The following is a 44,368-nucleotide window of genomic DNA, read 5'->3' on the forward strand; positions in this document are numbered from 1 at the left end:
CAGGTGCGGCGTCTGCGGACGACGGCGCGGATGCGGCTCCGACGAGGACCTCCTCCTCTTCCTCCACCGGTTCCTCGACTCCGCCCGGGGGCGGGAGTTCGCGGCGGGTCAGGAGGAGCCAGGTGATTGCGGCGCCGAGGGCGAAGGCGAGCAGGGACCAGAGCCAGTTGTGTCGCAGCAGCCAGCTCATCGGCGTGCTCCTCTCGCCGGCAGCAGCCGGTGCAGCAGCCAGGCGGCCGCGCTGCCGAGGAGGAACGCGACCAGGAGCAGGATCCACGTCTGAGCGATCAGCCAACTCATGAATTCCCTTGCAGTACTCGAAGCTCGACCCGGCGGTTCGCGATCCGCCCCTGCGGGGTGTCGTTGGAGGCGATCGGGAAGGTCTCGCCGTACCCGTGGGCGAGCAGTCGCCCGGCGGGGACGCCGAGCCGGACGAGCGTCGCCTTGACCGCGGCCGCGCGCCGCTCGGACAGCGGCAGGCTGCTGGCGGGGGAGCCGAGGTCGTCGGTGTGACCCGCGATCTCGACGCGGGCCGCCGGGCACGACTTCAGCAGCGCCGCGGCCTGGACGACCGCCGGCTTGGTGGCGTCGTTGACGATCGACGTACCGGACAGGAAGTTGATCGGGTACTGCCGGGTGAACTCCGACAGCCGGCTCTGGAACGTCCGGCAGGCTTCACTGATCTCGGGCTTCGGCGGCGCCGGCGTCTGCAGCTGGTCGGCGACCACCGCACCCGGGACCGCCTTCGCCGCCGCCCGGGCGACGGTGGCCTTGGTCGCCTGGTCGGGCACCTTCCCGGTCAGCGTGACCGTCGTGCCGTCGTAGCGCACCGAGGCGTCGCCGGTGCCGATCGCGAGCGCTTGGATCAGCGCGGCGACGGTGGCCGCGTCGGGCAGGCCAATGGCCGCGTCGATGGTGATCCGGTCGTCGAGCTCGCGCTCCTCGCCGAGCACCTTGTCGACCTGGGCGGCGATCGCGTCCTTGACCTGCTGGTCCCTGACCGCGGCCCGGACCCGGATCGAGTTGCTGGTCCGGCCGACCTCGAACGGCGCGACCGCCGGTTCCGCGGCCGTTCCCGCGGTCGGCGCGGCCGATGGCGTGCCGCCCTCGACCCGGACCGCGCGGACGCCATCGACGCCGGCCACGACCTGTTCGGCCACCCCGGGATCGACCCCGGCCGGAACGGCGACCTTCGCGTCGCGACCGTCCACGTCGACCTCGGCGCCGCTGATCCCGCGGGCCTGCAGAGCCGCGATCGAGCGGTCCCGGATTTCCTCCTCGGTGGTGCCTGCCCTGGCCGGGATGAGTACAGCCGTCAGCAGCACGGGTACGGCGAGGGCCGCAAGCAGCCAGACGACGACCGGCCGCCGAACGAGTCCGGACACTGTTCCTCCGTCGGATGCGGTCGAGAGTGACCGTGCGCGTGGACCTTACTCCGCCGCGCGCCCGGTCTGCACACCGGTCCGGGGAGCGGCGCGATGATCACGAGAACATTTTTATTCGGGTTCCTCCTTTTCTTAACTGGACGTGCTCGGTAGGGTGCGGGCAGTTCCTCTCCGCCCCCAGGAGGTACCACCATGAGAATCCGAGTTCTGGCCGTTGCGGCGGCCGTCACCCTGCTGGGCGCCGCCCTGATACCCGCGGCCACCGCCGCCCAGCCCGCCGCACAGGACACGTCCGCGCAGCAGGAAGCACCCGCGGCCGGCAAGCACGTCGTCGGCTACTTCACCGAGTGGGGTGTCTACGACCGCAACTACCACGTCAAGAACATCAAGATGAGTGGCTCGGCGCCGAAGCTGACCACGATCGTCTACGCGTTCGGCAACACCGCGGGCGGCCGGTGCGCGGTCGGCGACTCCTACGCGGCGTACGACAAGTTCTACGACGCGGCCTCGTCGGTGGACGGTGTCGCCGACACGTGGGACACCGGCGCGCTCCGCGGCAACTTCAACCAGTTGCGCAAGCTGAAGAAGGAGTTCCCGAACCTCAAGGTGGTCTGGTCGTTCGGCGGCTGGACCTGGTCCGGCGGCTTCACCGAGGCGGCGAAGAACCCGGCCGCCTTCGCCGACTCCTGCCACGCCCTGGTCGAGGACCCGCGCTGGGCCGACGTCTTCGACGGGATCGACATCGACTGGGAGTACCCGAACGCCTGTGGGCTGACGTGTGACACCTCCGGGCCGAACGCCTTCGACAAGGTGGTCACGGCGTTGCGCAACACGTTCGGATCGTCCGCGCTGGTGACCGCCGCGATCACCGCCGACGGCACCGACGGCGGCAAGATCGACGCCACCGACTACGCGGCCGCGGCCGGCAAGCTCGACTGGCTGATGCCGATGACGTACGACTACTTCGGGGCGTTCAGCGCCCAGGGCCCGACCGCGCCGCACTCCCCGCTGACGTCGTACGACGGGATCCCGACCGCCGGGTTCCACAGCGACGCGGCGATCCAGAAGCTGAAGTCGAAGGGCATCCCGGCGTCCAAGCTGCTGCTCGGCGTCGGTTTCTACGGCCGCGGCTGGACCGGCGTCACCCAGGCCGCTCCCGGTGGCTCCGCGACCGGCGCGGCGCCCGGGAAGTACGAGGCCGGGATCGAGGACTACAAGCTGATCTCGACCCGCTGCCCGTCGACCGGGACCGTCGGCGGGACGGCCTACGCGTTCTGCAGCGGGCAGTGGTGGGGGTACGACACCCCCGACACCATCCGCGGCAAGATGACGTACGCGAACCAGCAGGGCCTCGGCGGTGCGTTCTTCTGGGAGCTGTCCGGCGACACCGCCGACGGCACCCTGATCACGGCGGTCAAGACGGTCGGCTGACCTCTCGCCGGTCCTTCGGTACTGCGTCCGGGTCCGCCGCGCCGTTCCCCGCGGCGGCCCCGGGCGCACCCATGTCCTGTCCTGTCTCGGACAGGTCGCATTTGTGCCAGCTCCACGTGCAGGGAATCCCTTGACTTACTTCGCGTCGTAAAAGGTACTGGTCCTGGCGTTCGACCAGGAGGGGACTCGCATGGAGAGGTCGTCGGATTCGTCGTTGATCATCGGGGTGGCCACCTCCACGGCCGAGCGGGTGCAACTCGTCCGGCTGCTGGGCGGTGCGGAGGCGCTGTTGCTGGTGTCCAGCGCGGAGCAGGCGCGCACCTTCCTCGAGCTCACCGCGATGACGTCGCCGGTGGGGCCGGTCGTGCTGACGCCGACCGTGCTGCCGGGCGCCGACCAGGCAACGGTGAGTGTGCGGCCCGCCCAGATCGAGGCAGTCCCGCGGTCGGTGCCCGCCGTCCCGGTGGCGGCCGCCGTTCCCGCGCCGGAGACCGAGCTCTACCTGGACGTGGACCGCCGGGTCGTGCGCTGGAAGGACCGCGAGGTGCCGCTGACCAGGCTGGAGCACGACTTCCTGCACTGCCTGGTCGAGGAGCCCGGGCGCGTCTGGACCTACCAGCGGCTGCACCACGCGGTCTGGGGCAACGAGCACCTGGGCCACGGATCGCACATCCACTCGGTGGTGAAGCGCCTCCGGCAGAAACTGGCCGACCTCGGCGCCACCGTCACCATCCATGCCGTCCGCGGCGTGGGCTTCCATCTTTTCCCGACCAGCTGAACCGCACAGAACCGGCCCCCGTCCTGCTGGACGGGGGCCGGCGTCTTACCTGACTGCTATCTGATCGACTTCAGTGCGAAGTCCTCGGTGACCGGTTGGCCTGCGAGCAGGCGGGTCGTGCGGGTCTGGGGCTTGTAGCCGTCCTTGGCGGCGATCAGGGTGAGTGGGTTGTTCCGACGGTCCAGCCAGTACGCGTACTTGCCGTCCTTGTCGGTGATGAAGGTGTACGACTGGGCCCACGAGTCGACCTGGACTGTCGCACCCGGGAGGGCGGCGGTGGCCCCGGACGAGCTGACGCCCGTGACGGTGCCCAGCAGCTTGCTCCAGGTGTTCGGCGGCGTGACGTTCATCGTCACCCCGACCGCGTCGACCGAGTACGGCGTGTTCTCGCCGATCGTGACCGACCCGGCGTACGCGCCGGGTTGGTCGACGTTCGCCGTGAGCGTGACCTTGACCGTCGTCGACCCGCCCGGGGCCAGGGTGGCCTCGGTCTTGTCGATCGACATCCAGCTCACGTCCGCCGACGACTCGGCGCAGTCCTCGAGACCCGGCAGGGCCTCGCTGTCCACCGTGGCGTTGAAGCCACCGGAAGAACCGCCGACCTTGTAGAAGCCGCAGGCCGCACCACCGCGGTACCGCGGCAGGTTGGCGTTCGGCAGGGCCGACCAGGAGTCGGCGGCCGGGTCGTAGGCCATACCGGCGTTGGTGACCGCGCCGGCCTGGACACCGCCGACGACCAGCAGCTTGCCGCCGGCGACGGCGTACGAGCCCGCCCAGTGGTCCGCCGGCGCGTCCGCGACCGCGGTCCAGGTGTTGCCCGACGGGTCGAACACGTAGGCCGACTTCAGCGAGCTCGCGCCGTCGTTGCCGCCGGCGCAGTACAGCTTGCCGTCGATGGCGCCGCAGGACGCGAACGCGACCGACTTCGGGTAGTTCGCCAGGGTCTCCCAGCTGTTCGCCGCCGCGTCGTAGCGGACGACGGTGTTGCTCATCGGGGTGCAGGCGGAGGTCGTGCAGCCACCGACGGCGTACAGCTTGCCGTCGACGACGGCCTGACCGGCCGCGGCCCGCGGCGCCGGGTTGGCGGCCACCGACGACCACGCGTTGGTGGCCGGGTCGTAGGACCAGGTCTCCGCGGCCGGACCGGAGGAACCCCAACCGGAGCTGGCGATGATCTTGCCGCCCACGACGCCGACGGTGATGGCGTTGCGAGCACCCGGCAGCGGTGCGATGGCGGTCCACGCCAGCGTCGCCGGGTCGTACGCGTAGCTGTTCCCGGTCGACGCGCTACCGTTGCCACCGGCAATCGAGTAGATCTTGCCGTCGAGGTTGACCACCCGGTTGTCCATCACGGTCGACGGGTAGTCGGCGATGTCGGTCCACGGAGCCGCGAGCGGCTTCGCGGCGGCCGGCGTACCGGCCGTCTTGCCCGACAGCTTGTTCGCGAACGAGGTGGGCACCTCGAGCCGCTGCAGCGGGGCACCGGCGCTGTTCAGCACCTGGGTCTTGGTGGTGGTGGTGCCGTTCGCGTTCTGCAGCACGAAGCCGCCGTCGCGCTCACCGAACTTCACCTCGACCGGCGCACCGCCGGTGTTGGTCACGGTGAACGACTTGGTCACCTTGCCGGTGGGCAGCCTCAGGTTGCCGGTGATGCTGCCCGGGGTGACGGCCAGCTTGCCGGCCGCCAGGGTGTAGTTGGCGGTGGTGCTCCAGTCGGCCTCCACGTCCACGCTCTGCTGCGAGCTGACGTAGTTGCCGGCCTTCGCGGTGAAGCCCTGCGGCCCGGACTCCGAGGAGTACAGCCAGTAGAAGCCGTCCGCCAGACCGGTGTCCTCGGGCGTCGCGACGGTGGTGCCGGCCTCGGCGGCGTTGCCGTCGCGGCTGACGACCGCGCCGTTCACGAACCCGTTCGTGTTGGCGTCCTTGACGTTGCCGGTGACGATGCCGCCGCCGGTCGGCTCACAGGTGATCTGGCTGCCGATCAGCACGCTGTCGACGATCCACCACCACTCGTACGACGCGTCGTAGTAGTGGAACCGGACCTGCACCTCCGACTTGCCGGCCGCCTGCGGAATCGCGATCTCCTTGACACCGCGGACGTCCGCCGCCTGGGTGAGCACGTTGGTCCAGGTGGCCCCGCCGTCGATCGACAGGTCCACGTCGGCCTTCTCGCCGCTGAGGTAGTTGAGGTCCTGGTTGAACCGGATCACCGGAGCGGTGACCGCGCTCAGGTCAACGACCGGGCTGACCAGCGAGGTGTCCTGCGACCCGCCGGGGCCGTACTCGTCGCTGTCGATGACCGCGAACCCGCCGGTGCCACCGGCGAGGTTGCCCCGGTTGCCCGGGTCGTTGAACTGCCAGACCTGGCCGTTGCCCTTGGTGTCGACGACAGTCCAGTTGCCCGGCTTGTCACCGGAGTCGAACGTCTCGTAGACGCCGTCCGAACCGTACCGGTAGCCCGGCGCGGTGGCGCAGGCGTCGGTGCGGACCGGGACCGCGACGTTCTTGGTCAGGTTGCCGGCGCCGACGGTGATCGGCTCGCTGACCGTCTGGTAGCCCGGATACTGCGACTCGATCTTCAGCGAGTACGCCGCGTTGGAGGGCACCTTCAGGCTGAAGCGGCCGTTGGTCGGCGTCGTGTAGTCGAACACACCGCCCGGTCCCTCGACGCTCACCTTCGCGTACAGCGGCCAGCCGTGACCGGAGCCGTCCGAGATGGTGCCGCCGACGTTGACCTGCGGAGCGCTCTCCAGCGCGTAGTTCTTCGTGGTGGTCGCGCCGGTGGTGATGGTCGCGGTGTCGGTCTGGGTCTTGTACCCGAACGACGCCACGGTCAGGTCGTAGCTGCCGGCCGGCAGCACGGACGAGAACGCACCGGTGCCGGTGGTGGTGAGGACCCGGTCGGGCTGACCGGCGGCCTTCACCGTCACGCTCGCGCCGGCCAGCGGGGTGCCGCCGGTCGCCGCGGTGACCGTGCCGGCGAGCGTGCCGGTCTCACCGATGGGAGCGGCGTTCAGCAGCGCCAGGGCGTCCAGGCGGCCCTGGCCGTAGACGTTGTTGTTCTCCGTCGTTCCACCGCATTGGCTGTCGGCCTTGTCGATCGCGGTCCCGTTCAGCAGCGCGCGGGTCGCGTCGACGTCACCCTTGAGTACCGGCGAGGCGGCCCAGACCAAGGCAACGGCGCCCGCGAGGTGCGGTGCGGCCATCGACGTGCCGTTGAAGCTCGCGTAGCTGCTGCCCGGCACGCTGGACCGGACGTTGACGCCGGGGGCCGAGATGTTCGGCTTGATCGTGCCGTTCTGGCCGACACCCCGGCCGGAGAACGACGCGATGTTGTTGTTGATGTCGTAGGCACCCGCCGAGTAGTTGCTCGTCAGGGAGCCCGGCGAACCGCTGCTCTGGCAGCCCAGCGAACCGCTGTTGCCGTTCGCCCAGGCACCGAACATGCCCGACGCCTTCCAGGCGTTGGTGATGTCCTCCATGAACGGGTCGTTCGACGGCTGCGTCGAGCCCCAGGAGTTGTTGATGATGTTCGGCCGCTTGCTCGCGTCCGGGTTCTGGCCGTTCAAATCGGTCGGCTCGAGCATCCACTCGCCGGACGCGATCAGCGCGGCGTCGCTCGGGCAGCAGCCGTTCGCTGCGATCCACTTGACCGCCGGCGCGACGCCGATCTGGTTGCCCGCGCCGTCGTCGCCGGCCATGGTACCCATCGTGTGGGTGCCGTGGCCGTTGCCGTCGGACGGAGCGGTCGGCGAAGTGCCGGCCGCGTCGAACCAGTTGTAGTTGTGGTCGAACGTGCCGTCGCCGTTGTTGCCGCGGTACGAGTTCACCAGCGCCGGGTGGTCGTACTGCACCCCGGTGTCGATGTTGGCGATCACGATGCCCGCGCCCTTGGCGCCGTACTGCGACCAGACGTCGTCGGCGTTGATGTTCGCGATACCCCACTCGACGGCGTTGATCTCGTGCGCCTGCTCGCCCGGGGTGACCTTCGGCACCTCGACGGCGACCGGGTTGTAGAGACCCTCGACCTCGGCATGGTTGGCCAGGTTCTGGGCCAGCGCGAGCGTGCCGCTGGTGATCCGGATCGCGTTGGTACCCCAGAAGGCCTGGTAGCTCACCTTCTGCGCGTCCAGTTCGGCCCGGACCTTCGCCTGGCTGGCGGCGGCGGTCTTCTTCAGCGCCGCGGCGACGGCCGTGCCGCGCTCGTTCCAGTCGGTGATCCCGCGGGCGGCGCTCAAGTCGGCCTTGGCGGAGAACCGGACCCAGTAGTCCGTCGCCTCCTTGGCGTCCTTGCCGTCCAGTTTTGCCATCAGTTCCGGCTTGATCTTGCTCGCCGGGGTGGCGTCGGGCTTGGTGGGTGGCGCGGCCTGGGCCTGGCCGGCGACGGCCATCCCGGTCGCGACGACTGCCACCGTCGCCAGGGCACTCACCAGCGATCTGGCGAGCCCCCTTCGTCTTCCGTGTGACATCTCTGCAGCCCCTCACTGTGGACAACCCCGAGTTGACTCCCCCGAGTCATCTGGTGCAGAGGTGCAGGCCGGGTTCGCGGTGCCGTCATCGGGCGGATGAACCGGTGAGCGAACGCTGCGTGCCCCCCAGGTCGCGACATGTGACACCGCGAGCCTGTCGTGGACCTTATGTGTCAGAACAACGTGGTAACAAGCACACTTCGTGAGCAAGATGTGACTAGCCGTTGCACCGATCAAGGCAAGGTGGTCAAAGGTTGGCAGTTCGTTGACGATCCGAGGCAGAGGTTGACATCGTGATCAGATGGTCACCGCCCGTGTCCCCGCCCCTCTGGACGTCGATCTGACCACGACCGACCGGCCGCCGTTCCCGCTGCTGATCGCGGTCGCGGCCTCACCGGAGGACCGTGTCCGGCTCGCCGAGCGCGTCGACGACGTCGCGCCACTGCTGCTCGTCTCCAGTCTCGAAGAGCTCCGCCGGCTGCTGGCGACCGGCGAGCAACCACCGCCGGTCCCCGAACAGCCCGAGTCGCCGGAGCCCGCGGAGGTCGACGCGACCGCCGAGAGGGTGTCCGCCGGTGAGCCCGACGCCGGCGTGCTCACGATCGACCGGGTCCGGTCGGTCGCCCGGTGGCGCGACCAGGAGGTCCAGCTGACCGAGCTCGAGCACGACCTGCTCACCCGGCTGATGTCCGCGCCGCTGCGGATCTGGACGTACGACGCCCTGCACCAGACCGTCTGGCGCAACCGGCACCTGCGCGGCACCGCCGACATCCACTCGGTGGTCAAGCGTCTCCGCCGCAAACTCGACGACCTCGGCACCACGGTCACCATCGACGCGGTCCGCGGCACCGGCTTCCGGCTCACCGACCACCAGCGCCCGACCGTCACCAACCTGCGCGCCGGGTAGGTTCACCAGGTGTGACCTTCTCAGCGCTGAGCCGGCTCGAGTGCCCTAAGTGCGGGCTGACCCACGACCCCGACCAGGTGATCGGACTGTGCCCGTGCGGATCACCTCTGCTGGCGCGGTACGACGTACCCGCGGTGAAGTTGACGAAGGACGAGTTGGCCGCGCGGCCGCCGGACCTGTGGCGGTACCACGAGCTGCTGCCGGTGCGCGCGCCGGAGAACGTGGTGACCCTGGGGGAGGGGATGACGCCGCTGCTTCCGTTGCCGCGCTACGGCCGGGAGATCGGCGTCGACCGGCTGCTGATGAAGGACGAAGGGCTGATCCCGACCGGCACGTTCAAGGCGCGCGGCGCGGCCGTCGGGGTGTCCCGGGCGTACGAGGTCGGCGTCCGGCGGATCGCGATGCCGACCAACGGGAACGCCGGCTCCGCCTGGGCCGCGTACGCCGCCCGCGCCGGGCTCGAAGCGTTGGTCGCGATGCCCGTCGCGGCGCCGGAGATCTGCCGGCGCGAGGTGAAGGTCGTCGGCGCGCGGCTGCACCTGGTCGACGGGCTGATCGGTGACGCGGCGGCGTACGTCCGGGAGCAGGAGGGGTACTTCGACGTCTCCACGCTGAAGGAGCCGTACCGGATCGAGGGCAAGAAGACGATGGGACTGGAGATCGCCGAGCAGCTCGGCTGGCGGCTGCCCGACGTCATCGTCTACCCGACCGGCGGCGGCGTCGGGATCATCGGCATCTGGAAGGCGCTGCTCGAGTTGCGCGAGCTCGGCTGGATCGACGGACCGCTGCCGCGGCTGGTCGCCGTCCAGTCGACCGGGTGCGCGCCGATCGTCCAGGCCTACGAGCAGGGCCTGCCCGAGAGCGAGCCGTGGCCGGACGCGCAGACCGTTGCCTTCGGCATCACCGTGCCCAGGGCGCTCGGCGATTTCCTCGTCCTGCGGGCGATCGCGGACACCGGCGGCACCGCCGTCGCCGTCGGCGACGAGACCATCCTGGCGGAGCAGCGCCGGCTGGCCGAGCTCGAGGGCGCCTTCGTCTGCCCCGAGGGTGCCGCCACCTTCGCCGCCGCCCGGCGCCTGCGGGAGAGCGGCTGGATCCACGCCGGCGACCAGGTTGTCGCCCTGAACACCGGACTCGGCCTGAAGTACCCGCAGACCGTTCCCCTCTAACGCCGGGCCGGCCCCACGACGAACGGCTTCAACCTGGCCGCGAGGTCGGCGGAGTCGACGCGTTGGTAGTACTTGTCACTGACGCCACCGGCCGTGGACGCGGGACAGCCGTTCAGTGAACCCTGCAGGGTGAAGGTGGTGATCTGCCGCGCTGTCTTCGCTTCGAACACGCGGTACCGGTAGCGCGCCGACACCAACTCCGCCGTCGGCCTGGAGTCGTCGGTGGACTCGTAGTCGCAGGTGTCGACCGTCCTGGAGCGGTAGGTCTCGTCGCGCCACTCGCAGATCAGCAACTGCACCGCACCCGGGGTGGACGTGAGCTTCGCGTTCCACTCGCGAGGAAGTTCGGTGTAGATGTCGGCGAAGTCGAGGTTCACGAGCTCGGACAGGTGGATGCTCCGGCCGGCATAGGCCGGCCCGTCCGGGTTGTAGGCCCGCAGCTTCTTCGGGTCGAACGGGTTGCCGCCGCAGGCCACCTCGGGCTCCACGCGCGGGGGAGTGGTCGGGGTGGCCCGGCTGGGCGCGGTGTGAATGATGGAGCTCGGCGTCGGAGTGGCCGAGGCGGTCGGGGCCGGGATCCGGCCGGCGGTCGGGTCGTCGCCCGAGCATCCTGCGGCGATGGCGAGCGCGGCGGCTGCGCACAGGGCGATGAGACGGCGGACCATACGGCCTGATGCTAGGAAACCGCGGGGGCAGGATCCGGCGGGTGGCCGGATCCTGCCATCAGGTGGTGCGGATCAGGCCTGGCCGCGGCGGACGGCGAGGATGTGGGCCGGCTCGCCGTTCGGGTCGAGCTTGATGTAGTTCTGCTGGCCCCAGCGCCAGGTCGCGCCGCTGATCTCGTCGTACACGGTGAAGCTGTCCTCGGGACGCATGCCGAGCGCGGCCATGTCGAGGTGGACCATCGACTCGCGGACCGAGTGCGGGTCCGTGTTCACCACCACGATGACGGTGTCGCTGTGCCCGTCCGGCCCGGTGATCCGCTTCGAGTAGCACATGATCGCCTCGTCCTCGACCGTGTGCAGCGAGAGGTTGCGCAGCTGCTGCAGGGCCGGGTGCCGGCGGCGGATGTTGTTCAGCAGCGTCAGGTACGGCGCCAGCGAGCGTCCCTCGGCCTCGGCGGCCTCCCAGTCCCGCGGCCGGAACTGGAACTTCTCGGTGTCCAGGTACTCCTCCGAGCCCGGCCGGAGCGCGACGTGCTCGAACAACTCGTACCCGGCGTACACGCCCCAGGTCGGTGACGACGTCGACGCGATCGCCGCCCGGATCTTGAACGCGCCCGGACCGCCGTACTGCAGGTAGGCGGTCAGGATGTCCGGGGTGTTGACGAAGAAGTTCGGCCGGAGGAAGTGCGCGGTCTCCGTGGTCAGCTCCTGCAGGTACTCCTCCAGCTCCCACTTCTCGTTGCGCCAGGTGAAGTACGTGTACGACTGGTGGAAGCCGACCTTGGCCAGCTGCCGCATCATCGGCCGCCGGGTGAACGCCTCGGACAGGAACACCACGTCCGGGTCGGTCTTGCGGATCTCGCCGAGCAGGTACTCCCAGAAGTTCACCGGCTTGGTGTGCGGGTTGTCGACCCTGAACACGGTCACCCCGTGCGAGATCCACAGCCGGACGATCCGCAGCACCTCGGCGTAGATGCCTTCGGGGTCGTTGTCGAAGTTGATCGGGTAGATGTCCTGGTACTTCTTCGGCGGGTTCTCGGCGTACGCGATCGAGCCGTCCGCGCGGACGCTGAACCACTTCGGGTGCTCGGTCACCCACGGATGGTCCGGGGAGGCCTGCAGCGCCAGGTCGATGGCGACCTCGAGCCCGAGCTCACGGGCCCGGCCGACGAAGAAGTCGAAGTCCTCGAAGGTGCCGAGCTCCGGGTGGATCGCGTCGTGCCCGCCCTCCTCGGAGCCGATCGCCCACGGCGACCCGGGATCACCGGGCTTCGGGTCGAGGGTGTTGTTCGGGCCCTTGCGGAACGAGTGGCCGATCGGGTGGATCGGCGGCACGTAAAGGATGTCGAAGCCCATCGAGGCAACCGCTTCCAGCCGCTTGGCCGCCGTCCGGAAGGTCCCGGACCTCCACTGCCCGGTCTCCTCGTCGTACTTCGCACCCTCCGACCGGGGGAAGAACTCGTACCAGCTGCCGTACAGCGCCCGCTCCCGGTCGACCCACACCGGGTACGTCTCGGAGGACGTGATCAGCTCGCGCACCGGGTACCGCCCGAGCGCGGCCCGGACCTGCGGCGAGATGCCCGCGGCCAGCCGGGCCTCGGGCGGCAGCGCGCCGTTCGCCAGCGCCTGCGCGGCATCGCTCAACGTCGCCCGGTCGGCACGGACGGCGGGCGGCACGCCGGCGGCCGCGCGGTCGAAGAAGGCGGCTCCTTCGGCGAACATCAGGTCGACGTCGAGCCCGGCCGGCACCTTGATCTCGGCGTTGTGCCGCCAGGTGCCGTACGGGTCGCTCCAGCCCTCGACCGCGAACGTCCACGCGCCCTGCTCCTGCAGGGTCACGTCCACCGTCCACCGGTCCGAACCCTGCCCGACCGGGGTCATCAGCATCCGTCTGGTCTGCCCGGTCGGCGAGGTCAGCACGACGTTCGCGTTCACCGCGTCGTGGCCCTCGCGGAAGACCGTGGCCGCGATGGTGAACGTCTCGCCCACCGATGCCTTGGCCGGATACGCTCCGGCGTCGACGGTCGGGGTGACGTCGGTGATCGGGATGCGCCCAGTCATGGCGTAGACGAACCTTCCCTCGCAGAGAGTGACAGCCGGCCGATTGCGATCCGGCGGGTGGAGTCGTGCGCAGTACATGAACTACAGCACTGACGTTAGCGGTTCCCCGGCCCCGAACGTGACACGCAGTGCCATTTCGCTTCCACCCGCCACCCGGTCAGCGGCGGTGGTTCGGTCCACACCATGGAACATCGGCGACCACCCACCGAAAAAGGTCTGCAAAATCTTGCTCGCGTTGCAAGATCGATGCATGCCGAGGGTGCTCCGGTGGCCCGGGGCTTGTACGGTGTCCCGGTGCGAGCGATACGACGATTCTCCGTCCGCCCTGTCCTGCCCGAGCAGCTGACCGGCCTGGGCACCCTGGTGAACAACCTCCGCTGGGCCTGGCACCCGGAGACGCAGGACGTCTTCGAGGCGGTCGACCCGCAGCTGTGGCGGAGCACCGGCGGTGACCCGGTCAAGCTTCTCGGCGAGGTCCCGGCGGCCCGGCTCGACGAGCTGGCCAACGACCAAGCCTTCCTGCGCCGGCTGGAGCTGGCCGTAGCCGACCTGAACGGCTACGTGTCCGACGACCGCTGGTTCCAGACCGACGCCGGTTCGCCGGTCAGCTCGGTGGCCTACTTCTCCCCGGAGTTCGGCATCACCCACGTGCTGCCGCAGTACTCCGGCGGCCTGGGCATCCTGGCCGGCGACCACCTGAAGGCGGCCAGCGACCTCGCCGTGCCGCTGATCGGGGTCGGGTTGCTCTACCGGCACGGGTACTTCGCCCAGTCGCTGAACCGCGAGGGCTGGCAGCAGGAGCGCTACCCGCTGGTGGACCCGGACGGGCTGCCGATCAGCCTGCTCCGTGACGGTGCCGAGTCGAATGCCGAACCTGCGACTGTGACATTGACCCTGCCCGGCAACCGGCAGCTGCACGCCCAGATCTGGGTCGCGCAGGTCGGCCGGGTGCCGTTGCTCATGCTGGACTCCGACATGGAGGGCAACGAGCCCGCCGAGCGCGAGGTGACCGACCGGCTGTACGGCGGTTCCACCGAGCACCGGCTGCTCCAGGAGCTGCTCCTCGGCGTCGGCGGTGTCCGCGCGGTCCGCGAGTACTGCCGGATCACCGGCCACCCGGCCCCCGAGGTGTTCCACACCAACGAGGGGCACGCCGGCTTCCTCGGGATCGAGCGGATCCGCGAGCTGGCCACCGGCCAGGACCTCGACTTCGACACCGCGCTCGAGGTCGCCCGCGGCGGCACCGTGTTCACCACCCACACGCCGGTGCCGGCCGGTATCGACCGGTTCCCGGTGGAGCTGATCCAGCAGCACTTCTCCCCGGACGCGTTCGGCGAGGGCGTGCCGGTCGACCGGATCCTCGAGCTCGGCGCCGAGGACTTCGAGGGCGGCGACCCCGGCGTCTTCAACATGGCGATCATGGGCCTGCGGCTGGCGCAGCGGGCCAACGGCGTGTCCAAGCTGCACGGCGTCGTCAGCCGGGGGATGTTCTCCGGGCTGTGGCCGAGCTTCGACGCGACCGACGTACCGATCACCTCGATCACCAACGGGGTGCACGCGCCGACCTGGGTCGCGCGGGAGATCAACGACCTGACCCTCGCGGCCACCGACACCGACGCGGCGTCGTTCGATGGCGACGGCATCTTCGCCGGGCTCGACAAGACCACCGACGCGCAGATCTGGGAGACCAAGCGGATCCTGCGGCAGCGGTTCATCGACGACACCCGGACCCGGGTCCGGCAGTCCTGGCTGAACCGCGGCGCCAGCGAGGCCGAGCTCGGCTGGGTCGACTCGATCCTCGACCCGGACGTGCTGACGATGGGCTTCGCCCGGCGGGTCCCGTCGTACAAGCGGCTCACGCTCATGCTGCGCGACCCGGCCCGGTTGAAGGCGCTGCTGCTGCACCCGCAGCGGCCGGTCCAGATCGTCATCGCCGGCAAGGCGCACCCGCACGACGAGGGCGGCAAGAAGCTCATCCAGGAGATGGTCCGGTTCGCCGACGACCCGGAGATCCGGCACCGGATCGTGTTCGTGCCCGACTACGACATCGCGCTCGCGCAGCCGATGTACCCGGGCTGCGACGTCTGGCTGAACAACCCGCTCCGCCCGTACGAGGCCTGCGGCACGTCCGGGATGAAGGCGGCGCTGAACGGTGCGCTCAACCTGTCCATCCGCGACGGCTGGTGGGACGAGTGGTACGACGACGAGTTCGGCTGGGCGATCCCGTCCGCCGAGGGCATCGAGGACACCGACCGGCGCGACGACCTCGAGGCGCACGCGCTGTACGACCTGATCGAGAAGCAGGTGGCGCCGCGGTTCTACGACGGTGACGTGCCCGGCCGGTGGATCGAGATGCTGCGGCACACGATCAAGGAGCTCGGCCCGAAGGTGCTCGCCACCCGGATGGTCCGCGACTACGTCGAGCGGCTGTACGTGCCGGCCGCGCAGTCGTCGCGCTCGCTGAACTCGACGTACGACGGTGCGCGCGAGCTGGCCGCGTGGAAGAAGAAGGTCCGGGCGGCCTGGTCGCAGATCCGGGTCGACCACGTCGAGCTCCAGGGCCTGGGCGACATACCACAGCTGGGGACGAACGTCGGCATCCGTACGTTCGCGGCCCTCGGCGACCTGCGGCCGGACGACATCGACGTCGAGGTGCTGCACGGGCGGGTCGACTCCAACGACGAGATCACGGACCCGGTCCGGGCGTCGCTGTCGCTGGCGGAGACCTACGAGGGCAACCGCCACCGGTACGAGGGCGAGCTGAAGCTCGACCGCACCGGCCCGTTCGGCTACACCGTCCGCGTCGTCCCGAAGCACGCGGGCCTCGCATCCCCTGCCGAGCTGGGCCTGGCCGCCGGCCCCTCCGACCCGGAGGACCCGTCCACCCCGGACCTCCCCGCCGGCTCCGAGTTCTGACCCGAAGGCCCCGCCTGCCTCACCAGGCGGGGCCCTTCGTGTCACCGCTTCTTCTTGCGGAGCAGTCCCCACGGCTTGAAGACCGACAGCACCACCGCGAACATCAGCAGGGTCGGTGACACGATCGGTGGGTAGATCATGTCGCCCAGCGGGATGTCGAGGTCGTTGGCCTCGGCGCGGTCGGCGATCTCGGCCACACCGGGTCGCAGCGACATCAGCACAAGCGTGCTCAGCAGCAGGTTGAGGACCAGCTTCACGACGACCCACCAGTACTTCGTCAGGCCGTACTTGCTGCCCATCGCCAGGAGTACGCCGGTGACCAGACACATCAGCCCGGATACCGTCATCGGCCACACCGTCACCAGTTCGAGCACCCGGAAGCACAGCACCTTCGTGCTCTGGTCGTCGGTGCCCAGCGCGGTGAACGTCAGCACCGCCATCACCACGTCGATACCGAGCCACGACCCGACAGACGCGATGTGCAGCACCAGCACGGCCTTCCGTGTCCTCGCTCCCAGCCGCCACGGCTTCACACCCGTACCGGCGTTCAACGTCGCGCCACTCATCTCCTTCTCCCGTCAGCTCGGATCAACTACCTACCGATCCTGAGGGAGGCGGGCACGGCGCCGCGTCGGCCGGCTGGAGGCATTCGGCGTACCACGATCGACGTACTGGTCGGTGGCCTGGGCAAGCTTGGTACTCGCGGTTGCGTGACGGTGCTAGTGCCTCGCCCGGAAACGTTGGGGTCGTAACTGTTGACGAGCGTGGTCGCGTGCTGGGTGCCTGCGCTGATCCTCCGCCACCTGATGGGGACTGGGGCATCTTGTCAGCTGTCCCCAGTCCCCATTGCCGTCCACGGTTGGGGGATCCGGGCTGATGTCTGCAGTTCGACAGGAGGTGTCCGGCGATCGAGCCGGATTGCTGGTCTGCTCAGGCGTGCGTCGTGGGCAGTGGGCGCATACGTCCTGTCGAACTGCAGCCAACGCGGGTTACGACCTCAACGTTTCTGGACGCGGCACTAGTTGTCATTGCCCTGCAGTGAGGCGACCGTGGTGTCGCGGCTCCGGCTGCGGGAGTGTGCCAGGGCAGGACGCAGCTATCCCCGGAGCAGCTCACCCGAGTGGTCGAGTGACCGGGGTGAATGCGGTGAGGGGCCTGCCTGTGGTTGGTGGGATTCTGGGATGAAACCGCCACCGGCTTCCACCAGGCCCACCGGCCGATAGACCCATCGGCCGACGAGAACCACCGCGCTGTGCCGCTGACGCCGATGTCCCCATCGCCCCGGCCATCCGGACCGCGCGACCCCACTCACCCGACCCCGCAACCGCCATTACACAAAGCCATCCACGCCCGCCCCGCCACACTCCCGCACCCGGCAACCGCGATCGTACAGAGCCATCCACGCCGCCCGGGCTACACCCGCCTCCTCGGCCGCCCAACACCGGTTCAGCCGGATCAGTGCCTCCGCGGTACCCGTTCGACGGATCCACCTGCGCCGGTGGGAGCAGCCCGGAGACGTCGTACGACCGCAACGCCTAGTGTGAGAGCCCGGTCCGCCGGCCGAACTCGCTGATCGTCAACACCCGACCATCAAACCCCTTGCCCTTGGGGCAAGGTAAAGGGTCACGTCGGGAACGCCTGCAGGTCCGGCTCGACCCACCCTCGTCGGGCGGCCGGGGAGGCCAATGTGCGCGAGTGGTAGAACCGCGTCAGCAGCCGCTTGTCCGTCAACCCGGGATTGCGCCGCAGCAAGTCGTCGAAGCTGTCGTCCGGCGCCTCGGCCATGTGGTACGCGGTCAGCTCCACCCACGCCCGGCTCACCGTCGCGTTGTACTTCTGCGGCGCCCCGGCATACCGCGCCGTCCGCTGGATCCCCGCACTGATCAACTCGACCGCCCCGGCCGCCCCGCACCGCCGTACGGCGAGCCACGTCAGCCGCACGTGCTCCCGATGCCCGAACCGCTCCGCGGTCGCCATCACTTCACTCATCAACTCGTCGAACGTACTCATACCGCCCCCAGCGCCGTCAGCACCCGTCGTGCCTGCTTCACCGAGCTCGCCGGAACCCCGGCCAGTGCCCGCTTCTCCACCTCCGCGAAGGCCCGCTGCACCCGGCCGGCGCCCTGCACACCGAGCGCGGTCAGCGAGATCTGCACCGCTCGCCGATCACCCGGCCGCGGCGCCCGCGTGATGTGCCCCTTCCGCTCCAGCCGATCCAGTACGCCGGTCAGCGTCGTCGGCCGTACTCCGGCCGCGACCCCCAGCTCGGACACCGTCCGCTCGCGATCGTCGGCCAGGTTCGCCAGCACGTTCAGTTCGGAAGCTGTCAGCCCGAGATCGGCCAGCTCTGTCTCCAGCACCTGCAACGTCACGTGTGTGGCCCGCTGCAGGATTACCAGCAACAACTCATTTTCCACGGATCCAGATTATCCGGATCCGTAATATTCAGCCAGTGACTTCCGGGCGCAGCGCGGCGAGGAGGGCGTCGGCGTGGTGGCGGTAGCCGAGGTTGTTGGGGTGGAAGCTGTCGGGGGCGAGCAGGCCGCGCCACGGCGGGCGGGCGTGCCGGGAGACGTGGGCGACCGGCAGACCACGGTCGGTCGCCCAGGTGTGGATGAGTCGGTTGATCCCGGTGACGTACGGGCTGCACACGCCGCCGACCCGCCAGAACCGGTCCGGAACGGTCAGGTCCATCACCACCGACGCCGACGGCAGATGGTCGATCACCGCGCGCAGTTGTGTCCGGAAACGCTTCGGCGGCGTGGCGAGGATGTCGTTGTTGCCGATCCCGCAGGTGACCAGGTCGGCACCGAGCCCGTCGACCAGCGGAAGCTGGTCCGCCAGCACGTGCCGGGTCTGCGCCCCGGACCGGGACAGGTTGACCACGCGCCACGGACGACCGGTCCGGCGCCGCAAGGCGTTCAGCACCTGGCCGACGTACCCGTGCAGCGGAGACGACGCGCCGAGCCCCTGCGCCGTCGAGTCACCGAGGACGACCCACAGCGGGCCGTCGGCCGCGATCGCCGCCGCGTTCTGCCGAGTCCAGAAATCCGCGTAGGTCCGGGCCTGGATGTCGACGTACGCGACTCCGTCGAGCCAGCGCTGCAGTGGACGCGAGCTGGCTCGTTCAGCCTCCCCGAGGCGCATCACCGCCCGGTGCAGCGCGCCGATCGGCGTCGTCCGTTCGCGGGCCTCGCGGCGGAGTAAGAACATCGGTCCCCCCACACGTGAACAGCAGGTGACCGACGAATGTACTGGAGGAAGGTTAACGACCTCAGAGCGCGCGCAGCAGCACCAGGCAGCGCGGGGCGAGCGGGACCGTGGCACCGGCCTCGACCTCGGTGACCATCGAGTTGCTGGTGTCGAGCACCACCTCGTACGCCGGGGCCCAGGAGGCGTCCGGTACGACGACCTGCCGGGTCTCCGCCGTCGCGTTCAGCGCAAGCAGGAACGAGCTGTCCGTCAGTGCGTTGCCCACGGCATCGGTCGCCCGGAGGGCGTCGCCGGCCAGGAACATCCCGAGCGTCCGCAGGTTGCCGTCGTACCAGTCGGCCTCGGTCATCTCCCCGCCGTGCGGCGCGATCCAGGACAGGTCCTTCCGGCCGCCCTCGACCACGGGCTCGCCGGAGAAGTAGTGCCACTGCCGCAGCACCGGATGAGCGGCGCGCAAGGCCAGCAGTCTCCTGGTCAGCCCGAGGTGATCCGACCACGCGTCCGGCAGCGACCAGTCGAACCAGGAGATCTCGCTGTCCTGGCAGTACGCGTTGTTGTTGCCGTGCTGCGTCCGGCCGCACTCGTCCCCGGCGGTCAGCATCGGTACGCCGGTCGACAGGATCAGCGTGGACATCAGGTTCGCCATCTGCCGTTTGCGCAGGGCGATCACAGCCGGGTCGTCGGTCTCGCCCTCGACCCCGCAGTTCCAGGACCGGTTGTCGTCGGTGCCGTCCCGGTTGTCCTCGTGGTTGGCCTCGTTGTGCTTGTGGTCGTAGCTGACCAGGTCGCGCAGTGTGAAGCCGTCGTGCGCGGTGACGAAGTTGATCGACGCGTACGGGTACCGCCCGTCGTCGCCGTACAGGTCGCTGGAGCCGGACAGCCGGTAGGCGAGGTCCTTGACGCCGTCGGAGGAGTTCCGCCAGACGTCCCGGACGCTGTCGCGGAACTTGCCGTTCCACTCCGACCAGGGCGTGCCGAAGTTGCCGACCTGGTAGCCGAACGGGCCGATGTCCCACGGCTCGGAGATCAGCTTCACCCGGCCGAGCACCGGGTCGGCCGCGACCTCGGCCAGGAAGGGATGGTCGACGGTGTCGACCTCGTGCCGTTCGTTGCGGATCAGCGTGACCGCCAGGTCGAACCGGAACCCGTCGACGCCCATCTCCTCGACCCAGTAGCGCAGCGAGTCCATCATCAGCCTGCGGACCTGCGGGTGCGCGGTGTTGACCGAGTTGCCGGTGCCGGTGACGTCGTACATCGTGCCGCCGTGGCCGAGCCGGTAGTACGCCCGGTTGTCGATGCCGCGGAAACTCAGCGTCGGGCCGTCGAAGCCGCCCTCGGCGGTGTGGTTGTAGACCACGTCGAGGATCACTTCGATGCCGGCGGCATGGAACGCGGCCACCATCGCCTTGAACTCGGCGACCTGCTCACCGCGCGAACCGGACGACGAGTACGGCGCGTGCGGCGCGAAGTACCCGAGGCTGTTGTAGCCCCAGTAGTTCGGCAGGCCACGGGCCGCGATCGACGGCTCGGTCAGGAAGTGGTGGATCGGCAACAACTCGGCCGAGGTGATTCCGAGATCGACCAGGTAGCCGATCACCGACGGATGCGCCAGACCGGCGTAGGTGCCGCGCTGGTGCTCGGGTACGTCGGGATGCAGCTTGGTGAATCCCTTGGTGTGCAACTCGTAGATGACGGTCTCGCCCCAGTGCACCGGCCGGCTGATCGGCGGCGGCGGCTCGGACCCGGCGACCACCACACCCACCGGGACGTGGCCGGCCGAGTCGCCGTCGGAGGAGTCGTAGATCAGCGGGCTGGAGTAGTCCAGCGTCCCGTCGACGGCACGCGCGTACGGGTCGAGCAGCAGCTTGGACGGGTTGAACCGCAGGCCGTGCGCGGGATCGAAGGGACCGTGCACGCGGTAGCCGTACCGCTGCCCATGGCCCACTCCGGGGACGAAGCCGGTCCAGAACTCGCCGGTGTGGGCCAGATCCATGTTCCGCTGGCTGCCGTCGTCGGCGATCAGCGCGAGCTCGACCCGCTCGGCGGCCGGGGCCCAGAGCGTGAACGTGGTGCCCTCGGTCTGGACCACTGCCCCCAGAGTGAGCCCGGTGTCGAGAGCACTCGGGGCGGCGGTCGCTTCGGTCACCGGCACATTCTGCACAGTTGGCCCTAGGTTCTCGACAACGGAGGTGGACATGTTCGTGAGACGGTGCTTGCGAACGCCTGTGCGCAATGATACGCAAGGATCGTTACTAATTTACCGGACTCCACCGAGCGCCGAGTAGGGGATCACATGTCGCAAGAGCTGGCCGGTCTGACTGTTGGTCTGATCGGCGCGGGCAACATCGCACACCTGCATGTCGGCGCCTGGAAGGCGCTCGGCGCGCGGGTCGTGGTGCACTCGGTCGAGGGTGCCGGGGAGCTGGCGGACCACTACGGGCTGGAGGTGTCGGCCTCTCTCGACACCTGCCTCGCCGACGCGGAGTTCGTCGACGTGGTGACGCCGTCGGTCACCCACAAGGAGGTCACGCTGGCCGCGATCAAGGCCGGCCGGAACGTGATCTGCGAGAAGCCGCTGACGCTGACGGCGGCCGACTCGCACGAGGTGATCGCGGCGGCCGACGCCGCCGGCGTGCGGGTCTACCCGGCTCACGTGGTGCGCTACTTCCCGGCGTACGTCGCCGCTCGGCAAGCGGTCCGGGACGGCCGCATCGGCGACGTCGCGGTGGCGCGGTTCTTCCGGCAGGCGTCGTCACCGGCCGGCGGCGGCTGGTACCGCGACGTCGCCCGCTCCGGCGGCGTGATCATGGACCTGATGGTGCACGACCTCGACCAGGCCCGCTGGCTGTGCGGTGACGTCCGTACCGTGTACGCCGTCCAGAACCCGCCGACCGTGGAGGGGCAGAGCCCGGTCAATGTGGCCGCCCACGTCACGCTGACCCACGAGTCCGGCGCGATCAGCCACTGCCGGGCGACCTGGGCGGCGGCGGGGACGACGTTCCAGTCCGGGTTCGACGTCGCCGGCTCGGCGGGTGTGCTGAAGTACGCGTCCGCCGCCGACTCCGGCTACGCCGAGGAGTTGCAGGACGGCGCGCCGGCCGGCGACCTGCTGATCCCGGCCAACACGCTCGGCGAGAGCCCGTACCTCACGCAGTTGCGCGAGTTCGCGGTGGCGTTGCGCGGCGGCCCCGAGCCGAGGGTCCAGGCCGCGGACGGTGCGGCCGCGGTCGACCTGGCCGAGGCGGCCCGCGCCTCGATGGAGACCGGCCGAGTGATCGACATGAAGGACTTCGACCCGACGGGAGCCGCGGCATGAGCCTGAAGATCGCACTCGCTTCGTTCGCGCACACGCACGCGGCGTCGTACGCCTCACTGCTCGGTGGCATGCCGGACGCCGAGGTGCTGTCCGCCGATCCCGACGGCGCGTCCGCGCCGGACGCCGGTCCGCGCGGAGCCGACTTCGCCGCCCAGCTGGGCATCCCGTACGTCGACTCGTACGACGAACTGTTCGCCTGGGGGCCGGACGCGGTCGTGGTGACGAGCGAGAACGCTCTGCACCGCGAGCTGGTCGAGCGAGCCGCGGCGGCCGGTGCGCACGTGCTCTGCGAGAAGCCACTGGCCACCGAGGTCGCCGACGGCGAGGCCATGATCGCCGCCTGCGAGGCCGCCGGCGCGATCCTGATGGTTGCCTACCCGGTGCGCTTCTCGCCGCCGTACCTGCGGCTGCGGGCCTCGGTGGAAGCCGGTCTGCTCGGTGACGTCTTCGCCGTACTGGGCACGAACAACGGGAAGATCCCGTATGCCGCCCGGCAGTGGTTCACCGACGCCAAGCTGGCCGGTGGGGGAGCGCTTGTCGACCACACCGTGCACTGCGCCGACCTCATCGACGGCCTGACCGGCGGTGCCTCGCCCAAGCGGGTGTACGCCGCGGCGAACCGCGTGCTGCACCAGGACAAAGGCGTCGACGTCGAGACCGGCGGCCTGGTGACGATCAACTACGACAACGGGCTGCTGGCAACCATCGACTGCTCGTGGAGCGTGCCGGACAACGGTCCGACCTGGGGTGGCGTGTACCTGCAGGTGACCGGGACCAATGGGTCGGTGGAGATCGAGCCGTTCCTGCCGCACGTCAGCGGGACCGACCCGTCCGGGGAGGCGTACCTGCCGATCCACGACAACTTCGACGTGTCGATGCTCGCGACCTTCCTGGGCGCGGTGCGCGAGTCCGGTCGGGCGAACGCCGGGACGACGCCGGCCGTCGTACCGCAGCCGGACGGCGCGGTCGGGCTGCGCACGCTGCGAATCGTCGACGCCGCGCGGCGCTCGGCGCTCTCGGGGCAGCCGGTCGACCTCTAGCCTCCCCGCGGTACCAGTGTTCGTGCTCGTCCGGTACGGTTCCGGGGATGTGACCCACGGGTAAGTCAGTGGTGGCTGCCTGGAACCGTAAGGAGCGAGGCGATGGGCGAGTTCGTCAACCTCACCGTGAGCGACGGTGTCGGAACGATCCGGCTGGACCGGCCGAAGATGAACGCGCTGAACGTCCAGGTCCAGGAGGAGATCCGGGCCGCCGCGCTCGAGGCGACCGCGAACGACGACGTCCGCGCGGTGGTGATCTACGGCGGCGAGAAGGTGTTCGCGGCCGGTGCGGACATCAAGGAGATGGCCGACATGTCGTACGCCGACATGGTCCGGCGCTCCGGTCCGTTGCAGTCCTCGCTGTCCGCGGTCGCCGCGATCCCGAAGCCGACGGTCGCGGCGATCACCGGGTACGCCCTGGGCGGCGGCTGCGAGCTGGCGCTGTGCGCCGACTACCGGATCGCCGCCGAGGACGCGAAGCTCGGCCAGCCGGAGATCCTGCTCGGCATCATCCCCGGGGCCGGCGGGACGCAGCGGCTGTCCCGGCTGATCGGCCCGTCCAAGGCCAAGGACCTGATCTACACCGGCCGGTTCGTGGACGCCGCCGAGTCGCTGTCGATCGGCCTGGTCGACAAGGTCGTGCCGGCCGCCGAGGTGTACGACGCGGCCGTCGCCTGGGCGTCGCAGTTCTCCCGGGGTGCCGCGCTCGCGCTGCGGGCCGCCAAGGAGGCGATCGACTCCGGCCTCGGCGTCGACCTGCACACCGGGCTGGAGATCGAGCGGCAGCAGTTCGCCGCGCTGTTCGCCACCGAGGACCGCTCGACCGGAATGAAGTCCTTCGTCGAGAGCGGCCCGGGCAAGGCCGAGTTCAAGGGAATCTGAGTTGACCCCATCTCCTGACAAGTCCGTCGCTGAGAAACCGGCCGCCACCGCCGAAGAGGTCGAGGCGGCCTGGAACGACAACAAGCTCGCCCAGGTCCTGTACCACGACTGGGAGGCGTCGACGTACGACGAGAAGTGGTCGATCTCGTACGACGAACGCTGTGTCACCTACGCCCGGGACCGCTTCGTCGCGATCGCCGGGCCGGACGGCTGGCCGTACGGCAAGACCCTCGAGATCGGCGCCGGCACCGGTTTCTTCACGCTGAACCTCAAGCTGGCCGGCGTCCTCGACGAGGCCCACGTCACCGACCTCTCGCCGGGCATGGTCGAGGCGGCGCAGCGGAACGCGAAGACCCTCGGGTTCGCGATCGAGGGCCGGGTCGCCGACGCGGAGAAACTGCCGTACGACGACGACACCTTCGACCTCGTCATCGGGCACGCGGTCATCCACCACATCCCCGACGTCGAGCTCGCCTTCCGCGAGATGCTGCGGGTCCTCAAGCCGGGCGGCCGCTTCGTCATCTGCGGCGAACCCACCCGGTACGGCGACTTCGTGGCCCGGCGGCTGTCCCGTTTCACCTGGTGGGCGACGACCAACGTGACCAAGCTGCCCGCGCTGACCGAGTGGCGCCGGCCGCAGGCGGAGCTGGACGAGTCCTCCCGGGCCGCGGCGCTGGAGGCGGTCGTCGACCTGCACACGTTCGACCCGGACACGCTGGCGCGGACGGCGTCGCGGGCGGGTGCGGCCGACGTCCGAACCGTCACCGAGGAACTGCTGGCCGCCTGGGTCGGGTGGCCGATCCGGACGTTCGAGGCCGCCGTACCGGAGCACAAGCTCGGGTTCGGGTGGCGGATGTTCGCGTACAAGTCGTGGCTGCAGCTGTCGAAGGTGGACAAGGTGCTGTCGGCGGTGGTGCCGGACGAGCTGTACTACAACGTCTCGATCACCGGGGTCTCCCCGACCGGGGCGGCGGGGCGGGGAAGGCTTTCAGAGCAGTAGGGTGACTGGATGCGGTTGCTGACCTCGGCGAATCTGCGCTGGGTGGTGCGCCATCGGGCCTGGACGCCGTACTACCTGAAGCGCTACTGGCGGTTCGCCTGGTTCAAGCTGCGTCATCCCGGCGTCGTCACCGAGGGATTCGTCTTCCTGGGCAAGAAGCTGGAGATCGTGGCGCGGCCCGGCCACGGCCGGATCATCCTCGGCAAGTGGGTGCACCTCGGTGACGAGACCCGGCTGCGCGCGCACGAGGGCACGCTGCGGATCGGCGACAAGGTGGTGTTCGCCCGCGACGTCACGGTGAACTGCTACCTGGACATCGAGATCGGCGCGTCCACGCTGATCGCCGACTGGACCTACATCTGCGACTTCGACCACAAGACCGAGGACCTCGGGCTGCCGATCAAGGACCAGGGCCTGGTGAAGTCGCCGGTCCGGATCGGCCCGGACTGCTGGCTGGCCACGAAGGTCACCGTCACCCGCGGAACCGACATCGGCCGCGGCGTGGTGATCGGCGCGAACAGTGTTGCCCGTGGCAACATTCCTTCGTACGCCGTCGCCGCCGGGGTGCCGGCCGTCGTGGTCGCCGACCGCACCACCCGGTACGCCGCCGACGCCACCCGCCGGGCCTACCTGGCCGGGCTGGCCGAGGCGAACGACCGGACCGCGGCCCGCCTCCGCGCCGGTGACCCGCCGGTGGCGCCGAGTACAACCGCCGTACCGGGGGATGCTGACGGTGACGGCGAGGAAGTGACCGGTGACAGAAGTGCGGACGAAGGGTTCTCAAGTTACTCGCCGGTCGTGCACTATGTCCCACACGTCCGGCCGGAGGACGACCGGTTGACCGTCGGAGAGGAGAAGCAGCGTGGCTGAGCAGGCCGGGACCGACCCGTCCGTGCGGTCGCTGCTCGATCAGGCGGCGGCGGACGACTCGATCACGCGGGCGAGGACCCGCGCGGTCGACCCGGTTCCGATCGTGGCGGAACCCGGCGGCGCTACGTTGGAACCAGCGCTCGAAACGGGTGCTGAGCCGCCGGTGGCGGTTCGGGACGTGGGCATCAACCGAAGGCTCGACCCAGAGGTGCAGGCAGTGGACGGCAGGACAGCGGCACCGGCCCCGCTCGCGGGAGCCCGGCGCAGGCTGTCGCCGCGCCCGGTCCCGGTCAGCCGGCGCAGGAGACCGCCGGCCCCCGCGACCGTGACGGCGGACGAGGAACCGACCCCGGCTGAGGAGATGGACGACGTGGGTACGCACGACGAGAAGGCGGGCGGGGACAAGGCGGTGACGCCGCCGGCCGCGAACAACGAGGACGAGGCGGCCGCGCGCGCGGCCACCGCGACGGCGACGGTGTCGAAGCCGTCCCGGCCGAAGACCGCGGCCGAGATCGTCGCCGAGCAGCGCGCCCGGGAGCAGGCCGCGGCCGAGTCGGCACCGGCGGGCGCCGGCAAGGATCCGGCGGAGACCGCGGTGACCAAGCCGGTCAGCCGGGTGCCGGCGGCATCGACGGCCGCTGCCAAGCCGGCTGCCTCCGGCACCAAGGCCACGCCGCCGGGCAAGGGCAAGCAGGCGCTGACCTCGGTGGGCTCCGGCGTGCGGAAGCTCCGGAACCTGATCGCCTCGCTGGTCTGGCTGGTCGCGGTGCTCGCGGCCGCGGTGCTGGCGCTCGGTGCGCTGTTCACCGCCCTGGACCAGACGAACCAGAGCAACGAGATCGTGCGCTGGGTGCTGGAGCGCGGGCACGACCTGGTCGGCCCGTTCAAGGACCTGTTCCGGCTCGAGACCGCGAAGAACACCCTGCTGGTGAACTGGGGGATCGCTGCGCTGGTCTACCTGGTCGCCGGCAAGATCATCGAGCGCTTCGTCCGGCCCTAGGTCTCGCCACCAGCAGCAGGTCGAGAGAGTCGTCCAGGTCACCCGGGCGGATCTCGAAGTCGTCGAAGGTTGTGCCCTGCACCAGCTCGCGGAGCCTGCTGTCCCACTCGTCGTGCCCGGCCGCGAGTTGAGCGTCCACACAGGACCCGTACACCGCTTCCCACGCGACAAGCCGTGGTCCGTGGTGAAGCCCGAGCGCCTGCGTGATCTCGAAGTGCGGCTCGAGCAGCTCGGCGAACTCGGCGGCTGTCAGCTCCCGCGTGTGGTACCAGTTGCCGCTGGGGAACGTGAGCCGGTTCGGGGTGCTGAGGACGAGCGTCCCGCCGGGGGTCAGGATCCGCGCGCACTCGCCGACGAACCGCGGCTGCTCCCACAGGTGCTCGATCGTCTGCAGCGACGTGATCAGGTCGAAGGCCGCGTCGGCGAACCCGGTCTGGACGAGATTGCCCCGGACCACCCGGACTTGTGGATAGACCCGGCGGACGTGCCGGAGCGTCGTACCTTCGTAGTCGAGACCGGTCACGGTGTGCGCCCCGGCCAGGCGGAGCAGTTCCGCGCCGTAGCCCTCGCCGCAGCCGGCGTCGAGGACGCGCCCGGTCGCCGGCAGGTTGGCCGTGATCCAGCGGTAGGCGGCGTCGTGGCGCGCGAACCAGTAGTTCTCGTACCAGATTCCGGGCGCCGTTCGCTCGCCGGTGAGCGCTAACGTCTCGGTCACGTGGCTCAGCCTAATGCGGGGCTGCGACCGGCACGGCTGTGTCCAGGCCGTCGATCGCGGCCTGGACACAGCCCCACTGAGGGACGCCTGGTGTTCGCCGCCGTCATCCCGTCAACCCCGCGTGATGTTTGCGTGTGGCAACTAACTCTCGCCGGGTACCCGAAGCGCCGGTGGTCGAACAGCGGGTGAGCGGAAGATCACTTTGCGTCCGCCCGGCGACCGCGGGCGAACGTGTCGGCGGGATGGGTCACAGTGTGCGGACCGGTGCCGCGCCGAGCCGCTAGCCTGAGAGCGCCCCGGACTGTGACGGGCCTCGCAACCGGATGATGTTTCTCGTGAGTAACATCCGTGGCAGGCTGGGGAGAGACCGTTAACCAGAAGGGGTCCCACACGCTATGAAGATCGTCGTCTGCGCGAAGTTCGTGCCGGATGCCACCGCGGACCGCCGCTTCCGCCCGGAGGACAACACGGTGGACCGCGCCGGTGTCGACGGGCTGCTGTCCGAGCTGGACGAGTACGCGGTCGAGACCGCGCTGACCGTCAAGGAAGCCGCCGGTGATCCCGGTGACACTGTGGTGACCGTGCTCACCGTCGGCCCCGAGCAGGCCGCCGACGCGGTGAAGAAGGGCCTGCAGATGGGCGCCGACGCCGGGGTCCACGTACTCGACGACGCGATCCACGGCTCGGACGCGGTCGCCACCTCGCTGATCCTGGCGAAGGCGCTGGCCAAGCTCGAGGCCGACTTGGTCGTGTTCGGGATGGGCTCGACCGACGGGTCGATGGGCGTCGTCCCGGCGATGGTGTCGGAGCGGCTCGGGCTGCCGGCCGTGACGCTGGGCTCGGACGTGACCGTGGACGGGCAGACCGTCCGGATCCGCCGCGACGGCGACACCGCGAGCGACACGATCGAGGGCACGCTGCCGCTCGTCCTGAGCGTCTCCGACCAGGCGAACGAGCCGCGCTACCCGTCGTTCAAGGGCATCATGGCGGCCAAGAAGAAGCCGGTGGAGACCTGGTCGCTGGCCGACCTCGAGCTCTCGGCGGACCAGGTCGGCGGCTCGGCCGCGTGGACCGAGGTGGTCGAGGTGACCGCCCGCCCGCCGCGTACCGCCGGCACGATCGTGACCGACGATGATTCCGGCCCCGCCGGTAGCGGCGCTCATCAATTGGTCGAGTTCCTGTCCACCAACAAGTTCCTCTGAGGGGCGATCAGTTCATGTCGAACGTTCTGGTTCTCGTTGACCACACCGACGGCCAGGTCCGCAAGACCACCGCGGAGCTCCTCACCATCGCCCGCCGCCTCGGCGACCCGGTCGCGGTCTTCGTCGGCGACGGCGTGCAGGACGCCCTCCCGGCCCTCGGGCAGTACGGCGCGACCAAGGTGGTCGCGCTGACCAACCCGGAGCTGACGCAGTTCCTGGTGGCGCCGAAGGCCGAGGCGCTCCAGCAGGTCGCGGCGAAGGTCGAGCCGGCCGCGATCCTGATCTCGTCGAACGCCGAGGGCAAGGAGATCGCCGCCCGGCTGGCGGTCAAGCTCGAGTCCGGGCTGATCACCGACGCCGTCGACGTCCAGGAGGGCGCGGTCACCACCCAGTCGGTGTTCGCGGGCAACTACACGGTCCAGGCCAAGGTCACCCACGGCACGCCGATCATCACCGTCAAGCCGAACGCGGCCACCCCGGAGGCGGCCGAGACCTCGCCGGAGGTGGAGGAGTTCGACGTGACGATCTCCGACGCCGCCAAGACCGCGCGCATCACCGACTCCAAGCCGCGGGAGGCCACCGGCCGTCCGGAGCTGACCGAGGCCGCGATCATCGTGTCCGGCGGCCGCGGCACCGGCGGTGACTTCGGCCCGGTGGAGGCGTTCGCCGACTCCCTCGGCGCCGCGGTCGGCGCGTCCCGCGCGGCCGTCGACTCGGGCTGGTACCCGCACGCCTACCAGGTCGGCCAGACCGGCAAGACCGTCAGCCCGCAGCTGTACGTCGCCGCCGGCATCTCCGGCGCGATCCAGCACCGGGCCGGCATGCAGACCTCGAAGACCATCGTGGCCGTCAACAAGGACGAGGAGGCCCCGATCTTCGAACTGGTCGACTTCGGTGTCGTCGGCGACCTGCACAAGGTCCTGCCCGCCGCCACCGAGGAAGTCATCAAGCGCAAGTCCTGACCCCGCGACCCGACGGCCCGGCCCGGAACCCCTCCCGGGCCGGGCCGTCGCTCTGCCCGCTCGTGAGGGCGGACTACCACTCCCGCCGGCCTGAAGGCTAGGCCCAGACCGGTCGGCGGGAGTCGATGCCGGTGCCGTAGTCGGGGTCCCGGCCGCGGACGAGGAGCCAGTGGGCGGCGGCGCGGGCGCGGTAGAGGCGGAAGTCCGCCGGGGCGCGGAGCTCGTCGGGTCCGAAGGCGCGCAGGCCGGCGAGCCGGCTCGAGTAGAAGGCGGCCCAGCGCTCGAGCTCGGCGTCCGGCACGAGTTCGACGCGGGCACGCAGGTAGACGGCGGACGCCTGCCCGACCGCGACGCTGGAGTCGTAGATGACGATGCTGACCTCGGGATTGCGTGTCACGTTGAGCGAGTGCTCGGCGTCCGGCGACGACACCCAGTAGAAGTCGGCGTGACCGTCGGGCGTGAAGTACACCGGCGACACCCACGGCAGCCCGTCCGCGTCCACTGTCGCCAGCGTCATGTACTTGTTCGCCTCGATGACCGCGGCCGCCCGCTGCTCCAGAACCTCCTGCGACATGCCAGATCCTCTCAGGCGACGTCGTACCAAGGTACCGGCGGAACAGCTCCAAGGGCCGGCCTGCTGTCCCATCGCTGAGGCCCGGGGAGCGGGAACAACCGTGGCGGACATACTCTTGAATCCGATATGACTTCTTCCGACCGTCGCACGGTGTACCTGGACCACGCGGCGACGACTCCGATGCTGCCGGCGGCGATCGAGGCGATGACCCAGCACCTCGCGCGGACCGGCAACGCGTCGTCCCTGCACGGCTCCGGCCGGGCCGCCCGGCGTACGGTCGAGGAATCCCGGGAGACGATCGCCGCCGCGCTCGGTGCGCAGCCGAGCGAGGTGGTCTTCACCTCCGGCGGCACGGAGGCCGACAACCTCGCGCTGAAGGGCCTGTGGTGGGCTCGCCTGGCCGAGGAGCCGCGCCGCCGCCGGATCCTGCTCAGCGGCATCGAGCACCACGCCGTCCTCGATCCGGCCGTCTGGCTGGCGCAGCACGAGCGGGCCGAGATCGAGTGGCTCCCCGTCGACGAGCTCGGCCGGGTCCGGCCGGACGACGTACGGCGGGCCGTCGAGCAGGACCCGGAGTCCGTGTCGTTCGTCACGGTGATGATGGCGAACAACGAGGTCGGGACGCTCCAGCCGGTCCGCGAGATCGCGGCGCTGGCCCGGGAGTACGACATCCCCGTGCACACCGACGCCGTCCAGGCGGTCGGACAGATACCGGTGGACTTCGCCGAGCTCGGGGTGGACGCGATGACGGTGTCCGCGCACAAGCTCGGCGGTCCGTACGGCATCGGCGCGCTCGTCGTCCACAAGGAGACGAAGCTGACGCCCGTCCTGCACGGCGGCGGGCAGGAGCGCGACGTCCGGTCGGGCACGCTGGACGCGCCCGCGACCGCGGGGTTCGCGGTCGCCGTGGAGCACGCCGTCAAGCAGCAGGCCGACGAGGCCCGGCGGCTCACGGAGTTGCGGGACGCGCTGGTCAGCGGCGTCGTGGGCACCGTCGAGGGCGCGCAGTTGTCGGGTGACCCGGCCGGCCGCTTGCCCAACAATGCACACTTGTCCTTCAGCGGCTGCGAGGGTGACTCGCTGTTGCTGCTGCTCGACGCGCGTGGGATCGAGGTCTCCACCGGGTCGGCGTGCAACGCCGGGGTCGCCGAGCCCAGTCATGTCCTGCTGGCCATGGGGTACGACGACCAGCGGGCGCGCGGGTCGCTCCGGTTCACCCTCGGGCACACCAGCACCCGCGCCGACGTCGACGCCGTACTGGACAACATCGGACCGGTGGTGGAGCGGGCGAAGTCCGCCGGTCTGCAGAACGTGGGAAGGAACACCTGATGCGGGTACTCGCAGCCATGTCCGGCGGCGTCGACTCCGCCGTCGCGGCGGCGCGGATGGCCGAGGCCGGGCACGATGTGGTCGGCGTGCACCTGGCCCTGAGCCGGAACCCGCAGTCGTATCGCAGCGGCGCCCGCGGCTGCTGCACGATCGAGGACTCCCGCGACGCCCGCCGGGCCGCCGACGTGATCGGCATCCCGTTCTACGTCTGGGACCTGGCCGAGCGGTTCCACGCCGACGTGGTCGAGGACTTCGTCAGCGAGTACGCCGCCGGCCGCACCCCGAACCCGTGCCTGCGCTGCAACGAGAAGGTGAAGTTCAGCGCCGTCCTCGACCGGGCGCTCGCGCTGGACTTCGACGCGGTCGCGACCGGGCACTACGCGCGGATCGTGGACACCGCCGACGGGGTTCGCGAGCTTCACCGGGCGGTGGACCCGGCGAAGGACCAGTCGTACGTGCTCGGTGTCCTCACGCAGGAGCAGTTGAAGCACGCGTTCTTCCCGCTCGGCGACACACCGAAGACCGAGGTCCGGGCGGAGGCCGAGCGGCGCGGCCTGTCGGTGGCGGCCAAGCCGGACAGCCACGACATCTGCTTCATTGCCGACGGCAACACCCCGGGGTTCCTCAGCAAGCACCTGGGCGAGGCACCGGGCGACATCGTCGACGCGCAGGGCAACAAGCTCGGCGAGCACCAGGGCACCCACGGGTTCACCGTCGGCCAGCGCAAGGGCCTGAAGATCGGTACGCCGGCCGCGGACGGCAAGCCGCGGTTCGTCCTGGACATCAGCCCCGTCGACCGCACGGTCACCGTCGGATCGCGGGCGGAGCTCGCGGTCTCGTCGCTGACGGCGTCGAAGCCGCGCTGGTGTGGGCCGGAGCCGCGCGAGGAGCTGCACGTGAAGGCGCAGTTGCGCGCTCACGGCGAGCAGGTCGCCGTCACTGCCCGGATTGAGGGCGACCAGGTGCACGTCCGCTTCGACGAGCCCACGTCGGCGGTCGCACCCGGCCAGGCAGTCGTCCTGTACGACGGCACCCGCGTGATCGGCTCCGCCACGATCGACACGGTGTCGCGGGTGGCGGCCCAGCACGCATGACGAGTACAGGCCTGGGGTCGCTCCCCGGTGACGACATCCGCGAGTGGACCAGGGTGCTGCTCGACGCGGTCGACATCCCGTTCCTCGCCGAGCTTCCGGCGCGCCCGTACGGCGACATGGTCAGCCGGGCGGTCGCGGTACTCACCGAGTTGGCGGCCGATCTGCAGCCGGCCGGCTGGCGGCTCACGGGTGGTAGCGACCCGCGGGCGAGTCTGGACCAGCGGCGGGCGCGTTCACTGCTGGCCGAGGACCTTGACGTGCTCGAAGAGCTCGCGGACGGTTACACCGGACCACTGAAGCTGCAGTTGACCGGGCCCTGGACTCTCGCAGCCACGGTCGAGCTGCCACGCGGCGACAAGGTGCTCGCCGACTACGGTGCCCGGCGGGACCTGGCCGAGGCACTGGCGCTCGGTCTCGGTGAGCAGGTGGCCTCGGTGCGACGGCGTGTGCCCGGCGCCGAGATCGTCGTACAGGTGGACGAGCCGGCTCTGCCCGCCGTCCTCGCCGGCGCCGTTCCGACAGCGTCCGGGTGGGGCAAGCACCGCTCGGTCGACGGTCCGGGCGCCGTCGAGCTGTTGAGCTTGGTGACCACCGCCGCGCCGACAGTGATCCACTGCTGCGCTGAGCGACCACCCATCGAGGTCTTCACCAAGGCCGGCGCCGCCGGGATCGCGGTGGACATCTCCCTGCTGAACCCCGCCGCCTGGGACCAGTTCGCGCCGGCCGCCGAAGCCGGAACCACCCTCTACGCCGGCCTGATCCCGACCACCGGCCCGATTCCCGACCCTGAGAAAGCCGCCGATCCGCTGGTACGGCGCTGGCGTGAGCTCGGCCTGGACCCGGAGCTGCTGAAGAAGGTCGTGATCACCCCGGCCTGCGGTCTCGCGGCCTCCCCGTCGACCGCCGACGCCCGCCGCCGGCTCGACCTGTTGCGCCGGACCGCCGAGGTCGTCGCCGAGGCCGCCGAGAACACCTGAAACGTCGGTGCTCCCCTGTAAATTCGCCTCATGAGCACGGAGATTCCGGAGACGACTGCCGCCGAACAGCCCGCCGCGCCGCCGGAGGTGCGTGCGCGGCACGCCGCGCTGAGCCAGGAGATCGAGGAGCACCGGGTCAGGTACTACCTGGCCTCCTCGACCATCTCGGACGCGGACTTCGACGCGCTGATGCACGAGCTGCAGGGCCTGGAGGAGCAGTACAACGAGCTCCGCACGCCGGACTCGCCGACCCAGAAGGTCGGCATCCCGATCTCCACCCTGTTCACCCCGGTGCAGCATCCGACCCGGATGGAGAGCCTGGCGAACGCGTTCTCCGCCGAGCAGATGGAAGCGTGGGCCAAGCGGCTCGAGCGCGAGGTCACGGTCAAGCAGATCCACGACAGCGGCTTTCTCTGCGAGCTCAAGGTCGACGGCCTGGCCCTCGATCTCGTCTACGAGAACGGCACGCTGGTCAGTGGCGCGACCCGGGGCGACGGACGCACCGGTGAGGACGTCACGCTGAACGTCCGCACCATCAAGAGCATCCCGAACGACCTGAAGGGCAAGGACCTGCCGGCCTTCCTCGAGGTCCGCGGCGAGGTGTACTTCCGGGTCGAGGACTTCGAGGAGCTGAACGCGCAGCTGGTCGAGGCCGGCAAGGACCCGTTCTCCAACCCGCGCAACAGCGCCGCCGGCTCGCTGCGGCAGAAGGACCCGCGGGTGTCCGCGAGCCGACCGCTGCGGTTCGTCGTCCACGGCCTGGGCCGGGTCGACGGCTACCACGTCGGCCGGCTGTCGGAGGCGTACGAGCAGCTCAAGGCCTGGGGCCTGCCGGTCAGCGACCGCGCCCGCAGGGTCGGGACCCTCGACCAGGTCAACGACTTCATCGCGTACTACGGCGAGAACCGGCACTCCGTCGACCACGAGATCGACGGCGTCGTGGTCAAGGTGGACGAGGTGGACCTGCAGCGCGCCCTCGGGTCGACGTCGAGCGCGCCGCGCTGGGCGATCGCGTACAAGTACCCGCCGGAGGAGGTCACCACCAAGCTTCTCGACATCGAAGTGAACGTCGGCCGCACCGGCCGGGTCACGCCGTACGGGAAGATGGAGCCGGTCCGGGTGGCCGGGTCCACGGTCGAGTTCGCGACCCTGCACAACGCGCGGGAGGTCAAGCGCAAGGGCGTCTGGATCGGCGACACCGTCGTCCTGCGCAAGGCCGGCGACGTCATCCCGGAGATCCTCGGCCCGGTGGTCGAGCTGCGTCCGGACGACGCCCGCGAGTTCGTGATGCCGACCGAGTGCCCGTCCTGCGGGACGACGCTGCGCCCGATGAAGGAGGGCGACGTCGACATCCGCTGCCCGAACTCACAGTCCTGCCCGGCGCAGCTGCGGGAGCGGATCTTCCACCTGGCCGGGCGTTCGGCCTTCGACATCGAGGTGCTCGGCTTCAAGGCCGCCGACGCGCTGATCGGCGACGAGCTGATCACCGACGAGGGTGACCTGTTCGGCCTGACCGCCGAGGACCTCGCGCGCAGCTCGTTCTTCACCACCAAGGCCGGGTCGCTGTCCGCGAACGCTCAGCGCCTGCTGGCGAACCTCGAGACCGCCAAGACCCAGCCGCTGGCGCGTGGCCTGGTCGCGCTGTCGATCCGGCACGTCGGCCCGACCGCCGCGCAGGCGCTGGCCGCCGTGTACGACGACATCGAGGCGGTCCGGGCGGCGAGTGAACAGGAGCTGTCGGAGATCGAGGGCGTCGGGCCGACCATCGCGCGCGCCGTGATCGAGTGGTTCGAGGTCGACTGGCACCAGGCGATCGTGGACAAGTGGAAGGCCGCCGGCGTCCAGTTGCGCCAGGAGCGCACCGGGCCGAGCGTGCCGCAGACCCTGACCGGTCTGTCCGTCGTGGTCACCGGGACGGTCGAGGGGTTCAGTCGCGACGAGGCGACCGAGGCGATCGTGTCCCGTGGCGGCAAGGCGGCCGGTTCGGTCTCGAAGAAGACGTCGTTCGTCGTCGTCGGTGACTCCCCGGGGTCGAAGTACGACAAGGCCGTCCAGCTCGGCGTCCCGATTCTGGACGCGGCCGGCTTCCGCGCCCTGCTGGACGAGGGTGCCGAGGCGGCGGCGAAGGTCGCCAGCACTCCCGAGCCCGGCGACGGTTAGCAAGTACCTCTTCACCGACCAGTGAATCCGGCGGCCGGGCTGAGCCGTCGGACTGTTAACTTTGCACGTCTACACGTGGGTTCAAAAGGAGCGAATATGACGACGCCGCCGCAGGGACCGTGGGGTCCTGGGCAGCCGGGGGGCCAGTCTGGCGGGCCGCATGGGGGACAGGGAGGCCAAGGCGGCTGGGGACAACAGCCACCAGGCCAGGGTGGTGGCGGTTGGGGCCAGCGCCCGCAGCAGCCCCCGCAGCCTCCGCAGCAGGGCCAGCCTCCGCAGCAGGGCCAGCCTCCGCAGCAGGGCCAGCCTCCGCAGCAGGGCCAGCCTCCGCAGCAAGGCGGTGGTTGGGGGCAGCAGCCCGGACGACCGCAGCCCGGTGAGCCGCCGCATGGCCAGGGTGAGCCAGGCCAAGGGCAGCAGCATGGTCAGGGCGGCTGGGGTCAGCGTTCGCCGCAGCAGGGCGGTGGCTCGTACCAGCAGCAGCCGTGGGGCCAGCAGGGCTCCCAGCAGCAGGCTGGTTGGCACCAGCAGCAGGGTCAGCCGCAGTGGCAGCCGCAAGGCGGCGGCTCCCAAGTGCCAGGTGGTCTCGGCAAGGACAAGATGCCACTGCTGCTCGGCGGTGGCGTGGTGGGCATCGTGCTGATCGGCCTGCTCGTCTTCCTCGGCGTCAAGGCGCTCGGCGGTGACGACGAGCCCGAGGCCGGCCCGACGACCTCGCAGTCCACCGAGCCGACCAGCGAGCCGTCCAACGGCGGCGACAACGGTTCCCTCGGCAACGCGAGCGGTCAGGCCAAGACGGCGACCGAGAAGCTGCAGGGCAACGGCTACCAGTGCAGCGACCTGTTCAACACCGGCCAGGGCGCGCACCGCGGCTGCTTCAAGTACGAGGGCCCGACCGAGGCCGAGGCGATCTTCCAGTTCCAGCCGGACGGCACGATCATCGGCGTGCTGCTGAAGTCGGAGAACGACGAGAACGTCAACAACGCCGCGGTCACCTTCGACGCGGCCCTGCAGGCGATCGGCAACGACACCTTCGGCGGCGACCAGGTGAAGAAGATCCAGGAGGCGGTGAAGCTCGGCCAGAAGTCGCAGAAGGTCGGCAGCACCTGGGGCGAGTTCGAGCTGCGCAACAGCGGCGACGACCTGCAGCTGTCCGGCGGGAAGTCCGGGTCGGACTCGTTCGACCTGCCGCGGAAGAGCTTCGACACCACCGAGACGCAGCTGGTCACCGCGCTGAAGGCGAAGAACTACGTCTGCACCACGTCCTGCAGCAAGAAGGTCGGCAAGTACGGCTCGCAGCGGGTCTACTCCTACGCCAGCAAGGGCGAGGGCATCCGGTCGCTGGAGATGAGCGCCTCGGGTGACCCGGAGGAGGTCAAGAAGGCACTGCCGGCGGCGGTGAACGACGCGTTCGCGGCGATGAAGGGCGAGGACGTGGCGGCGCTGAAGTCGTACGTCCAGGCGCACAGCGACGGCAAGTCGTACTCTGCTTATGTGGCCGGATGGCGGATCGAGGTCATCGCCAACAACGAGGACTCCTACTCCTCGTCGCGGATCTCGATCAGCTACGAGACCTTCTACGTCTGAGCAGGTACGACGGGAGTCGGATGAAGTTCCCGAAGGAGAAGCGGGAGTCCCGGGCGGTGGTGACGCCACCGCCCGAGGCGCTCCAGCGGGTCGACGGCGGCGGTCCGTGGGGTCCGACGCAGTTCGACCTCCCGGACCGTAGCGGCAGCAACAGCCAGACGATCCTGATCGTGGTCCTGGTCGGCGTGGTGGTGCTGCTGGTCCTGGCCGGGCTTTGGACCTTCGCCTACTTCCGCTTCAGCTAGTGGCGCGGATGGTGACGGCCAGTGAGGCCAAATAGCTGAGCCGGGCGACCTCGGACCCCAGGAATTCGGGGCCGCCGCGGCGGCCGATCACCAGGATCCGGCGGCCGGACTCCAGCGGTGCGGCCACCAGCACCGACTCGGCCAGACCCTTGTGCTGGTCGGGGGCCGCCAGCGTCGTCGCCTTGTTCAGCGGCAGCCACGCCTCGGCCACGTCGCCGAATTCCGGCGTCGCGCTCGTCTCCAGGGCGACCTTCACCTCACTGCCGGTGCCGTCCAGCAGCGCGGCCCAGTCGGCATGCAGCACCGCGGGTGACTGCTCGACCAGGATGTCGATCGCGTCGGCCGGGGCCGACGTCATCTGCTCGACGGCCTCGAGATCCATGTGCAGTCCGCCGCCGGCGCCGTACCGGGAGAACCAGATGACCTCGACGCCGGGAACGCCGTTGCAGGCGGAGACCAGGCGGTCGGGGAGGACACCGGGCGGCAGGTCGACGACGATGTCGTCGACGGCGGTGCCGTTCTCCCGGCGGTGCTCGACGATCTCGATCGCGTGGATGTCGGCGTTCACCTCACCGAGAGCGGTGGCCACCGTGCCCAGCGACCCGGGGCGGTCCGGGATGATCAATCGCAGCAGGAACACCGAACGATCATCTCCCAGCCCATCACCCGTGCGCGTTACGCCTTGTCGCGGCCAATGTTACAGAGCGGAGCGCGGGGACACGCCCGGCCCATCTCAAACGGCCGGGGACCGAGGCAACACGAGCGTCACACGAGCCCACTAGGATGGCCGGGTCCGGTCGGAATCAGCCGGTCATCCTGCGAAACCAATTGGATCAGTTCATGCCATCGATTACCCGCGAAGAGGTCGCGCACCTGGCGCGACTGGCGCGGATCGAGCTCACCGACGCCGAGCTCGACCACCTCGCACCCCAGCTCGACCAGATCATCGCCCTGGTCGGGCAGGTCAGCCAGGTGGCCGCGGACGACATCCCGCCGACCTCGCACGCCCTGCCGATCACCAACGTGATGCGGCCGGACGAGAACGTGCCGTGCCTCACGCCGGAGCAGGCGCTGGCCGGCGCGCCGGCCGCGGAGGAGCAGCGATTCCGGGTGCCGCGGATCCTGGAGGAGGACTGATGACCGACCTGACCAGGAAGACCGCGGTCGAGCTCGCGGAGCTGATGACGTCCGGCCAGGCGAGCTCGGTGGAGATCACCCAGGCCCACCTGGACCGGATCGCCGCCGTCGACGGTGCCGTGCAGGCGTTCCTGCACGTGGACACCGAGGGTGCGCTGGCGCAGGCGGCCGAGGTGGACCGCAAGCGCGGCGCGGGGGAGCAGCTCGGGCCGCTGGCCGGTGTCCCGCTGGCGCTCAAGGACGTGCTCACCCAGGAGGGGGTGCCGACCACGGCCGGCTCGAAGATCCTCGAGGGCTGGAAGCCGCCGTACGACTCGACGGTGGTCAAGCGGTTGAGGTCGGCGGGCATCGTCATCCTCGGCAAGACCAACATGGACGAGTTCGCCATGGGTTCCTCGACGGAGAACTCGGCGTACTTCACCACTCACAACCCGTGGGACCTCGGCCGCATCCCAGGTGGCTCGGGCGGCGGTTCCTCGGCCGCGGTCGCGGCGTACGAGGCGCCGCTCGCGATCGGCACCGACACCGGTGGCTCGATCCGGCAGCCCGGTGCGTTCACCGGCACGGTCGGCGTGAAGCCGACGTACGGCGGGACGTCGCGGTACGGCCTGATCGCGCTGGCCTCGTCGCTCGACACGCCTGGTCCGTGTGCGCGGACGACGCTCGACACCGCGCTGCTGCACGAGGCGATCGCCGGCTACGACCCGATGGACTCCACGTCGATCAAGCAGGACGTCCCGCCGGTGGTCGACGCGGCCCGGCGCGCGGACGTGAACGGTCTGCGCATCGGCGTGGTCAAGGAGCTCGGCGGTGAGGGCTACCAGCCGGGCGTCGAGGCGCGCTTCCACGAGTCGGTCGAGCTGCTCACCAAGCTCGGCGCCGAGGTGGTCGAGGTCTCCTGTCCGCACTTCCAGTACGCGCTGCCGGCGTACTACCTGATCCTGCCGAGCGAGGCCTCGTCGAACCTGGCCAAGTTCGACGCGATGCGGTACGGGCTGCGTGTCGGCGACGACGGGGTGAACAGCGCCGAGAAGGTGATGAGCCTGACCCGCGAGGCCGGTTTCGGCGACGAGGTCAAGCGGCGGATCATGCTCGGCACGCACGCCCTCTCGAGCGGGTACTACGACGCCTACTACGGCCAGGCGCAGAAGGTGCGCACGCTGATCCAGCGCGACTTCGCCAACGCCTACGAGCAGGTCGACGTCCTGGTCTCGCCGGCCACGCCGACGACCGCGTTCCCGATCGGCGACCGCGCCGACGACCCGATCGCCATGTACAAGAACGACCTCTGCACGATCCCGGTCAACCTGGCCGGCAACGCGGCCGCGTCGTTCCCGTGCGGCCTGGCCGACGAGGACGACCTGCCGGTCGGCTTCCACGTGATGGCCCCGGTGATGCGCGACGACCTGCTGTACCAGGTCGGGTCCGCGCTCGAGGCCGCCCTGGCCGAGCAGTGGGGCGGCGTCCTGATGGCACAGGCTCCGGAGCTGGAGGTGACCCGATGACCGTCGACGTTCTCGAGATCGGCGACGCGCTGGCGCAGTACGACCCGGTGATGGGCCTCGAGGTCCACGTCGAGCTGAACACGAAGTCGAAGATGTTCTGCGGCTGCCCGACCGTGTTCGGCGCGCCGCCGAACACGCAGACCTGCCCGGTCTGCCTCGGCCTGCCGGGCGCGCTGCCGGTGGTGAACGCGCGCGCGGTCGAGTCCGCGATCAAGATCGGCCTGGCGCTGAACTGCGAGATCGCCGAGTGGTGCCGGTTCGCCCGGAAGAACTACTTCTACCCGGACATGCCGAAGAACTTCCAGACCTCCCAGTACGACGAGCCGATCGCGTACAACGGCTGGACCGAGGTGGCAGTGCCGTCAGGAGACGGCGGGACAGAGTTCTATCGGATCGAGATCGAGCGCGCCCACATGGAGGAGGACACCGGCAAGTCCACCCACGTCGGCGGCGCGACCGGCCGGATCCACGGCGCCTCGCACTCGCTGGTCGACTACAACCGGGCCGGCATCCCGCTGATCGAGATCGTCACCAAGACGATCGAGGTCCCGGCCGAGAAGGCCGCCGCGGTCGCGCGGGCGTACGTGAGCATGCTGCGGGACCTGCTGCTCGCGCTCGACGTCTCCGACGTCCGGATGGACCAGGGGTCGCTGCGCTGCGACGCGAACGTCTCGCTGAAGCCGAAGGGCTCCCCGGTGCTGGGGACCCGGACCGAGACGAAGAACGTGAACTCGTTCCGCTCGGTCGAGCGCGCGATCACCTACGAGATCACCCGGCAGGCCGCCGTGCTGAGCTCCGGTGGCAAGGTCGTGCAGGAGACTCGGCACTGGCACGAGGACACCGGCATCACCACGTCCGGCCGGGAGAAGTCGGACGCGGAGGACTACCGGTACTTCCCGGAGCCCGACCTGGTCCCGGTGGCCCCGTCCCGCGAGTGGGTCGAGGAGATCCGGTCGTCGTTGCCGGAGGCACCTTCGCTGCGCCGGGTCCGGCTGCAGGAGGCGTGGAGTTTCACCGACCTGGAGATGCGCGACGTCGTCAACGGCAACGCGCTCGAGCCGATCGTGAAGACGGTCGAGCTCGGGGTGACGCCGGCCGCGGCGAAGAAGTGGTGGCTGGGTGAGCTGGCCCGGGCGGCGAACGAGTCGGGTCAGGACCTGGACGCGCTCGGGGTCGGGCCGGCCGAGGTCGCCGAGGTGCAGAAGCTCGTCGACGCGGGTTCGCTCAACGACAAGCTGGCGCGGCAGGTCTTCGACGGCCTGGTCAAGGGCGAGGGCACGCCGGCCGAGATCATCGAGAAGCGCGGTCTCGCGCTGGTCTCGGACGACTCCGCCCTGATCGAGGCCATCGACCGGGCGATCGCGGCCAACCCGGACGTGGTCGAGAAGGTGAACTCGGGCAAGCCGGCCGCGGCGGGCGCGCTGATCGGCGCGGTCATGAAGGACATGCGCGGTCAGGCGGACGCGGCCAAGGTGCGCGAGCTGCTGAACGCCAAGCTGGGGATCTGAGCGCGCGTTCCCTGCGGGACCCGGAGCCGGCCGGTCGGGCCGGCTCCGGGCTTCTGCTGTCAGGCTGCGTGCCGGTGCCCGGTGTTCTCCACCGGAGCGTCCGGCATCGTCTCGCCTTCGACCTCGCCGCCGTTCCCGACTGCGGCGTCGGCGAGCAGCGTCCGGGCGACCGAGAGGTCCTCGACCGCGCACCGGACCTCGTAGCGGGTCGGCACGACCTCGGTCTCGACGACGTCCGGGCGGTTCCGGATCAGGCCCCGGAAGAGTCCCCACAAGGTGCCGAGCAGGCCGCCGTACACGAAGCCCCAGACGACCACGGCGAGCCCGGTCAGGCTGGTCTCGGCGACCAGCGTGACGAACACGGCGGCCAGCAGTCCGAGGGCGGCGCCTTGCAGCGCACCGACGGCGGTCAGCGTGACGACCGGGACGGCCTGCCGTTTTCGCGCCTGCCGGAGGTCGGCGCCGACGATGCTCATCGACCCGGCGTCCATCCCGTAACTTCGCAGGTGGTCGACTGTCCGCTGAGCCTCCTCGAAGCTGCTCACCGATGCGATCACACTGCTGGGTACGACGGACACCTGGTCGGGCCGCATCCCTATCAGTCCTCCTCTGGTCTGTGGGCTTGTTCCACAAGTACCAGACGACCGAAGGGCCCAAACGGTCGGCGCAGTCAGCGGCTGATGGCGATCCGGAGGATCCGGTCGTCGCCGTCGCGGGTGTCGCCCCGGCCGTCGGTGTTCGAGGTGGTCAGCCACAGGGAGCCGTCGGGCGCCGCCTCGACCGTGCGCAGCCGGCCGAACTGGTTGGTGAAGAACGCCTGCGGCTCGCCCGTTCGCTTGCCTCCGGCAACCGGAATCGCCCACAGCCGTTCGCCGCGCAGCGAGGCCATGAACACGTGCCCCTGGGCGAACGCGATCCCCGACGGTGACGCGTCGTCGGTCCGCCACTGCGCGATCGGGTTCGTCATCCCGTCCAGGTCCTCGATCCCCTCCGCGGCCGGCCAGCCGTAGTTCGCGCCCGAGGTGACCGCGTTGAGCTCGTCCCAGGTGTTCTGGCCGAACTCGGCGGCGTACAACTGGTTCCCGTCGAAGGCGAGACCCTGGACGTTGCGGTGGCCCTTCGAGTACCAGATCCGCCCGCCCGGGTTGCCCGGTGCGGCCTTGCCGTCGGTGGTGATCCGGAGGATCTTCCCGCCGAGCGAGCCGTCGTCCTGCGAGTTCGGCCGGTCCCCGCCGTCACCGGTGCCGGCGTACAGGAAACCGTCGGGTCCGAACCGGAGCCGCCCGCCGTTGTGGATCGCGGCCTCCGGGATGCCGTCCAGGATCACCTGCTGGCCGCTGAGCCGGTTGTCCCGGAACGTCAGCCGGGCGATCCGGTTGTCGCTGCCGGAGCTGTAGTAGGCGTAGACGTACGGACGCGTCGGGTACTGCGGGTCGACGGCCAGCCCGAGCAGTCCGCCCTCGGACGACGGGTCCACGTCATCGATCTCGCCGACCTCGGTCACGCGCCCGCCGGCGATCCGCTTGACCTTCGCCGAGTCGCGCTCGGTCACCAGCGCAGTCTGGTCCGGCAGGAAGGCCAGCCCCCACGGCACCTCGATCCCGGTCGCCACGGTCGAGGCCACGGTCAGCTTCACCGGGCCTTGCGCGGTCGCGGTGGTCCGCGGCGGGGCCGACGTCGTACCCGGGCTGGCCGGCGCGGGCGTCGTACTGGACGGGCTGGTCGCCGACGTCCCGGAACCGGACGGCTCACCGCCGTCGTCGCCGGAGCACCCGGCCGCGAGTGCGAGCGCCGCCACCATCACCGCTGCACGAGCCTTCACGCCGTCTCCTCAGGTCGATGTGCCTCCCAAGTTAGCGGCTGACACCAGCCCGTACTGCGGGAATCACCCGACCTGCAACCGATTCGAGAGACCGCATCGCGGCCTCGTGCGACGACCCCGGCAACCGCAGCCAGTGCGCGAACTGCACGAACCGGGTCGCTTCGTGCAGCGCGATCAAGCGGGCCGCGACCTCGTCCGGCGTACCGACGAGGTAGTCCTCGCGATTCAGCGGCGGAGGCTCGGTCCCGCCGTACGACGCGATCTCGCCCTCCAGGTAGGCGATCCCCGGCGCCGCATCCGCCCAGGCCCGGTCGGCGTCGTCGTCAACGTGCATGATCCCGGTGCAGATCAACGGTGGCGGATCGTCGACAACCTCGTCCAGCAGCCGCCGCCGTTCGATCAGATCCTTCGGCGTCGCGCAGTACACGATCACCCCGTCCCCCACCCGC

At 70.1% G+C, this 44,368-nt stretch carries 39 protein-coding genes; 22 read left to right on the forward strand and 17 right to left on the reverse strand.

The features are described 5' to 3' along the window. Both E1218_RS12760 and arfA read right to left on the reverse strand, forming a co-directional pair. On the reverse strand, positions 1 to 190 hold a 190-nt coding region (locus E1218_RS12760; RefSeq protein ID WP_233712194.1), incomplete at its 3' end, for a hypothetical protein. Between the two features lie 106 nt (positions 191 to 296). Continuing rightward, the gene (arfA, locus tag E1218_RS12765; RefSeq protein WP_132319607.1) at positions 297 to 1,385 is read right to left on the reverse strand and encodes a channel-forming protein ArfA/OmpATb; all 1,089 of its coding nucleotides are present in this window, start codon (positions 1,383 to 1,385) and stop codon (positions 297 to 299) included. A 192-nt stretch (positions 1,386 to 1,577) separates the two neighbouring features. On the opposite strand from arfA, the gene E1218_RS12770 reads away from it, so the two are divergent. Then, the gene (locus E1218_RS12770; protein WP_132319609.1) at positions 1,578 to 2,816 is read left to right on the forward strand and encodes a glycoside hydrolase family 18 protein; all 1,239 of its coding nucleotides are present in this window, start codon (positions 1,578 to 1,580) and stop codon (positions 2,814 to 2,816) included. 190 nt (positions 2,817 to 3,006) lie between these two features. Next, positions 3,007 to 3,594: a winged helix-turn-helix domain-containing protein gene (locus E1218_RS12775; protein WP_132319611.1), complete on the forward strand. Its 588-nt coding sequence runs from the start codon at positions 3,007 to 3,009 to the stop codon at positions 3,592 to 3,594. A gap of 56 nt (positions 3,595 to 3,650) precedes the next feature. On the opposite strand, the gene E1218_RS12780 is transcribed toward E1218_RS12775, so the two are convergent. After that, positions 3,651 to 8,006, reverse strand: a complete 4,356-nt coding sequence (locus E1218_RS12780) for a S8 family serine peptidase (RefSeq protein ID WP_233712195.1) — start codon at positions 8,004 to 8,006, stop codon at positions 3,651 to 3,653. A 358-nt stretch (positions 8,007 to 8,364) separates the two neighbouring features. On the opposite strand from E1218_RS12780, the gene E1218_RS12785 reads away from it, so the two are divergent. Together E1218_RS12785 and E1218_RS12790 are read left to right on the forward strand one after the other, a co-directional pair. Continuing rightward, a complete protein-coding gene (locus E1218_RS12785) occupies positions 8,365 to 8,970 on the forward strand; it encodes a winged helix-turn-helix domain-containing protein (RefSeq protein WP_132319615.1) in 606 nt (201 codons plus the stop codon). Between the two features lie 11 nt (positions 8,971 to 8,981). Further along, positions 8,982 to 10,139, forward strand: coding sequence for a threonine synthase (locus tag E1218_RS12790; RefSeq protein ID WP_132319617.1), 1,158 nt, complete (start codon positions 8,982 to 8,984; stop codon positions 10,137 to 10,139). Here E1218_RS12790 and E1218_RS12795 read toward each other — a convergent pair. Together E1218_RS12795 and E1218_RS12800 are read right to left on the reverse strand one after the other, a co-directional pair. Further along, positions 10,136 to 10,804: a hypothetical protein gene (locus E1218_RS12795; protein ID WP_132319619.1), complete on the reverse strand. Its 669-nt coding sequence runs from the start codon at positions 10,802 to 10,804 to the stop codon at positions 10,136 to 10,138. The genes E1218_RS12790 and E1218_RS12795 overlap by 4 nt on opposite strands. 72 nt (positions 10,805 to 10,876) lie before the next feature. Further along, a complete protein-coding gene (locus E1218_RS12800; protein WP_132319621.1) occupies positions 10,877 to 12,865 on the reverse strand; it encodes an alpha-1,4-glucan--maltose-1-phosphate maltosyltransferase in 1,989 nt (662 codons plus the stop codon). A gap of 294 nt (positions 12,866 to 13,159) precedes the next feature. Here E1218_RS12800 and glgP point away from each other — a divergent pair, with 294 nt between their 5' ends. Then, on the forward strand, positions 13,160 to 15,781 hold the full coding sequence (glgP, locus tag E1218_RS12805) for an alpha-glucan family phosphorylase (protein WP_132319623.1): 2,622 nt from the start codon (positions 13,160 to 13,162) through the stop codon (positions 15,779 to 15,781). Positions 15,782 to 15,822: 41 nt separating this feature from the next. On the opposite strand, the gene E1218_RS12810 is transcribed toward glgP, so the two are convergent. The 5 genes from E1218_RS12810 to glgX form a co-directional block, all read right to left on the reverse strand. Continuing rightward, complete coding sequence (locus E1218_RS12810) at positions 15,823 to 16,347, reverse strand: hypothetical protein (RefSeq protein WP_132319625.1); 525 nt, start codon at positions 16,345 to 16,347, stop codon at positions 15,823 to 15,825. Between the two features lie 1,057 nt (positions 16,348 to 17,404). Beyond that, on the reverse strand, positions 17,405 to 17,791 hold the full coding sequence (locus tag E1218_RS12815; RefSeq protein ID WP_202865967.1) for a hypothetical protein: 387 nt from the start codon (positions 17,789 to 17,791) through the stop codon (positions 17,405 to 17,407). Continuing rightward, positions 17,788 to 18,198, reverse strand: coding sequence for a MarR family winged helix-turn-helix transcriptional regulator (locus E1218_RS12820; protein ID WP_202865969.1), 411 nt, complete (start codon positions 18,196 to 18,198; stop codon positions 17,788 to 17,790). The genes E1218_RS12815 and E1218_RS12820 overlap by 4 nt, the downstream gene beginning before the upstream one ends. Before the next feature lie 28 nt (positions 18,199 to 18,226). Then, complete coding sequence (locus E1218_RS12825) at positions 18,227 to 18,994, reverse strand: SGNH/GDSL hydrolase family protein (RefSeq protein WP_132319627.1); 768 nt, start codon at positions 18,992 to 18,994, stop codon at positions 18,227 to 18,229. 61 nt (positions 18,995 to 19,055) lie between these two features. Continuing rightward, complete coding sequence (gene glgX / locus E1218_RS12830; RefSeq protein ID WP_233712197.1) at positions 19,056 to 21,140, reverse strand: glycogen debranching protein GlgX; 2,085 nt, start codon at positions 21,138 to 21,140, stop codon at positions 19,056 to 19,058. A gap of 147 nt (positions 21,141 to 21,287) precedes the next feature. Between glgX and E1218_RS12835 the strand changes: the two genes are divergently transcribed. The 6 genes from E1218_RS12835 to E1218_RS12860 all read left to right on the forward strand — a co-directional run bounded on the left by E1218_RS12835 (position 21,288) and on the right by E1218_RS12860 (position 27,102). Continuing rightward, positions 21,288 to 22,310, forward strand: coding sequence for a Gfo/Idh/MocA family protein (locus E1218_RS12835; protein WP_132319631.1), 1,023 nt, complete (start codon positions 21,288 to 21,290; stop codon positions 22,308 to 22,310). Further along, positions 22,307 to 23,350, forward strand: coding sequence for a Gfo/Idh/MocA family protein (locus E1218_RS12840; protein ID WP_132319633.1), 1,044 nt, complete (start codon positions 22,307 to 22,309; stop codon positions 23,348 to 23,350). The genes E1218_RS12835 and E1218_RS12840 overlap by 4 nt, the downstream gene beginning before the upstream one ends. A 102-nt stretch (positions 23,351 to 23,452) precedes the next feature. Further along, positions 23,453 to 24,232, forward strand: coding sequence for an enoyl-CoA hydratase/isomerase family protein (locus tag E1218_RS12845; protein WP_132319635.1), 780 nt, complete (start codon positions 23,453 to 23,455; stop codon positions 24,230 to 24,232). Position 24,233: 1 nt separating this feature from the next. Further along, positions 24,234 to 25,232, forward strand: coding sequence for a class I SAM-dependent methyltransferase (locus E1218_RS12850; protein ID WP_132319637.1), 999 nt, complete (start codon positions 24,234 to 24,236; stop codon positions 25,230 to 25,232). 9 nt (positions 25,233 to 25,241) lie between these two features. Further along, positions 25,242 to 26,102, forward strand: coding sequence for an acyltransferase (locus E1218_RS12855; RefSeq protein WP_132319639.1), 861 nt, complete (start codon positions 25,242 to 25,244; stop codon positions 26,100 to 26,102). Beyond that, entirely contained in the window at positions 26,095 to 27,102 is a 1,008-nt protein-coding gene (locus tag E1218_RS12860; RefSeq protein ID WP_132319641.1) for a hypothetical protein, read from the forward strand. Before E1218_RS12855 ends, E1218_RS12860 begins: the two co-directional genes overlap by 8 nt. Here E1218_RS12860 and E1218_RS12865 read toward each other — a convergent pair. Then, the gene (locus E1218_RS12865; protein WP_132319643.1) at positions 27,077 to 27,817 is read right to left on the reverse strand and encodes a class I SAM-dependent methyltransferase; all 741 of its coding nucleotides are present in this window, start codon (positions 27,815 to 27,817) and stop codon (positions 27,077 to 27,079) included. The genes E1218_RS12860 and E1218_RS12865 overlap by 26 nt on opposite strands. A gap of 395 nt (positions 27,818 to 28,212) precedes the next feature. On the opposite strand from E1218_RS12865, the gene E1218_RS12870 reads away from it, so the two are divergent. Beyond that, a complete protein-coding gene (locus tag E1218_RS12870) occupies positions 28,213 to 29,019 on the forward strand; it encodes an electron transfer flavoprotein subunit beta/FixA family protein (protein WP_132319645.1) in 807 nt (268 codons plus the stop codon). Positions 29,020 to 29,033: 14 nt separating this feature from the next. Beyond that, positions 29,034 to 29,981, forward strand: coding sequence for an electron transfer flavoprotein subunit alpha/FixB family protein (locus E1218_RS12875; RefSeq protein WP_132319647.1), 948 nt, complete (start codon positions 29,034 to 29,036; stop codon positions 29,979 to 29,981). A 97-nt stretch (positions 29,982 to 30,078) separates the two neighbouring features. Here the strand turns inward: E1218_RS12875 and E1218_RS12880 are convergent, their stop codons facing one another. Next, a complete protein-coding gene (locus E1218_RS12880; RefSeq protein WP_165949247.1) occupies positions 30,079 to 30,555 on the reverse strand; it encodes a pyridoxamine 5'-phosphate oxidase family protein in 477 nt (158 codons plus the stop codon). Between the two features lie 126 nt (positions 30,556 to 30,681). Between E1218_RS12880 and E1218_RS12885 the strand changes: the two genes are divergently transcribed. From E1218_RS12885 to ligA, 4 genes are read left to right on the forward strand one after another with little or no spacing between them, the layout of a single operon-like run. After that, positions 30,682 to 31,884 (forward strand): cysteine desulfurase family protein, encoded by a 1,203-nt coding sequence (locus E1218_RS12885; RefSeq protein ID WP_132319651.1) that lies wholly within the window; start codon positions 30,682 to 30,684, stop codon positions 31,882 to 31,884. Further along, a complete protein-coding gene (mnmA, locus tag E1218_RS12890; protein WP_132319653.1) occupies positions 31,884 to 32,978 on the forward strand; it encodes a tRNA 2-thiouridine(34) synthase MnmA in 1,095 nt (364 codons plus the stop codon). Before E1218_RS12885 ends, mnmA begins: the two co-directional genes overlap by 1 nt. Continuing rightward, on the forward strand, positions 32,975 to 33,955 hold the full coding sequence (locus E1218_RS12895) for a uroporphyrinogen decarboxylase/cobalamine-independent methonine synthase family protein (protein WP_132319655.1): 981 nt from the start codon (positions 32,975 to 32,977) through the stop codon (positions 33,953 to 33,955). The genes mnmA and E1218_RS12895 overlap by 4 nt, the downstream gene beginning before the upstream one ends. 30 nt (positions 33,956 to 33,985) lie before the next feature. After that, positions 33,986 to 36,115: an NAD-dependent DNA ligase LigA gene (ligA, locus tag E1218_RS12900; RefSeq protein WP_132319657.1), complete on the forward strand. Its 2,130-nt coding sequence runs from the start codon at positions 33,986 to 33,988 to the stop codon at positions 36,113 to 36,115. Positions 36,116 to 36,196: 81 nt separating this feature from the next. Here ligA and E1218_RS37215 read toward each other — a convergent pair whose 3' ends face one another. Then, positions 36,197 to 36,673: a hypothetical protein gene (locus tag E1218_RS37215; protein WP_132319659.1), complete on the reverse strand. Its 477-nt coding sequence runs from the start codon at positions 36,671 to 36,673 to the stop codon at positions 36,197 to 36,199. 15 nt (positions 36,674 to 36,688) lie between these two features. Between E1218_RS37215 and E1218_RS12910 the strand changes: the two genes are divergently transcribed. Together E1218_RS12910 and E1218_RS12915 are read left to right on the forward strand one after the other, a co-directional pair. Then, on the forward strand, positions 36,689 to 37,702 hold the full coding sequence (locus E1218_RS12910) for a hypothetical protein (protein ID WP_233712198.1): 1,014 nt from the start codon (positions 36,689 to 36,691) through the stop codon (positions 37,700 to 37,702). Positions 37,703 to 37,722: 20 nt separating this feature from the next. Beyond that, the gene (locus E1218_RS12915; protein WP_132319661.1) at positions 37,723 to 37,947 is read left to right on the forward strand and encodes a hypothetical protein; all 225 of its coding nucleotides are present in this window, start codon (positions 37,723 to 37,725) and stop codon (positions 37,945 to 37,947) included. Here E1218_RS12915 and E1218_RS12920 read toward each other — a convergent pair. Then, a complete protein-coding gene (locus E1218_RS12920) occupies positions 37,940 to 38,587 on the reverse strand; it encodes an ACT domain-containing protein (RefSeq protein WP_132319663.1) in 648 nt (215 codons plus the stop codon). The two genes, E1218_RS12915 and E1218_RS12920, sit on opposite strands and share 8 nt — an antisense overlap. 200 nt (positions 38,588 to 38,787) lie before the next feature. On the opposite strand from E1218_RS12920, the gene gatC reads away from it, so the two are divergent. Genes gatC through gatB form a run of 3 tightly spaced genes read left to right on the forward strand, consistent with a single transcriptional unit; the run spans position 38,788 to position 42,097 of the window. Next, the gene (gene gatC / locus E1218_RS12925; protein WP_132319665.1) at positions 38,788 to 39,084 is read left to right on the forward strand and encodes an Asp-tRNA(Asn)/Glu-tRNA(Gln) amidotransferase subunit GatC; all 297 of its coding nucleotides are present in this window, start codon (positions 38,788 to 38,790) and stop codon (positions 39,082 to 39,084) included. Further along, the gene (gene gatA, locus E1218_RS12930; protein ID WP_132319667.1) at positions 39,084 to 40,589 is read left to right on the forward strand and encodes an Asp-tRNA(Asn)/Glu-tRNA(Gln) amidotransferase subunit GatA; all 1,506 of its coding nucleotides are present in this window, start codon (positions 39,084 to 39,086) and stop codon (positions 40,587 to 40,589) included. Before gatC ends, gatA begins: the two co-directional genes overlap by 1 nt. Further along, positions 40,586 to 42,097: an Asp-tRNA(Asn)/Glu-tRNA(Gln) amidotransferase subunit GatB gene (gene gatB, locus E1218_RS12935; RefSeq protein ID WP_132319669.1), complete on the forward strand. Its 1,512-nt coding sequence runs from the start codon at positions 40,586 to 40,588 to the stop codon at positions 42,095 to 42,097. Before gatA ends, gatB begins: the two co-directional genes overlap by 4 nt. A gap of 59 nt (positions 42,098 to 42,156) precedes the next feature. Here the strand turns inward: gatB and E1218_RS12940 are convergent, their stop codons facing one another. The 3 genes from E1218_RS12940 to E1218_RS36020 form a co-directional block, all read right to left on the reverse strand. Further along, complete coding sequence (locus E1218_RS12940) at positions 42,157 to 42,690, reverse strand: general stress protein (protein WP_132319671.1); 534 nt, start codon at positions 42,688 to 42,690, stop codon at positions 42,157 to 42,159. A gap of 77 nt (positions 42,691 to 42,767) precedes the next feature. After that, on the reverse strand, positions 42,768 to 43,919 hold the full coding sequence (locus tag E1218_RS12945) for a PQQ-dependent sugar dehydrogenase (protein WP_233712199.1): 1,152 nt from the start codon (positions 43,917 to 43,919) through the stop codon (positions 42,768 to 42,770). A gap of 31 nt (positions 43,920 to 43,950) precedes the next feature. Further along, positions 43,951 to 44,368: hypothetical protein (locus tag E1218_RS36020; protein WP_202865973.1), on the reverse strand; the 418-nt coding region annotated here is incomplete at its 5' end.

Origin of the sequence: Kribbella turkmenica, from assembly GCF_004348725.1 — a bacterium.
GTDB classification, from domain to species: domain Bacteria; phylum Actinomycetota; class Actinomycetes; order Propionibacteriales; family Kribbellaceae; genus Kribbella; species Kribbella turkmenica.

Excerpts from the sequence above, each read along its gene's own strand:
- E1218_RS12775 (WP_132319611.1), top strand. The coding sequence starts at position 3,007 with ATGGAGAGGTCGTCGGATTCGTCGTTGATCATCGGGGTGGCCACCTCC.
- E1218_RS12800 (WP_132319621.1), bottom strand. The coding sequence starts at position 12,865 with ATGACTGGGCGCATCCCGATCACCGACGTCACCCCGACCGTCGACGCC.
- E1218_RS12940 (WP_132319671.1), bottom strand. The coding sequence starts at position 42,690 with ATGCGGCCCGACCAGGTGTCCGTCGTACCCAGCAGTGTGATCGCATCG.
- E1218_RS12845 (WP_132319635.1), top strand. The coding sequence starts at position 23,453 with ATGGGCGAGTTCGTCAACCTCACCGTGAGCGACGGTGTCGGAACGATC.
- E1218_RS12880 (WP_165949247.1), bottom strand. The coding sequence starts at position 30,555 with ATGTCGCAGGAGGTTCTGGAGCAGCGGGCGGCCGCGGTCATCGAGGCG.
- mnmA (WP_132319653.1), top strand. The coding sequence starts at position 31,884 with ATGCGGGTACTCGCAGCCATGTCCGGCGGCGTCGACTCCGCCGTCGCG.
- gatB (WP_132319669.1), top strand. The coding sequence starts at position 40,586 with ATGACCGTCGACGTTCTCGAGATCGGCGACGCGCTGGCGCAGTACGAC.
- E1218_RS12895 (WP_132319655.1), top strand. The coding sequence starts at position 32,975 with ATGACGAGTACAGGCCTGGGGTCGCTCCCCGGTGACGACATCCGCGAG.
- E1218_RS12835 (WP_132319631.1), top strand. The coding sequence starts at position 21,288 with ATGTCGCAAGAGCTGGCCGGTCTGACTGTTGGTCTGATCGGCGCGGGC.
- E1218_RS12815 (WP_202865967.1), bottom strand. The coding sequence starts at position 17,791 with ATGAGTACGTTCGACGAGTTGATGAGTGAAGTGATGGCGACCGCGGAG.
- E1218_RS12785 (WP_132319615.1), top strand. The coding sequence starts at position 8,365 with ATGGTCACCGCCCGTGTCCCCGCCCCTCTGGACGTCGATCTGACCACG.
- gatA (WP_132319667.1), top strand. The coding sequence starts at position 39,084 with ATGACCGACCTGACCAGGAAGACCGCGGTCGAGCTCGCGGAGCTGATG.
- E1218_RS12915 (WP_132319661.1), top strand. The coding sequence starts at position 37,723 with ATGAAGTTCCCGAAGGAGAAGCGGGAGTCCCGGGCGGTGGTGACGCCA.
- ligA (WP_132319657.1), top strand. The coding sequence starts at position 33,986 with ATGAGCACGGAGATTCCGGAGACGACTGCCGCCGAACAGCCCGCCGCG.
- E1218_RS12825 (WP_132319627.1), bottom strand. The coding sequence starts at position 18,994 with ATGTTCTTACTCCGCCGCGAGGCCCGCGAACGGACGACGCCGATCGGC.
- E1218_RS12855 (WP_132319639.1), top strand. The coding sequence starts at position 25,242 with ATGCGGTTGCTGACCTCGGCGAATCTGCGCTGGGTGGTGCGCCATCGG.
- gatC (WP_132319665.1), top strand. The coding sequence starts at position 38,788 with ATGCCATCGATTACCCGCGAAGAGGTCGCGCACCTGGCGCGACTGGCG.
- E1218_RS12840 (WP_132319633.1), top strand. The coding sequence starts at position 22,307 with ATGAGCCTGAAGATCGCACTCGCTTCGTTCGCGCACACGCACGCGGCG.
- E1218_RS12770 (WP_132319609.1), top strand. The coding sequence starts at position 1,578 with ATGAGAATCCGAGTTCTGGCCGTTGCGGCGGCCGTCACCCTGCTGGGC.
- E1218_RS12870 (WP_132319645.1), top strand. The coding sequence starts at position 28,213 with ATGAAGATCGTCGTCTGCGCGAAGTTCGTGCCGGATGCCACCGCGGAC.
- E1218_RS12795 (WP_132319619.1), bottom strand. The coding sequence starts at position 10,804 with ATGGTCCGCCGTCTCATCGCCCTGTGCGCAGCCGCCGCGCTCGCCATC.
- E1218_RS12810 (WP_132319625.1), bottom strand. The coding sequence starts at position 16,347 with ATGAGTGGCGCGACGTTGAACGCCGGTACGGGTGTGAAGCCGTGGCGG.
- E1218_RS12885 (WP_132319651.1), top strand. The coding sequence starts at position 30,682 with ATGACTTCTTCCGACCGTCGCACGGTGTACCTGGACCACGCGGCGACG.
- E1218_RS12875 (WP_132319647.1), top strand. The coding sequence starts at position 29,034 with ATGTCGAACGTTCTGGTTCTCGTTGACCACACCGACGGCCAGGTCCGC.